Consider the following 48,603-nt stretch of genomic DNA (forward strand, 5'->3'; position numbering starts at 1 on the left):
TCCGGGGCAAGTCTGAACCCTGCCGTTCTAACAGCAACCACTGACGCCTCTGGTGAGGCCAGTTTAGACGTCACAGCAAACAGCACAGTCGGCGCTTACACAGTGGTAGCCAGTGTTGGCGGTGTTGCAACAACAGCTGATTTCCCTCTGACAAATAGCGTCGGGGCCGCAGCCTCAATCACGGCCGACTCTGGGTCTCCTCAAGACGCAGTGATCTCAACCGCCTTTTCAAATCCACTTGTTGTCACCGTCCGAGACAGCGGCAACAATCCGGTTCCAAATGAGACAGTCACCTTCACGGCGCCCTCAACCAATGCAAGTCTGGACCCTGACGTTCAAACAGAAACCACCGACGCTGCCGGTCAGATCAGTTTGAGCGTCACAGCAAACAGCACAGTCGGCGCTTACACAGTGGTAGCCAGTGTTGGCGGTGTTGCAACAACAGCTGATTTCCCTCTGACAAATAGCGTCGGGGCCGCAGCCTCAATCACGGCCGACTCTGGGTCTCCTCAAGATGCAGTGATCTCAACCGCCTTTGCAAATCCACTTGTTGTCACCGTCCGAGACAGCGGCAACAATCCGGTTCCAAATGAGACAGTCACCTTCACGGCGCCCTCATCCGGGGCAAGTCTGAACCCTGCCGTTCTAACAGCAACCACTGACGCCTCTGGTGAGGCCAGTTTAGACGTCACAGCAAACAGCACAGTCGGCGCTTACACAGTGGTAGCCAGTGTTGGCGGTGTTGCAACAACAGCTGATTTCCCTCTGACAAATAGCGTCGGGGCCGCAGCCTCAATCACGGCCGACTCTGGGTCTCCTCAAGACGCAGTGATCTCAACCGCCTTTACAAATCCACTTGTTGTCACCGTCCTGGACAGCGGCACCAATCCGGTTCCAAATGTGGTTGTCACCTTCACGGCGCCCTCAAACGGGGCAAGTCTGAGCTCTGACGTTCAAACAGAAACCACCGACGCTGCCGGTCAGATCAGTTTCATCGTCACAGCAAACAGCACAGTCGGCGCTTACACAGTGGAAGCCAGTGTTGTCGGTGGTGCAACAACAGCTGAGTTCTCTCTGACAAATACCGTCGGGGCCGCAGCCACAATCTCTGCCGACTCTGGGTCTCCTCAAGACGCAGTGATCTCAACCGCCTTTGCAAATCCACTTGTTGTCACCGTCCTGGACAGCGGCACAAATCCGGTTCCAAATGTGGTTGTCACCTTCACGGCGCCCTCAAACGGGGCAAGTCTGAGCTCTGACGTTCAAACAGAAACCACCGACGCTGCCGGTCAGATCAGTTTCATCGTCACAGCAAACAGCACAGTCGGCGCTTACACAGTGGAAGCCAGTGTTGTCGGTGGTGCAACAACAGCTGATTTCTCTCTGACAAATACCGTCGGGGCCGCAGCCACAATCTCTGCCGACTCTGGGTCTCCTCAAGACGCAGTGATCTCAACCGCCTTTGCAAATCCACTTGTTGTCACCGTCCTGGACAGCGGCACAAATCCGGTTCCAAATGTGGTTGTCACCTTCACGGCGCCCTCAAACGGGGCAAGTCTGAGCTCTGACGTTCAAACAGAAACCACCGACGCTGCCGGTCAGATCAGTTTCATCGTCACAGCAAACAGCACAGTCGGCGCTTACACAGTGGAAGCCAGTGTTGTCGGTGGTGCAACAACAGCTGAGTTCTCTCTGACAAATACCGTCGGGGCCGCAGCCACAATCTCTGCCGACTCTGGGTCTCCTCAAGACGCAGTGATCTCAACCGCCTTTGCAAATCCACTTGTTGTCACCGTCCTGGACAGCGGCACAAATCCGGTTCCAAATGTGGTTGTCACCTTCACGGCGCCCTCAAACGGGGCAAGTCTGAGCTCTGACGTTCAAACAGAAACCACCGACGCTGCCGGTCAGATCAGTTTCATCGTCACAGCAAACAGCACAGTCGGCGCTTACACAGTGGAAGCCAGTGTTGTCGGTGGTGCAACAACAGCTGATTTCTCTCTGACAAATACCGTCGGGGCCGCAGCCACAATCTCTGCCGACTCTGGGTCTCCTCAAGACGCAGTGATCTCAACCGCCTTTGCAAATCCACTTGTTGTCACCGTCCTGGACAGCGGCACAAATCCGGTTCCAAATGTGGTTGTCACCTTCACGGCGCCCTCAAACGGGGCAAGTCTGAGCTCTGACGTTCAAACAGAAACCACCGACGCTGCCGGTCAGATCAGTTTCATCGTCACAGCAAACAGCACAGTCGGCGCTTACACAGTGGAAGCCAGTGTTGTCGGTGGTGCAACAACAGCTGATTTCTCTCTGACAAATACCGTCGGGGCCGCAGCCACAATCACGGCCGACTCTGGGTCTCCTCAAGACGCAGTGATCTCAACCGCCTTTGCAAATCCACTTGTTGTCACCGTCCTGGACAGCGGCACCAATCCGGTTCCAAATGTGGTTGTCACCTTCACGGCGCCCTCAAACGGGGCAAGTCTGGACCCTGCCACTGACACAGCAATCACCAACGCCTCTGGTGTGGCCAGTTTAGACGTCACAGCAAACAGCACATCTGGCGGGCCTTACACAGTCAATGCCAGTGTTGGCGTTGTTACTGAAACAGCTGATTTCTCTCTGACCAACGGTCGTGATAGTGCAGCAGACATCGCACGCACAAAAGCAGTTATCGCCGAATTTATTAGTACACGTGCAAATCAGATCGTTGCAGAACAACCCAAGCTGGTTCAGAGATTAAAGGCGGGGAAATTCGGTCAACAGAAAGGCCTTAACAGCTTATACTACGACGTTTCTTCCGCCCGTAAGCAAGCTTCATTCCAGTTCAGCTATGCAGCCTTCAGAACCAAAATGAACTCTCTCAATAACGGGCTTGCAACAAAGGCGACAAATAGGATTGTGAATGGTTTCAATCTTGTGGGGCAAGCCAGTCCTGATGCGAAGTTGGGCTGGGCTGCTGAAACGGGTCCTAACGATGCTACATCTGCAATAAATACTCTTGATTCCGGTAGTGATCCCTCAAGTGGCTCCTCCTCAGGCTTTGATATCTGGGCGCAAGGATCTTACGTCCGTGTCGAAAACAATAATTTTGAAAGCAACAACGGTTTGTTTTTTGCCGGTGTCGATTACCGTTACGAAGACACATTGCTTTTAGGTTTCATGACACAGTTGGATATTTCTGAGGTCGACAATAGTGCCGCGACAACATCCGCAAGAGGTGTGGGCTGGATGTTCGGTCCATATGCTGTCGTTCAACTACAGCCTAATCTCTACCTGGATGGACAGGTAACATATGGTCGATCCAATAATGATGTAAACGCATTGGGCTTGGGTTTTGACAACTTCGACACAGAACGATTACTGTTGCAGGCAGGTTTAACTGGCGACTTCAATCTTGACGCTCTAACTCTAAATCCCTTCGCACGATTGACATATTATTTTGAAAAACAGGAGGAATATGTCGATAGGCTCGGAAATACAATTCCTGATCAAGCCTTCACACTGGGGAGCTTGGAGTTTGGCCCGCGAGTTACCTATGAATACCTAAGTGAAAACGGGTATCAGCTTACTTCCTTTCTCTCCATTTCCGGCATTTATGACTTCAACCGCTTGACCAGCGGCGTGCCAATTGATGCAACGCTTGCCTCTGCTGATGGAAACTTCAGAGCCCGATTTGAGGGAGGTGTAGCAATTACAATCCCTAATCCAAAGATACGCATCCTCGGCGAAGGGTTCTATGATGGGATTGGAGTGTCGGATTACGAAGCCTATGGCGGTAAACTCAGCCTGAGCATCAAATTTTAGCGAGGAGCCAAAAAACAGACCTTGATGGCTGCAATATTACCCACGTCTGCCAGTACCATGAGCTTGCCCAGGCACTTGGCTTCGACCCGCTCACGCGGGTCATCCCTGACTTTCAGCTGAGGAAAATAATACTTGCGCAGCGTCGGCGCAGTGGCGCCCAAAGCTGAATTGATTTCATTCTGCGTTATTTCATACGCAATTAACTATCTGATAAGTCTAAGTTATTCGTTAGTTGCCCTGTGAGGAGGGCGCCCTCGTTATCCAAAACCCTCATGTATTGGATCGCCAAGCAGCTCAAAATTAAGGTTTGCAAAAAAAATCTCTCCGTAAATATGCATCCGGTTAAAGTCTTGAGCCCCCCGGACTTTTGACCCACCCCCCCACTCTGACAGATCAGGGGTCAGCTGCGTGTGTGCCGCGCCTTGGCCGCTTTTCGCTTGTGACACCCGATGCACAGGAGCTGGATGTTCGCCGGATCCAGATCAGACCCGCCGTGAATGGTTTGGAAATTTACCATTAAAAGCCTTCGCGCCAACTCCGCCTTTCAGCGTCTTAGTTGACTGAGCCTTGTCTTCGGCACGCTCTGTTATAGTAGCAACTCTGGTTGCCCAGACTCCGAAGATCCACGATGATCGTCCTGTCGGGATAAATGGTTAACGAAGTTCCACCTCGTCAACTGGCACAATTACCTTTGTGGTTCGACCAAACGCTTCCAGCTCCACTTTTAACGTTTGTCCTCCCGCTCTGAGTTCGCTCACCACACCCTTGAGTGTAGCCCCAACTCCAGCAACCAGCAGGATATCACTGCCCACGCTAAAGACCTGACCGTTCACTGCCTTTTTTCCGAACTGAGCATCACAGGCTGTTTCCAGAATACGAAGCATCTCAGCGAGAGGTACACGGTGGGGAGGCTGCTCAAGGGAACTTGCTAAAATCTTTTCCACACCGTCGCAGGACCGTACCTGATCGCAGCTCACCCGCACATTAAAGTCCAAACCAACGAACAGATAACTGGGAAACATGGGCTGGCTTGCATCTATGGTTTTGTTAATGTGCTTAGGCCTTCGTAGCACAGGTATCTTCGGCAGGTAGGCAATCGCACCCGTGGCAGTGATACTAGCTTGTGCTCGATCCTCACAATTTGGATTGGTTCGCACCACAATCCATTCCAGTGAAGATTTCGTCATCAAAGCTCGTAGCAGCATGTAGTCCTGCTCAAGAGCCTTATTGCCCGCATTGGGTGCTGTCATCTTCATTCAGCCGCCTCCTGAGTTGCCGTTGTCTCACCCGTTAACCGAGCACATACATCCTCAAATCTCGCCAGCGCCGCTCTCACAGCCTCAAGCGTTGATGGGAATTCCTCAGTAAGCAGCTTGGGCATGTACACCCATTCCGGTAGATCCCGATCAGGCCCAAACCATGGCCAGCCACGCTCGCCGTGGAGCTGCTTCCAAGCCTGCCCCCTCCGTGCCAATAAGTGTGAGACATTCCACTGGCCAAAGTTTACACTTGATGGCGTAGGAGAACGAACCCATGGTTATGCCTTCACAGACACCGCTTTCACCCGATACTGGACCTGATGATATTGTGCCCCCGCCACCGCCAACCCGCATGGTGACAGCGCCAGTGCAGCCTACAGCCGAGTTGACCGCTATCCCTAAGCGGAGAAGTTTCACAGCCAAATACAAACTGCGCATTCTGGACGAGACGGACCAAGCAGCAGACACAGGTGGTGTTACAGCCATTCTACGGCGCGAAGGGCTTTATTCTTCTGCGCTAACGGATTGGCGTCGGGCGCGCGCTGCAGGCTCATTGGGATCATTGCAGCCGCGTCAACGTGGCCCACAAAAAGCACCCGCCAACCCATTACAGGCCGAACTGTCCAAGGCTAACCGTGAAGTTTCAGCACTACGGCGGCGTCTGGACCAGGCGGAAGCCATCCTTGCAATCCAAAAAAAAGTGGCGACATTGTTGGACGAGATGGAGCAGACGCCAGAGCGCAGCGGCAAGTCATGATGGCCGTCGCGATTGCTCTGCCCTCAGGCAGCGGCCTGACCTCAGCCGTTTGCTCCGCGCTCTCTTTGTCGCGGGCAAGCGTTTTTCGCCATCGCGCTACATTGGCTGCTCCGCCACGCGCGGTAAAGCCACGTCCCCCCTCAGCGCGTGCCTTGCCGGAAAATGAACGGGCTCGGGTACTGGACCATCTGTGTGGGCCCAGGTTTACCGACCAGACCCCCACCGAGGTATTCGCCACTTTGCTGGATGAAGGCACCTACCTCTGTTCGATCCGCACGATGTATCGGATACTGGCCGCTCAGGGCGAAGTCATTGAGCGTCGCCGTCAGCGCACGCACCCTGTCTATCAAAAGCCGGAACTTCTAGCCGAAGCTCCCAATCAGGTCTGGTCTTGGGATATTACCAAGCTGATGGGCCCGGTGAAATGGTCTTACTTCTATCTCTATGTCATCTTGGACATCTTCAGCCGCCGTGTTGTTGGCTGGCGCATTGAGCAGGCCGAAAGCGCCAGCCAGTTCAAGGAACTGTTCATGGATGCGATGGGAAAGCATGCTGTTCCACGCGATCAGTTGACATTGCATGCCGATCGTGGCGGGCCAATGAAGGCAAAGACAACGGCTCTGATGCTGGTGGATCTTGGTGTGCTCAAATCCCACAGCCGACCCCATACCTCAAACGACAACCCGTTCTCAGAGGCCCACTTCAAGACGCTGAAATATCAGCCCGAATTCCCCAGGAAGTTTGAAACCATCGAGCAAGCTCGCGACTTTTGCCGCAGATTCTTTGCATGGTACAACGAACAACACCATCATGCAGGCATCGGACTCATGACCCCTGATCAGGTCCACTTTGGACAGGCCGAGGCTGTCTATGCCGCACGCCAAGCAACTCTCGAGGCTGCGTTCATCAGTACACCCGAGCGCTTCGTACTAAAACCGCCAAAACCACCTCAAATCCCGACGGCCGTCTGGATCAATCCACCAAAGCCAGAGAAAGAAAATCAAGCTTAAAGTCCAAATGCCACTGTCTCAAAGTCGTTGACACGTTCCGGCCAGATATCGTTACCAACCCTGACTTGCAAAAACTCATCAGCAAGCGGAACCAGCTTTCCTTTCACGGTCAGTCCACCACCTCGGCGGGCGGCATGGTTGTGCATATCCACCACCCGAGGCCACCCATACAATGCCAACCGCCGGAGCTTTTCAGCCTCGGCTTGTTCTCCTCCACCATTGAGGATTCCCTCGATAGTCGCGGGTGGTTTCGGCATCGAATTGGGAGGATTCAGCAGGTCAGCGAACCGGTAAACGCCCCAAATCTTGCCGTATGCCTTCGCAAGCTCAACAGAACCACCGTTGCTCGCGGCGTTTGCTGGAAGCTTCTCCCAGAGCTTTTCCGAAAGGTAATTCGCGAACACCCGGAATTTAGTTCGCCCTTGCCGTTTGCAAACGGCAACGTACGCATTCAGCATTTTGCTCGCCTGCTCTCGATCCTCCGATGAAAGAGCAAACCATGCTTTTTCAGCATCCTTATTGCCATCGCTTTCATAGCTCGGCCACCTTTCATGAGCCTTTTTCAGCCTTCGCATCCACGTTTCACGAGTGACAGTGCCGTTATTGTCATTTTTATCACTCTCGCCTTCGCGCACGCATTTTCTCTCTTGGACTGGTATTGGATTGTTAAGTGGACTGTTCTTATCTTGGTCCACCTCGTGCACCACCTTAGGTCCACCACGTGCACCACCTTCACCCACCACGTGCACCGCCTTTTTCCTCAAACTCCGCATTTTTGACACTATGCTCGGAAGTACTTGGGGCAACTAAATCATGCTCTGGCCACCGTGCCACATACTCTTGGCGCTTCCATCTTTGCCCTCGAAAACCATGCTGTGAGACCTCAATCCAACCAGCTTCCTTTGCTATGTCGACATGCTTCAAAACTGCGTTCTTGCTAAATCCGCTGTACTCCACCAAGTCTTCTATGGAAGGGTAGCAACTCTCTCCAACCGCATTCATGAACATGCTCAGAGCTTGCAATACTGCTCTTGTCGGACCCGGAAGATCAGACTTGCAGAAAGCTTGCCGCCAGCTCCAGGCCTTTCGTACTTCGCTCATGCCCAGCCCTCCACTTCCATCTCGGGAAACTTGGGCATGTATTCGTTCCGCTTCAGCTTCTCTCCTAATGGGCCATACTTGCGAACCCCCAGCCAACCACCGCGCTCGGCATGTCTAAGATGCTTGATCACTATCGGCATGCTCAGATTGGTATGGCGCGCTAGATCGCGAACCGAAGGCGAGCAAACCTCGCCTACTTCCTCTGCAAACAGGCTGACCGCGTGCAACACCAGATTAGTACTTGAGGGCAGATGACAACGCGAAAACTCACGTCGCCATTCTGTGAGATTTTGGAAATCACGCATTACAAACCTCCAGTGTTTCAGGGAGAGAAAACAAGGGGCCAGGTTGCTCCGCAACAACTTGAGGAGCGCTGGCCAACTTAAGGTCACTTAGTTTGGAAAAACGTTTTTTGGAGTTAGGAGGGATCCAGACTAGCTTCGTGGAACTTGTCGCCTGTTCGGTACGCCAGATAATCCAGCAATAAGCCGTCGCCGTTCCACCCTTTGGGTCATAGTGCCCTTTGTGGATGGCTACTCTTTCAGCAAAAACGGCCACAGTATCTGGCGGTTGTTCCATAAACAGCGTTGCAACACGGTCAATGGTTTCCAGCCACCGCAGAGGCATCAACACAGCAACGCCGCGCTTGGGTTTATGGGCTAGAGCACGTTCAACAAACTGCTGAGCCAACAAACCAAAAGGCGGGTTGGTTATAATCCAATCAAAGGCCCTAAGCGGGAATTGCCATTTAGGGAGGATAGTCAGGAAGTCCCAAGCCTCCCCGTGAGCATCCCCAAAACCACGATTGAAGAGATCAGAGGCAATAACATTGTCGAAATAGTCTCTAAGCGGAAGAACCATGTGCCCACCGCCGCAGGCAGGTTCCCACACAGAGAGTTTTTGCCACTCCTCCTCACCAACTTTTTCAAGTCGCAGGATTAGTTCACAAAGCACCCGCGTCGCCCATGGCGGAGTCGGGAAGTAATCACCCTGCCCGTTCAGCTCAACCCGCGAGGCCATGACAGAGCGGTTGTTTTTAGGAGAGGCATTCATAACAACAACCTTCAAGAATGAAAAAAGCAGCACTGCACGCGCCACTGCACAGTGCTGCTAGTAGCCGCCAACTACAGTTGACGGCAGGGAGGCTCCCGTCTTCCAACTACAATGGCACCCATCATCTGCTCCAATACGAACAGCTCGTATGAACGACGAAATAGGCCTGAGGCTTCATCAAATCCCGACGTCTCAATACGAGAGATATGCCCCTGAGAGCACCCTATTGCTCTAGACATCTCAAGTTGAGTGAGACCTGCTTCCTCGCGAATTTTTTTAGGATTAAGCATCGTTATAAAATCCCGTGGGTATATTGTTTACTCTTATCGTGTATTTTCAATGCCTGACGTATAGTAAAAAGTCAACACCCAAAGCATAGAACTGGTTGGCATTGTGTAGCCATGAAACCGAACGAACGCCTAAGACAAGCCCGCTTCAATGCAGGATTCAAAACAGCTACAGCTGCCGCCAAGTCTCTTGGCGTCAACAACAGCACCTATGCGAGCCATGAAAATGGATCTCGTGCCTTCCATCATAAGGAAGCTGCACACTATGCCCGAAGATTCAGGGCAACTCCGCAATTCTTATTGTACGGTGAAGGTACAGATAGCGCAGATCAAGGCAGCCGAGCGGGAGAAGACGCTCATAGCTTACTCGGAAAAATGGCAAACAAGTCCAACCGGCCAGAAGCAGATAAGCTTGACTTGGAACTATTCATAAAGTCTGTTGAAGAGGGGATAAGGCTTGAAGAGCAAATTCTTGACGGTAAGGGTAGTATAAGAGATTTGTCAATTATAGTTGAAAATATCTACAACGCAGCAAAGAATAAAAAGAAGAACAAGTGAAAATTTTTGACTGACAACTACTGCTTTATAGTTCTGCTATGCGCTCATACCATTAGTACCCGAAGAGAGGCTAACATGGATATCAAAAGCGCACTATCACTTGTACCACACTTCCAACGCCTCACTCCTCAGAAAGAGCTTAATGACATTCTCAGCACAGCCGAAGAGCTAGATATTCTAACCAGCCTAAAGATGATTAGTCTTAACCTTTTCGATTGTACGGACATTAGATCCCTTAGCGAAACGCAACAACAGACACTGATCAACGAGTTCCGCCCGGTAATTATCTTGGCTTACAAACAGCAGATACTGGAGCATGAAGTTGCGTGAATACACAGAGAGACGACCAGCAACACCGTTCAATCTTGAGCAGTTTAGCACAACAGGTGCACAAGTTTTGCACATATGGGAAAAATCAAATTGACATTTATCACATTGCTTCATCGAGTTTGCACGCAAACTACTATTAATGGCCCCTCCCGCTGGCCCATCAGACAGCCCTGAAATCCTCAGGATTGGCAACGACAGCTTTGCAAGGCATGCCTTTGGTGAAGATTGGGCACTACAACCTACTAAAGCGCGGAGTGCCATGCCGCACACCTACAGGCAACTAGTAGCAAGTAGCTATTGGAAAGCCTTCCAATCCAACAAACCAGTTTTTGATCTTATTGGCGCGAACCTCAGATACCAGAATGACTACTGGGAATATTGCAGGCTAATCCTACCCGTTCAATCACAGGCTGGAATAAGCCAATTAGTCGTATTTACGAAGGAAATTCTTAACTAGCATCGCTCCGCTATATCAGCTATCAGCTGACTTAACGCATATGAGGGATTTGCACAAAAGGCTAAGCCCTCTGGGAAATCCTTTGTAGGGGATTGGAAACGAATGCCGTCACACTGACCTATTAGCCAGCCCAAGCGTGCAGCATTTCCATTTAAGAAGTCATCCGGCCGCATCCAGCAGTAAAGCCAATCAAGACGCCAAAGATCAAACGCCAAAATCTGAGCCAATACCATCAACTTACGTGCATTACCGACTTTGCGCATATCCTGCCTTATCCATAGATCGCCAAGATACCCTACTCGCCCTGTAATTCGTTTCGTAATCTCAGGCTGCGAAGTCGTCGCCCGTACGGGCAAACCTTCTACATCCACATACCGCAAACACCAATAAGTAGCCAAGAATTCGCTAAGATAAAGGCCTTGCAGCGGCTCCAACCGCACTCCAACAAAGCCACAAAGGTGTTGATCCCCTTTTTTCCTCAACCCAACCCAAGCTACACATCCACTCCCCTGCCCATTTAATTCGTGCGTAAAGTGTGCTGTTAGCCCAGCTTTACTCTCTGGCAAAAGCTTAAGTGCTGCAGAAAACGTCTCTCCTTGAACCACCTCAACTCTCGCATCCTGAAACTCAGCAATTCACCTGGCAGCAGCCTGATAAACCTCCATTTTAGTGACCATCTTTGGAATCTCCTAAAACCTAATAAAAAAGCGATAAACGGATATCCACACAAAACTTAACGAAATTGATCACCTAATCAAAGAAGAAGCACTATATTATTGCCGGTAAAACTAACAATTTATCTACACAACGTCTAAATTCTATGCAGTATGTGTTGACTTTGGGATATACTCTGTGCATATTTTCGATACTTATTAATTGTGAGTTGAATACAATGAATGACTTTGATGCAATTAACGTCCTTCGTGTTTATCGAAATGAGAAAACCATTTTCCCCGCAGGCACAATCATCCGCTTTCGGGGGGAAACCCCTGAGGACCTTGGACACAACATTGGCATCGTTGACCGTGAAACAGCTTTAGCGGCTGCACTTGTTGATTACATAGACAAGGCTGGGTTTCCCCAGCAAGCAGTCGTCGCAATTTCAAATTTAGAAAAGGCAGAGGTTGAGTGAGATGACTTCTCAGAAAGATGACAAGCTGGCGCAGGCGACACGAAAAGACCTTCAACCCGGAATTGATAGCCTTGCGGATCAAATCCAGCACGCCCCAGTATCCGACAAAGACAAAGCCATATTAGCTGTCAGTGCGGGCATCGCCATAGTCAAGAACGTGACTGAAAAGGTCATGGTGAACACTTTCAAGAGTTCCGCCAACGAGGAAGAAGAAGAGACCTTTTCCTAACCTCATCTTTTTCAATCTTTACCCCGCATTTCGGAGACTAATAATGCCTAGCGCACAAGTCATCCAGTTTCCCTCATCTCAAAAACCCCCTTCCCTCCAAGTTGTAAAAAGCGCAGCGGAAATCGGTGAAGAGGCTCTCGTTATCACCTCTCAAACGCAAACAGACGTCTGCTTTGCCCGCGATGACTTACGTGAAATGATCAAGCTCTACCCGGACAACCATGCTGCCATAGCAAACCGCATCTACGCCCTGCGCGAAAATTTCGATGATGCCCAAACAGCACTCACAAAGCTACTTCAACAAATGGGCCGCACCTGAACCACAGTGCGTATGCGTTTGCGTTCTTACCAACACCTAGCCAAGGAACCCTATCATGGCAGATGCAGGCGGCGTTGCAGCCGATCAACTCAAAGCCTTTATCGAGCGCATTGAGCGCTTGGAAGAAGAGAAGAAGATCCTCACAGACGACATCAAAGTTGTTTACGCGGAAGCCAAAGGCAACGGCTTTGACGTGAAAGCCATGCGCAAAATTGTTTCCCTACGCAAACTCAAACCACATGACAGAGAAGAAGCAGAAGCCATCCTAGATCTCTACCTCCACGCCCTCGGCATGGCCGGACCCAGCAGCTAAGCCTCCTCCTCCCTCAGTAACCATGCAAGAGAAACAGACTCATGAATAGCATTGATATTGACGTATTTAGTGATCGCTGCAACGTGCCTCTGTTCCTCCTGAGCGAAGCCGGGAAACTCGCCGTATTGGCATTCTTCGCCGCCGTACTGATGTATCTAGTACCTGCCTTTGATCAAACGATGATCGATACTAAACAAAGCATCCCCTCTGATTTCATCAGCACCCAGCTCTCATCTTTTGACGTCCAAAGCGACCGCTGAAAGGTTCACGCACTCATGAAACGCAAAGCCCAGTTCCTAACCGAGCACGAAATGTGTTCGCGGTTCCTTGAGAACCTACCGGAAGGCTGGACCGCTTACCCTGAGTGGCAGAACTGGGATATCGTTCTGGTTCGTGACAGCGACGGGTTTCAGATCGGCATCGAAGCAAAGTTGCGCTTGAATGCAAAGGTCGTGACACAAGCTGCAGAGCGTTCATATCAGGTTGACAAACCGGGACCAGATTGCCGCGCCGTCTTGATCCCAGAAGGCTATACAAATGACTTTGCCGTTGTATGCAGCCTACTAAACCTTCAAATCATCACCATGCGCGACAAGCTGGAAAACCCGCGTTACGACCGCGATTGGTTTTTGCCCGAACTGCCAGATCCAGACCGATTCAGCTACAACTATTTCCCTGAATTTTATCCGGTTTCCAGACTGCCCTTACCTGAAGTGGTGCCGACTGTAGAGGCTGGAAAGCCCTGCCCTGTTCGCCTCACAGATTGGAAGCTCAAAGCTATGAAGCTCTCCATTCTGCTTGAAAAATACGGCTTCGTAACGCGCAGGACCTTTAAGGCCCTCAGTCTCAGCCCAACCCTGTTTCTCTACGAAAACAACCACTGGATGAAACGAGGCAGCACCAGAGGCCAATGGCAGAAAGCTTGCGACTTTCCCGATCTACGCATGGGCTTTGAAGTGAATTATCAGGAGCTGGAGCAGCTCTTTCCCGATTGGTCCAAACAGGTGAGCCACTGAGATGCAGACAGAACTCTTTTCATTCTCCACCGGACACCCTCCTCAGGAACTCATCATTGACGCCTTTGCAGGTGGTGGAGGGGCTTCTACAGGAATTGAAATGGCCCTCGGCAGATCCCCCGATATTGCAATCAACCATTGTGTAAAGGCCCTCGCAATGCACGCACAAAACCACCCGGATACCATCCATTTACCAGAGAGCGTGTGGGAAGTTGATCTAATGGCCTACACTAACGGACGCCCTGTAGGTCTGCTGTGGGCTTCTCCAGACTGCCGGCACTTTTCTCGCGCTAGAGGGAGCAAACCTACTTCAAAATCAGTGCGTATGCTCGCTTGGTCTGTAGTCAATTTCAGCCAGAAGTTAGGCCCTAAACGCCCACGTATCATCATTCTGGAGAACGTCCCTGAATTTCAAGGATGGGAAGATTTTGATGCATGGCAAGCTGCCCTCAATAAATTGGGCTACAAACTCGAATTTCGTATTTTGAGAGCCTGCGACTATGGCGCCCCAACCATCCGCAAACGGCTGTTTATGATAGCTCGCCGCGATCGCAAGATTATCCGCTGGCCTGCGCCTACCCACGGAGACCCCGGCAGTGAAGAAGTCAAAACAGGCAAACTATTGCCGTGGAAGACCGCTGCAGACTGCATTGATTGGTCTATTCCCTGCCCATCCATTTTTGACCGTAAGAAGCCGTTAGCAGAAAACACCCTGAAACGGATTGCCGCCGGGATCAAAAAGTTCGTGATCAAGGCGCCTAAGCCTTTCATTCTCAACATGAGCCACCGAGGGAGCCTGGAACCCTTAGCTAAGCCGTTCAGAACAATAAAGACTGAGAAAGGTGGATGCAGAGCGCTTGTGATCCCCTACATAGACCGACAGTTCACAAATTCAAAAGGTGCATCAGTTGAGAAGCCTCTCGGAACAGTCATGACCCAAGGAGGCGGCAAGTCTGCACTAGTTGCAACGTTCCTAGCTCAGCATAACTTCCATGCCGCTGGCCAAGCAGCAGACGTGCCCCTGTCAACAAAAGCCTCCAGAGCTACTCAGAAAAATCTAGTCACTTGCCATATAGTAAATCTTTTGGAAAATAGCATTGATGAACCACCCATCAACGTCCCATTACAGGCACTCGGCAGTAGTCGTTTTTGCGAAGTCCGAACTTTCCTTACTTCTTACTATGGATCCAGCATCGGTCAGGCGGCAAACTACCCAATCGGGACAGTTACTACCAAAGATCGACACGGAGTTGTTACTGTTGAGGTTGGTGGTGAGCCTTACATCATAACAGACATTGGCATGCGCATGCTCACTCCGGCAGAACTTTATAGAGCGCAAGGTTTTCCAGAGGATTACCGCATCAGTTTCGGCTACAACGGCAAGCCTTTTCCGAAGACAGAGCAGACCGCAAAATGCGGCAACAGCGTTTGCCCGCCAGTCGCCAAGGCAATTGTTGAAGCCAACCTCCCCGAGTGCATTTCCTATGAGGTCGCTGCATGACCATATTTCCAACTGATCAGACCATTTTAGTACGTACCCGACAGGGTATGAGCTTCAACCGGATCGCCCAGATTTACGGGGTCTCGAAGTGTCATGTCGCTGCAATCTATTCCGCTGCCAAGGGCCTCCCCGCAGCTTTCCCCGCTCCCAAACGGGAGGAAAGGCAGAGAGCAAAGTGCCCCATATTCTTTGAAATGCCGCTGGAAGCACAAGACATTGTGCTTGAGGTCAAGATGAACAACGGAACATCGCTTGATGCGATCTTTCGGGCAAATAACAACAGCCCAACAGCAACGTCATCTCGTAGGCAGCTCTTTTATAATCTGGCAGACAAGCTTGGCTGGTCCGTACCCACGATAGCAACAAACACACAATACTCAGAACAATGTGTGAGAACAGCAATCAAAGAACACTGCAAGGCAAATAATCTCCCTCAGCCAGCATCATATCGAACCAGAACACGAGAGGTAAACCATGCCCTATAATCCGGTGTTCTTGCCGCTGATTTGCTGCGTCAACCTAATGAGGATGTGGCAGATCTGCTTCCTCGGGAGGCAACCAGTTCGCTATGGCAGCTCCTTGCAACAGGAGGACAAACAATGCCTTACATGAAAAACCGCAATACAGAGCTGTTGAAGGAGCATTTTTCCAATCTAGGCATAACACTTACGACTAGATGTGTTTACGCAATTCATATGGCGGGATTCGGTGTTGGTACTCGACTTTCCGACATTGCGAACTGGGTGATGTCGGACGACGGTGCCCGCCGGACCCCAAATCTAGGTCGAGTGTCGCTTTTGCAACTGGAAAGAGAATTTATTAAATCGCTCCCTCAGTCCAGCAGCGTAAAACAACGAAATAGATTATCTGCAAAGTCAGCTCAATGTTGTGACTGTGCCTTTTTTGACGTTTCCTCGACATCAATGGCGGGAGGAATTTGTAGGCAACATGCACCCAGGCCGATATTGGGTGTGCAAGGTATCCAACACCACACAGGAGATTATTGCTGTCCGACTTGGCCGCAGGTAATGCCATTCGAGTTTTGCGGTGATTTCGAGATGTCGCTTGGCGTGAACTTACTTCCTGAGACATAAGAGGGGCCATGATGAGACTGGAAACAGAAGTCAATCCTATTCACATCGGCATTATGTTGACAAGGAACCCAGAAGCCCTAGCAGAAGCCCTAACAGCCATTGCAGTTAACGCCAGCAGCGACCTAGCGAAAAAGGTAAAAGAGCACGTACCGGACGCCCTGCGTGACCGCACAGCAGATATGCTTGAAAAGCTCATGGTCGAAATATCCCCCTAAACCCGGAGAGGGAAAAATCATGCAGGAAACACTATTTGACTTCCCTCCTAAGTCGAGAAAATCGCAAGTTTTTAAGGCTCATGTAATTGACGCTGGGAATGCACCAGATGGGTCGCCGATTGCTCACTTTGAGTGCAGCAGATGCGATTGGGACTTTGGTTGGGTCGATTGTCCGAACGTCACTTTCGGCAAGCGCGGTATCCCTTGCCCGATATGCAATCAGCAGCAATGACCTGCAGTTTTATCGAGGTCAATTTATTTTTGTATACTCACCTTAGGAGCAAGTATAATGGAAGAGGTAGCCCGCAAATCCAATACCGTAGCACCAAGGGGCCTTAGTAAACCTCAGGCGGCCAGTTACATTGGTGTCAGTGTTGGGCTGTTTGACTTGCTGGTTAGCGAGCATAAAATGCCAAAGGCAAAACAAATTGCTTCTCGCAAAGTGTGGGACGTATTTGAAATAGATCAGGCATTTGAGATCCTCCCGCATGATGGAGCGGAAATCTCTCACGATCAAGAACCTCTTTCTGACTTCGTTTAACAGGTGAAGCTATGCCAAAGCCCAAGCAAGAGCATTTAAAATATCTCTACCGGGATGTTACAAGGCACGGACAAGAACGATGGTACTACCGCAAGTCTGGAAAAGCCAAAATAAGGCTTAATGCACCTTATGGAACAGAAGAGTTCTATAAAGAACTTGCCCTTGCCAGATTTGACCTGAGTAACACTGGCACCACTGAACCCAAGCGTACTAAGAAAAAGCTGCCGCTTGATGGTACATTTAAATGGCTCGCAGATCAGTACCTAACAAGAGCAATGAAAAACTTGGCCCCCGCGACCCAAATACAAAAGCGCCGCGTATTACACGCTGTCTGTGAAGAAACCTGTTTGAGCCAGTCAGGCCAGAGACTGGGTGACATGTCTTTCAAGGGTCTACAGAAGCAGCACATCGCAATTCTTAGAGATCAAAAGGGAGAAACGCCCGAGGCAGCAAACCATCGCCTACGTTCGATTTCAACAATGTTTAACTGGGCAGTTGAGGTAGGTCTTGCTGGAAATAACCCAGCAGAGCACGTCAAGAAGATCAAGAATTACTCCGAAGGGCACCACGCGCTAACTCAGCAAGAAATTGCGCAATTCCTTGAACGCCATCCCAAAGGCACAAAAGCTCACCTTGCAATGCAGATCTTCCGATACACTGGCTTAAGGATTTCAGATACTGCCCGACTTGGAAGACAGCACCTTTATACAATAAACACTGAAGATGGCCCCCAGCTTCGTTTTAAGATCGCACCGCAAAAATCAAGTAAGCTTCAGAGAATGCCGGTAGCAATTGACCTTCCAGTACTCCCGCCACTTGCTGAGGCTCTTGAGGGAATTGATCATAGCCACCTCACCTTTTTAATTACTGAGTGGAATAGACCATATTCAGTAAAGGGGCTTGGTAATCGTATGAGAAACTGGTTTGACATGGCTGGTCTCCCGCATTGTTCAGCACATGGGATCAGAAAAGCAGGCGCCGTCTTAGCAGCTGAAAATGGAGCTACTTCAAATCAGTTACTGTCAATGTTTGGCTGGACAAAGCTAGAACAAGCAGAGCTGTACACTCGTATGGCTCAAAGAAAGGTCCTTGGAGATAAGGGGGTACACTTCCTTTCTGGAGAGAAAAAGAAAAGTGGGTCAACTTGACAATGTAACCTCTTGATACCTTATGGGGGCAAAATTGACCCACTCAAAAGGTAACCCTCTGTTTTTAATGAAAATTAACAGTCCGGCAGAGGCCTCCACTTCACTTTTTACCCATTGAAATCGTTGTTCTTTCTATGGTTTTTCCCTCACCTTTGGCGTGTTGTGCAAAAAGTGAGGGAATATGGAACGTTATTATTACTATTTAGGCCCCTCAATTTGAACCTCCCAATCAAGTGAATTCTCTTTTTTTTCTGATCCTGCGTAATTTATGCCGAAGAATTATCTGGCCTTCTTGACGCGACTATACTGATAAACAAAGTTTGCAATGTCAGTGACTGGCGGCTGGCAAACCAAGCGGTCTATCAATGCAAGTATCTGTGTTTTTAAATGTTTGGTTTTGAGGGGAGGCATAGGTTCTCCCGGCACTTCATTTCAATGGGGTGTAAGGCGGTGAAGCTTCCTACGGTTGAAGTGGTTTAATGCGCAGTTGATGCAACCGATATTGTAGATCAGCTGCCGCTCTCTCCGAACAACAATCACAAATATAATTACACGGTATCAACGTAAGCGCTGTTTCAATGACACCTCGACTTTACGAATTGTCAAAATTCCAAGACAGAAGGTCATTAATCTTGTTTTGTTGTGACCTTAGGCAATCTTAGGGAGAGTATCAGCCAGATAGGCATGCGGGTTGATACCGTTGAGTTTGCACCTCTCGATGAGCGATGCGAGTATGGCCCAGTTCTGAGCACCAGCAACGTGGACTGCAAAGAGTGAATTTTCCCGATTTAATGCAGTTTGCCATTAATCTGGATCACTCAAACTGTTTTCTCTTTTTGTTTATACGCGTATTCCTATTCGAAAATCGCGCCAATCTTTCGGGAATACGCCTTAAAGCACTTGTTGTGAACGGCTTCCTTGAGTTGCCGGGTCATCATCTGGACATCATCCTTGTTCAGCACAAGTTCCTGAGCCAATTCGCTCAAAGTCTTCTCGCCACGGATAGCAGCTAGCGCAACTTTCGCCTTAAAAGCAGGGCTATTATTACGCGAGGTCGTCTACTCATAGGAATCTCTTGTTCTTGATATAATGCCTAGTTCAATAGCTAAATTCACCTAGCACAACTGTAAAAATACATAAACTAACTCTCCATAAGTATATCTCTCAATATTAGATTATAATTTCCCAGAAATGTGAATTAATACTACATTAATGTTTCCATTGGTGCATGCTTAGTTACGAATGACAATTCTACTTAATATTTGTGAAAAATTACAAGTCATTATCCAGCAATATAGCATCAGTGGTTTAGTTAAGTACTTGAGTGATACATGTTGGAGCAGTAATGGCACAAATTGTGTATAATGCATGGCATGCTTGGTTTAAAGGGTGCGGTAAGAACGTCGCAACTCTTGATCTACTATCCGATTTTTCAGTAATATTTTTGGGGCTTTGGCTGGTTCCAACCATAGCAGATGTTGTCGCTTTGGTTGGAACAGACTACACAACTCTACATTCTAGTCTATGCGCACCAGATGCGCTGCCCAAAAAGATCTCGCTGGACAGTGAGTTTCGCCAATTTTTGCCATCAACTGCTATTTATAAGGACGTTCCGATTGAGATATCGGACAGTCCTCTGGATATCCAGATAATTGGTGCACCTGCCACCACGGGGTTATCTTCTTTTGCCGCTAACATTACCTTAGCGCGAAGCGTAACCGGGTTTAGTGTGGATGACATTACTGACACCAATGGCACGGTCCCTTCCTTAACCGGGCGCCGTGTTTCTTATCGCGCACCGATTTCTCCGAATGGCTTAGGAGATGTGGCACTCAGCATACCGCCTAATGGGGCGAGCGGCACGGATGCCATACATGCTGCTAAAGACGAAGATATTGCTACCCATGACAATGCAGAGACTGGACCTGACTATTTTTATACCCAAGGTACCAGACAAGGTATAGCAACGACCGCGACCGAATTCGGATATGCGCTGGATCGAGTGCCACTTTATGGCTCTACCACTTCAGGGTTCATAGGGCAGACATCTGTCACGTATTTTACTGCTCCCGCACCACAAAACAGCACAGATCCGTTCATTGAGACCCTCACTTTTGCGGAGGCTGCTAAATGAAGGCTCTTTTCAAACAATATATAATTAAATGCTTTTTGCTAGTTTCCCTTGTTTTGTTGGCGGCTTCCGCTCCCGCTTCCGCTCAGGAGGTAGAGTTTATTAGAAATGGTGATTTTTCCAATGGCTCCACAGACTGGGATTTAGTGAATGTTACAGGTTCTCAACCTCCTACAGTCAGCAACGGGATAGTCTCATTTAATTCTGGCGGTGAATCCGTTTTTGGTGATTACATAGAACAAACGTTCCTGCAGACTATTGTTTCCGGTAGTATTGTAAGTATTTCTCTGCTGCTTACTGAAACTGGAAGTCCCAGTGGCCCGGAACAATATTTTACGGTCGAACTTCGTTCACCAACTGACACGGCAGTTGATACTCGAGATTTTACAGTTACATCTCCCACATCTGTAGCACAAAGTTATGAAGTTACATTAACAGATGACATTAATATAATTCGCATCATTAATACAGGCGCATCGGATCTCGCCCCAAATAATGACGGACAGGTTGATGACGTTTCCGTTACTGTTGATGCGCCCACCGTAACGTTGTCGGGTATCCCGGCCGCAGTAAACACCGATCCATTCACCGTGATCGTCACCTTTTCTGAAGATGTGACCGGCTTTGACGATCTGGCCACGGATCTGACCGTCGCCAATGGCGACCTCACCAGTATTTCCGGTGGTCCGGCCGCCTATACGGCGGAAATCACCCCGGACGGTGGCGGCGATGTGTCTCTTACTGTACCCGCAGATGCGGCCTTGGACGGATCTGGCCTTGGCAATACGGCCTCTGCCACCAGTACTGTACCGTTTGATGATGTTGCGCCCACCGTCACGTTGTCGGGTGTTCCGGCCAATGTGAACAGCACCAATCCATTCACCGTGACCGTCACCTTCTCAAAAAACGTGACCGGCTTTGACGATCTGGTCACGGATCTGACCGTCACCAATGGCGACCTCACAGGAATTTCCGATGGTCCGGCCGCCTATACGGCGGAAATCACCCCCGATGGCAGCGGCGATCTGACTCTTACCGTGCCCGCAGATGCGGGACAGGACGTGGCTGGCAATGGCAATACGGCCTCTGCCACCAAAACTGTGCTGTTTGATGATGGGTCCGCAACCTCAGTCTCTGTCACCTCTGGAGATGGTCAAGACACAGAGTTCTCAACCGACTTTACAAATCCACTTGTTGTCACCGTCCTTTCCAGTAGCGGTAATCCGGTTGCAGGTGTGATTGTCACCTTCACGGCGCCCTCATCCGGGGCAAGTCTGAGCACTACCCCTCTAATGGCAACCACCAACGCCTCTGGTGTGGCCAGTTTAGACGTCACAGCAAACAGCACAGTCGGCGGTTACACAGTCAATGCCAGTGTTGTCGGTGTTGCAACAACAGCTGATTTCACTCTTACAAATAACGCCGGGGCCGCAGCCTCAATCTCGGTCACCTCTGGGAATGCTCAAAACACAGTGATCTCAACCGCCTTTGCAAATCCACTTGTTGTGGAAGTCCGAGACATCTCCAACAATCTGGTTCCAGATGTGGTTGTCACCTTCACGGCGCCCTCAACCGGGGCAAGTCTGAGCACTACCCCTCAAATGGTAAACACAGACGCCTCTGGTGTGGCCAGTTTGAGCGTCACAGCAAACAGCACAGCTGGCCAGCCTTACACAGTCAATGCCAGTGTTGGCGGTGTTACTGCAACAGCTGATTTCTCTCTGACAAATGCCGGGGCCGCAGCCTCAATCTCGGTCACCTCTGGGGATGCTCAAAACACAGCGATCTCAACCGCCTTCTCAGATCCACTTGTTGTGGAAGTCCGAGACATCTTCAACAATCTGGTTCCAGATGTGAATGTCACCTTCACGGCGCCCTCAACCGGGGCAAGTCTGAACCCTGCCACTCAAACGGTAACCACAAACGCCTCTGGTGAGACCAGTTTGAGCGTCACAGCAAACAGCACAGCCGGCGGGCCTTACATAGTCAATGCCAGTGTTGACGGTGGTGGGCCATCAGTAGTTTTTTTACTTACAAATAACGCCGGGGCCGCAGCCTCAATCTCGGTTACCTCTGGGGATGCTCAAAACACAGTGATCTCAACCGACTTCTCAGATCCACTTGTTGTCACCGTCCTGGACAGCGGCAACAATCCGGTTCCTGGTGTGGATGTCATCTTCACCGCGCCCTCAACCGGGGCAAGTCTGAACCCTGCCGTTCAAACAGTATCCACCGACGCTGCCGGTCAGACCAGTTTGATCGTCACAGCAAACAGCGAAGCCGGCGGTTACACAGTGGAAGCCAGTGTTGGCGTTGTTACTGCAACAGCTGATTTCTCTCTGACAAATGCCGGGGCCGCAGCCTCAATCTCGGTCATCTCTGGGGATGCTCAAGCCACAGAGATCTCAACCGACTTCTCAGGTCCACTAGTTGTGAGAGTGGTAGACATCCTCAACAATCCGGTTCCAAGTGTGGATGTCACCTTCACGGCGCCCTCAACCGGGGCAAGTCTGAACCCTGCCACTCAAACGGTAACCACAAACGCCTCTGGTGAGACCAGTTTAAGCGTCACAGCAAACAGCACAGCCGGCGGGCCTTACATAGTCAATGCCAGTGTTGACGGTGGTGGGCCATCAGTAGTTTTTTTACTTACAAATAACGTCGGGGCCGTAGACACAGTCACTTACATCTCTGGGTCTCCTCAAGACGCAGTGATCTCAACCGCCTTCTCAGATCCACTTGTTGTGGAAGTCAAGGACAGCGGCGGCAATGTGTTAGAGGGTGTGGAAGTCACCTTCACGGCGCCCTCATCCGGGGCAAGTCTGGACGTCTCTGCCACTGACACAGCAGAGACTGACGCTAACGGTGTGGCCAGTTTTGACGCCATAGCAAACAGCACAGCTGGCGGGCCTTACACAGTCACTGCCAGTGTTGGCGCTGTTACTGCAACAGGAACTTTCTCTCTGACAAATAACGTCGGGGCCGTAGACACAGTCACTTACATCTCTGGGTCTCCTCAAGACGCAGTGATCTCAACCGCCTTCTCAGATCAACTTGTTGTGGAAGTCAAGGACAGCGGCGGCAATGTGTTAGAGGGTGTGGAAGTCACCTTCACGGCGCCCTCATCCGGGGCAAGTCTGGACGTCTCTGCCACTGACACAGCAGAGACTGACGCTAACGGTGTGGCCAGTTTTGACGCCATAGCAAACAGCACAGCTGGCGGGCCTTACACAGTCACTGCCAGTGTTGGCGCTGTTACTGCAACAGGAACTTTCTCTCTGACAAATAACGTCGGGGCCGTAGACACAGTCACTTACATCTCTGGGTCTCCTCAAGACGCAGTGATCTCAACCGCCTTCTCAGATCAACTTGTTGTGGAAGTCAAGGACAGCGGCGGCAATGTGTTAGAGGGTGTGGAAGTCACCTTCACGGCGCCCTCATCCGGGGCAAGTCTGGACGTCTCTGCCACTGACACAGCAGAGACTGACGCTAACGGTGTGGCCAGTTTTGACGCCATAGCAAACAGCACAGCTGGCGGGCCTTACACAGTCACTGCCAGTGTTGGCGCTGTTACTGCAACAGGAACTTTCTCTCTGACAAATAACGTCGGGGCCGTAGACACAGTCACTTACATCTCTGGGTCTCCTCAAGACGCAGTGATCTCAACCGCCTTCTCAGATCCACTTGTTGTGGAAGTCAAGGACAGCGGCGGCAATGTGTTAGAGGGTGTGGAAGTCACCTTCACGGCGCCCTCATCCGGGGCAAGTCTGGACGTCTCTGCCACTGACACAGCAGAGACTGACGCTAACGGTGTGGCCAGTTTTGACGCCATAGCAAACAGCACAGCTGGCGGGCCTTACACAGTCACTGCCAGTGTTGGCGCTGTTACTGCAACAGGAACTTTCTCTCTGACAAATAACGTCGGGGCCGTAGACACAGTCACTTACATCTCTGGGTCTCCTCAAGACGCAGTGATCTCAACCGCCTTCTCAGATCAACTTGTTGTGGAAGTCAAGGACAGCGGCGGCAATGTGTTAGAGGGTGTGGAAGTCACCTTCACGGCGCCCTCATCCGGGGCAAGTCTGGACGTCTCTGCCACTGACACAGCAGAGACTGACGCTAACGGTGTGGCCAGTTTTGACGCCATAGCAAACAGCACAGCTGGCGGGCCTTACACAGTCACTGCCAGTGTTGGCGCTGTTACTGCAACAGGAACTTTCTCTCTGACAAATAACGTCGGGGCCGTAGACACAGTCACTTACATCTCTGGGTCTCCTCAAGACGCAGTGATCTCAACCGCCTTCTCAGATCCACTTGTTGTGGAAGTCAAGGACAGCGGCGGCAATGTGTTAGAGGGTGTGGAAGTCACCTTCACGGCGCCCTCATCCGGGGCAAGTCTGGACGTCTCTGCCACTGACACAGCAGAGACTGACGCTAACGGTGTGGCCAGTTTTGACGCCATAGCAAACAGCACAGCTGGCGGGCCTTACACAGTCACTGCCAGTGTTGGCGCTGTTACTGCAACAGGAACTTTCTCTCTGACAAATAACGTCGGGGCCGTAGACACAGTCACTTACATCTCTGGGTCTCCTCAAGACGCAGTGATCTCAACCGCCTTCTCAGATCCACTTGTTGTGGAAGTCAAGGACAGCGGCGGCAATGTGTTAGAGGGTGTGGAAGTCACCTTCACGGCGCCCTCATCCGGGGCAAGTCTGGACGTCTCTGCCACTGACACAGCAGAGACTGACGCTAACGGTGTGGCCAGTTTTGACGCCATAGCAAACAGCACAGCTGGCGGGCCTTACACAGTCACTGCCAGTGTTGGCGCTGTTACTGCAACAGGAACTTTCTCTCTGACAAATAACGTCGGGGCCGTAGACACAGTCACTTACATCTCTGGGTCTCCTCAAGACGCAGTGATCTCAACCGCCTTCTCAGATCCACTTGTTGTGGAAGTCAAGGACAGCGGCGGCAATGTGTTAGAGGGTGTGGAAGTCACCTTCACGGCGCCCTCATCCGGGGCAAGTCTGGACGTCTCTGCCACTGACACAGCAGAGACTGACGCTAACGGTGTGGCCAGTTTTGACGCCATAGCAAACAGCACAGCTGGCGGGCCTTACACAGTCACTGCCAGTGTTGGCGCTGTTACTGCAACAGGAACTTTCTCTCTGACAAATAACGTCGGGGCCGTAGACACAGTCACTTACATCTCTGGGTCTCCTCAAGACGCAGTGATCTCAACCGCCTTCTCAGATCCACTTGTTGTGGAAGTCAAGGACAGCGGCGGCAATGTGTTAGAGGGTGTGGAAGTCACCTTCACGGCGCCCTCATCCGGGGCAAGTCTGGACGTCTCTGCCACTGACACAGCAGAGACTGACGCTAACGGTGTGGCCAGTTTTGACGCCATAGCAAACAGCACAGCTGGCGGGCCTTACACAGTCACTGCCAGTGTTGGCGCTGTTACTGCAACAGGAACTTTCTCTCTGACAAATAACGTCGGGGCCGTAGACACAGTCACTTACATCTCTGGGTCTCCTCAAGACGCAGTGATCTCAACCGCCTTCTCAGATCAACTTGTTGTGGAAGTCAAGGACAGCGGCGGCAATGTGTTAGAGGGTGTGGAAGTCACCTTCACGGCGCCCTCATCCGGGGCAAGTCTGGACGTCTCTGCCACTGACACAGCAGAGACTGACGCTAACGGTGTGGCCAGTTTTGACGCCATAGCAAACAGCACAGCTGGCGGGCCTTACACAGTCACTGCCAGTGTTGGCGCTGTTACTGCAACAGGAACTTTCTCTCTGACAAATAACGTCGGGGCCGTAGACACAGTCACTTACATCTCTGGGTCTCCTCAAGACGCAGTGATCTCAACCGCCTTCTCAGATCCACTTGTTGTGGAAGTCAAGGACAGCGGCGGCAATGTGTTAGAGGGTGTGGAAGTCACCTTCACGGCGCCCTCATCCGGGGCAAGTCTGGACGTCTCTGCCACTGACACAGCAGAGACTGACGCTAACGGTGTGGCCAGTTTTGACGCCATAGCAAACAGCACAGCTGGCGGGCCTTACACAGTCACTGCCAGTGTTGGCGCTGTTACTGCAACAGGAACTTTCTCTCTGACAAATAACGTCGGGGCCGTAGACACAGTCACTTACATCTCTGGGTCTCCTCAAGACGCAGTGATCTCAACCGCCTTCTCAGATCAACTTGTTGTGGAAGTCAAGGACAGCGGCGGCAATGTGTTAGAGGGTGTGGAAGTCACCTTCACGGCGCCCTCATCCGGGGCAAGTCTGGACGTCTCTGCCACTGACACAGCAGAGACTGACGCTAACGGTGTGGCCAGTTTTGACGCCATAGCAAACAGCACAGCTGGCGGGCCTTACACAGTCACTGCCAGTGTTGGCGCTGTTACTGCAACAGGAACTTTCTCTCTGACAAATAACGTCGGGGCCGTAGACACAGTCACTTACATCTCTGGGTCTCCTCAAGACGCAGTGATCTCAACCGCCTTCTCAGATCAACTTGTTGTGGAAGTCAAGGACAGCGGCGGCAATGTGTTAGAGGGTGTGGAAGTCACCTTCACGGCGCCCTCATCCGGGGCAAGTCTGGACGTCTCTGCCACTGACACAGCAGAGACTGACGCTAACGGTGTGGCCAGTTTTGACGCCATAGCAAACAGCACAGCTGGCGGGCCTTACACAGTCACTGCCAGTGTTGGCGCTGTTACTGCAACAGGAACTTTCTCTCTGACAAATAACGTCGGGGCCGTAGACACAGTCACTTACATCTCTGGGTCTCCTCAAGACGCAGTGATCTCAACCGCCTTCTCAGATCAACTTGTTGTGGAAGTCAAGGACAGCGGCGGCAATGTGTTAGAGGGTGTGGAAGTCACCTTCACGGCGCCCTCATCCGGGGCAAGTCTGGACGTCTCTGCCACTGACACAGCAGAGACTGACGCTAACGGTGTGGCCAGTTTTGACGCCATAGCAAACAGCACAGCTGGCGGGCCTTACACAGTCACTGCCAGTGTTGGCGCTGTTACTGCAACAGGAACTTTCTCTCTGACAAATAACGTCGGGGCCGTAGACACAGTCACTTACATCTCTGGGTCTCCTCAAGACGCAGTGATCTCAACCGCCTTCTCAGATCAACTTGTTGTGGAAGTCAAGGACAGCGGCGGCAATGTGTTAGAGGGTGTGGAAGTCACCTTCACGGCGCCCTCATCCGGGGCAAGTCTGGACGTCTCTGCCACTGACACAGCAGAGACTGACGCTAACGGTGTGGCCAGTTTTGACGCCATAGCAAACAGCACAGCTGGCGGGCCTTACACAGTCACTGCCAGTGTTGGCGCTGTTACTGCAACAGGAACTTTCTCTCTGACAAATAACGTCGGGGCCGTAGACACAGTCACTTACATCTCTGGGTCTCCTCAAGACGCAGTGATCTCAACCGCCTTCTCAGATCCACTTGTTGTGGAAGTCAAGGACAGCGGCGGCAATGTGTTAGAGGGTGTGGAAGTCACCTTCACGGCGCCCTCATCCGGGGCAAGTCTGGACGTCTCTGCCACTGACACAGCAGAGACTGACGCTAACGGTGTGGCCAGTTTTGACGCCATAGCAAACAGCACAGCTGGCGGGCCTTACACAGTCACTGCCAGTGTTGGCGCTGTTACTGCAACAGGAACTTTCTCTCTGACAAATAACGTCGGGGCCGTAGACACAGTCACTTACATCTCTGGGTCTCCTCAAGACGCAGTGATCTCAACCGCCTTCTCAGATCCACTTGTTGTGGAAGTCAAGGACAGCGGCGGCAATGTGTTAGAGGGTGTGGAAGTCACCTTCACGGCGCCCTCATCCGGGGCAAGTCTGGACGTCTCTGCCACTGACACAGCAGAGACTGACGCTAACGGTGTGGCCAGTTTTGACGCCATAGCAAACAGCACAGCTGGCGGGCCTTACACAGTCACTGCCAGTGTTGGCGCTGTTACTGCAACAGGAACTTTCTCTCTGACAAATAACGTCGGGGCCGTAGACACAGTCACTTACATCTCTGGGTCTCCTCAAGACGCAGTGATCTCAACCGCCTTCTCAGATCCACTTGTTGTGGAAGTCAAGGACAGCGGCGGCAATGTGTTAGAGGGTGTGGAAGTCACCTTCACGGCGCCCTCATCCGGGGCAAGTCTGGACGTCTCTGCCACTGACACAGCAGAGACTGACGCTAACGGTGTGGCCAGTTTTGACGCCATAGCAAACAGCACAGCTGGCGGGCCTTACACAGTCACTGCCAGTGTTGGCGCTGTTACTGCAACAGGAACTTTCTCTCTGACAAATAACGTCGGGGCCGTAGACACAGTCACTTACATCTCTGGGTCTCCTCAAGACGCAGTGATCTCAACCGCCTTCTCAGATCCACTTGTTGTGGAAGTCAAGGACAGCGGCGGCAATGTGTTAGAGGGTGTGGAAGTCACCTTCACGGCGCCCTCATCCGGGGCAAGTCTGGACGTCTCTGCCACTGACACAGCAGAGACTGACGCTAACGGTGTGGCCAGTTTTGACGCCATAGCAAACAGCACAGCTGGCGGGCCTTACACAGTCACTGCCAGTGTTGGCGCTGTTACTGCAACAGGAACTTTCTCTCTGACAAATAACGTCGGGGCCGTAGACACAGTCACTTACATCTCTGGGTCTCCTCAAGACGCAGTGATCTCAACCGCCTTCTCAGATCACTTGTTGTGGAAGTCAAGGACAGCGGCGGCAATGTGTTAGAGGGTGTGGAAGTCACCTTCACGGCGCCCTCATCCGGGGCAAGTCTGGACGTCTCTGCCACTGACACAGCAGAGACTGACGCTAACGGTGTGGCCAGTTTTGACGCCATAGCAAACAGCACAGCTGGCGGGCCTTACACAGTCACTGCCAGTGTTGGCGCTGTTACTGCAACAGGAACTTTCTCTCTGACAAATAACGTCGGGGCCGTAGACACAGTCACTTACATCTCTGGGTCTCCTCAAGACGCAGTGATCTCAACCGCCTTCTCAGATCCACTTGTTGTGGAAGTCAAGGACAGCGGCGGCAATGTGTTAGAGGGTGTGGAAGTCACCTTCACGGCGCCCTCATCCGGGGCAAGTCTGGACGTCTCTGCCACTGACACAGCAGAGACTGACGCTAACGGTGTGGCCAGTTTTGACGCCATAGCAAACAGCACAGCTGGCGGGCCTTACACAGTCACTGCCAGTGTTGGCGCTGTTACTGCAACAGGAACTTTCTCTCTGACAAATAACGTCGGGGCCGTAGACACAGTCACTTACATCTCTGGGTCTCCTCAAGACGCAGTGATCTCAACCGCCTTCTCAGATCAACTTGTTGTGGAAGTCAAGGACAGCGGCGGCAATGTGTTAGAGGGTGTGGAAGTCACCTTCACGGCGCCCTCATCCGGGGCAAGTCTGGACGTCTCTGCCACTGACACAGCAGAGACTGACGCTAACGGTGTGGCCAGTTTTGACGCCATAGCAAACAGCACAGCTGGCGGGCCTTACACAGTCACTGCCAGTGTTGGCGCTGTTACTGCAACAGGAACTTTCTCTCTGACAAATAACGTCGGGGCCGTAGACACAGTCACTTACATCTCTGGGTCTCCTCAAGACGCAGTGATCTCAACCGCCTTCTCAGATCAACTTGTTGTGGAAGTCAAGGACAGCGGCGGCAATGTGTTAGAGGGTGTGGAAGTCACCTTCACGGCGCCCTCATCCGGGGCAAGTCTGGACGTCTCTGCCACTGACACAGCAGAGACTGACGCTAACGGTGTGGCCAGTTTTGACGCCATAGCAAACAGCACAGCTGGCGGGCCTTACACAGTCACTGCCAGTGTTGGCGCTGTTACTGCAACAGGAACTTTCTCTCTGACAAATAACGTCGGGGCCGTAGACACAGTCACTTACATCTCTGGGTCTCCTCAAGACGCAGTGATCTCAACCGCCTTCTCAGATCCACTTGTTGTGGAAGTCAAGGACAGCGGCGGCAATGTGTTAGAGGGTGTGGAAGTCACCTTCACGGCGCCCTCATCCGGGGCAAGTCTGGACGTCTCTGCCACTGACACAGCAGAGACTGACGCTAACGGTGTGGCCAGTTTTGACGCCATAGCAAACAGCACAGCTGGCGGGCCTTACACAGTCACTGCCAGTGTTGGCGCTGTTACTGCAACAGGAACTTTCTCTCTGACAAATAACGTCGGGGCCGTAGACACAGTCACTTACATCTCTGGGTCTCCTCAAGACGCAGTGATCTCAACCGCCTTCTCAGATCAACTTGTTGTGGAAGTCAAGGACAGCGGCGGCAATGTGTTAGAGGGTGTGGAAGTCACCTTCACGGCGCCCTCATCCGGGGCAAGTCTGGACGTCTCTGCCACTGACACAGCAGAGACTGACGCTAACGGTGTGGCCAGTTTTGACGCCATAGCAAACAGCACAGCTGGCGGGCCTTACACAGTCACTGCCAGTGTTGGCGCTGTTACTGCAACAGGAACTTTCTCTCTGACAAATAACGTCGGGGCCGTAGACACAGTCACTTACATCTCTGGGTCTCCTCAAGACGCAGTGATCTCAACCGCCTTCTCAGATCAACTTGTTGTGGAAGTCAAGGACAGCGGCGGCAATGTGTTAGAGGTGTGGAAGTCACCTTCACGGCGCCCTCATCCGGGGCAAGTCTGGACGTCTCTGCCACTGACACAGCAGAGACTGACGCTAACGGTGTGGCCAGTTTGACGCCATAGCAAACAGCACAGCTGGCGGGCCTTACACAGTCACTGCCAGTGTTGGCGCTGTTACTGCAACAGGAACTTTCTCTCTGACAAATAACGTCGGGGCCGTAGACACAGTCACTTACATCTCTGGGTCTCCTCAAGACGCAGTGATCTCAACCGCCTTCTCAGATCACTTGTTGTGGAAGTCAAGGACAGCGGCGGCAATGTGTTAGAGGGTGTGGAAGTCACCTTCACGGCGCCCTCATCCGGGGCAAGTCTGGACGTCTCTGCCACTGACACAGCAGAGACTGACGCTAACGGTGTGGCCAGTTTTGACGCCATAGCAAACAGCACAGCTGGCGGGCCTTACACAGTCACTGCCAGTGTTGGCGCTGTTACTGCAACAGGAACTTTCTCTCTGACAAATAACGTCGGGGCCGTAGACACAGTCACTTACATCTCTGGGTCTCCTCAAGACGCAGTGATCTCAACCGCCTTCTCAGATCAACTTGTTGTGGAAGTCAAGGACAGCGGCGGCAATGTGTTAGAGGGTGTGGAAGTCACCTTCACGGCGCCCTCATCCGGGGCAAGTCTGGACGTCTCTGCCACTGACACAGCAGAGACTGACGCTAACGGTGTGGCCAGTTTTGACGCCATAGCAAACAGCACAGCTGGCGGGCCTTACACAGTCACTGCCAGTGTTGGCGCTGTTACTGCAACAGGAACTTTCTCTCTGACAAATAACGTCGGGGCCGTAGACACAGTCACTTACATCTCTGGGTCTCCTCAAGACGCAGTGATCTCAACCGCCTTCTCAGATCCACTTGTTGTGGAAGTCAAGGACAGCGGCGGCAATGTGTTAGAGGGTGTGGAAGTCACCTTCACGGCGCCCTCATCCGGGGCAAGTCTGGACGTCTCTGCCACTGACACAGCAGAGACTGACGCTAACGGTGTGGCCAGTTTTGACGCCATAGCAAACAGCACAGCTGGCGGGCCTTACACAGTCACTGCCAGTGTTGGCGCTGTTACTGCAACAGGAACTTTCTCTCTGACAAATAACGTCGGGGCCGTAGACACAGTCACTTACATCTCTGGGTCTCCTCAAGACGCAGTGATCTCAACCGCCTTCTCAGATCCACTTGTTGTGGAAGTCAAGGACAGCGGCGGCAATGTGTTAGAGGGTGTGGAAGTCACCTTCACGGCGCCCTCATCCGGGGCAAGTCTGGACGTCTCTGCCACTGACACAGCAGAGACTGACGCTAACGGTGTGGCCAGTTTTGACGCCATAGCAAACAGCACAGCTGGCGGGCCTTACACAGTCACTGCCAGTGTTGGCGCTGTTACTGCAACAGGAACTTTCTCTCTGACAAATAACGTCGGGGCCGTAGACACAGTCACTTACATCTCTGGGTCTCCTCAAGACGCAGTGATCTCAACCGCCTTCTCAGATCCACTTGTTGTGGAAGTCAAGGACAGCGGCGGCAATGTGTTAGAGGGTGTGGAAGTCACCTTCACGGCGCCCTCATCCGGGGCAAGTCTGGACGTCTCTGCCACTGACACAGCAGAGACTGACGCTAACGGTGTGGCCAGTTTTGACGCCATAGCAAACAGCACAGCTGGCGGGCCTTACACAGTCACTGCCAGTGTTGGCGCTGTTACTGCAACAGGAACTTTCTCTCTGACAAATAACGTCGGGGCCGTAGACACAGTCACTTACATCTCTGGGTCTCCTCAAGACGCAGTGATCTCAACCGCCTTCTCAGATCCACTTGTTGTGGAAGTCAAGGACAGCGGCGGCAATGTGTTAGAGGGTGTGGAAGTCACCTTCACGGCGCCCTCATCCGGGGCAAGTCTGGACGTCTCTGCCACTGACACAGCAGAGACTGACGCTAACGGTGTGGCCAGTTTTGACGCCATAGCAAACAGCACAGCTGGCGGGCCTTACACAGTCACTGCCAGTGTTGGCGCTGTTACTGCAACAGGAACTTTCTCTCTGACAAATAACGTCGGGGCCGTAGACACAGTCACTTACATCTCTGGGTCTCCTCAAGACGCAGTGATCTCAACCGCCTTCTCAGATCAACTTGTTGTGGAAGTCAAGGACAGCGGCGGCAATGTGTTAGAGGGTGTGGAAGTCACCTTCACGGCGCCCTCATCCGGGGCAAGTCTGGACGTCTCTGCCACTGACACAGCAGAGACTGACGCTAACGGTGTGGCCAGTTTTGACGCCATAGCAAACAGCACAGCTGGCGGGCCTTACACAGTCACTGCCAGTGTTGGCGCTGTTACTGCAACAGGAACTTTCTCTCTGACAAATAACGTCGGGGCCGTAGACACAGTCACTTACATCTCTGGGTCTCCTCAAGACGCAGTGATCTCAACCGCCTTCTCAGATCAACTTGTTGTGGAAGTCAAGGACAGCGGCGGCAATGTGTTAGAGGGTGTGGAAGTCACCTTCACGGCGCCCTCATCCGGGGCAAGTCTGGACGTCTCTGCCACTGACACAGCAGAGACTGACGCTAACGGTGTGGCCAGTTTTGACGCCATAGCAAACAGCACAGCTGGCGGGCCTTACACAGTCACTGCCAGTGTTGGCGCTGTTACTGCAACAGGAACTTTCTCTCTGACAAATAACGTCGGGGCCGTAGACACAGTCACTTACATCTCTGGGTCTCCTCAAGACGCAGTGATCTCAACCGCCTTCTCAGATCAACTTGTTGTGGAAGTCAAGGACAGCGGCGGCAATGTGTTAGAGGGTGTGGAAGTCACCTTCACGGCGCCCTCATCCGGGGCAAGTCTGGACGTCTCTGCCACTGACACAGCAGAGACTGACGCTAACGGTGTGGCCAGTTTTGACGCCATAGCAAACAGCACAGCTGGCGGGCCTTACACAGTCACTGCCAGTGTTGGCGCTGTTACTGCAACAGGAACTTTCTCTCTGACAAATAACGTCGGGGCCGTAGACACAGTCACTTACATCTCTGGGTCTCCTCAAGACGCAGTGATCTCAACCGCCTTCTCAGATCAACTTGTTGTGGAAGTCAAGGACAGCGGCGGCAATGTGTTAGAGGGTGTGGAAGTCACCTTCACGGCGCCCTCATCCGGGGCAAGTCTGGACGTCTCTGCCACTGACACAGCAGAGACTGACGCTAACGGTGTGGCCAGTTTTGACGCCATAGCAAACAGCACAGCTGGCGGGCCTTACACAGTCACTGCCAGTGTTGGCGCTGTTACTGCAACAGGAACTTTCTCTCTGACAAATAACGTCGGGGCCGTAGACACAGTCACTTACATCTCTGGGTCTCCTCAAGACGCAGTGATCTCAACCGCCTTCTCAGATCCACTTGTTGTGGAAGTCAAGGACAGCGGCGGCAATGTGTTAGAGGGTGTGGAAGTCACCTTCACGGCGCCCTCATCCGGGGCAAGTCTGGACGTCTCTGCCACTGACACAGCAGAGACTGACGCTAACGGTGTGGCCAGTTTTGACGCCATAGCAAACAGCACAGCTGGCGGGCCTTACACAGTCACTGCCAGTGTTGGCGCTGTTACTGCAACAGGAACTTTCTCTCTGACAAATAACGTCGGGGCCGTAGACACAGTCACTTACATCTCTGGGTCTCCTCAAGACGCAGTGATCTCAACCGCCTTCTCAGATCAACTTGTTGTGGAAGTCAAGGACAGCGGCGGCAATGTGTTAGAGGGTGTGGAAGTCACCTTCACGGCGCCCTCATCCGGGGCAAGTCTGGACGTCTCTGCCACTGACACAGCAGAGACTGACGCTAACGGTGTGGCCAGTTTTGACGCCATAGCAAACAGCACAGCTGGCGGGCCTTACACAGTCACTGCCAGTGTTGGCGCTGTTACTGCAACAGGAACTTTCTCTCTGACAAATAACGTCGGGGCCGTAGACACAGTCACTTACATCTCTGGGTCTCCTCAAGACGCAGTGATCTCAACCGCCTTCTCAGATCAACTTGTTGTGGAAGTCAAGGACAGCGGCGGCAATGTGTTAGAGGGTGTGGAAGTCACCTTCACGGCGCCCTCATCCGGGGCAAGTCTGGACGTCTCTGCCACTGACACAGCAGAGACTGACGCTAACGGTGTGGCCAGTTTTGACGCCATAGCAAACAGCACAGCTGGCGGGCCTTACACAGTCACTGCCAGTGTTGGCGCTGTTACTGCAACAGGAACTTTCTCTCTGACAAATAACGTCGGGGCCGTAGACACAGTCACTTACATCTCTGGGTCTCCTCAAGACGCAGTGATCTCAACCGCCTTCTCAGATCCACTTGTTGTGGAAGTCAAGGACAGCGGCGGCAATGTGTTAGAGGGTGTGGAAGTCACCTTCACGGCGCCCTCATCCGGGGCAAGTCTGGACGTCTCTGCCACTGACACAGCAGAGACTGACGCTAACGGTGTGGCCAGTTTTGACGCCATAGCAAACAGCACAGCTGGCGGGCCTTACACAGTCACTGCCAGTGTTGGCGCTGTTACTGCAACAGGAACTTTCTCTCTGACAAATAACGTCGGGGCCGTAGACACAGTCACTTACATCTCTGGGTCTCCTCAAGACGCAGTGATCTCAACCGCCTTCTCAGATCAACTTGTTGTGGAAGTCAAGGACAGCGGCGGCAATGTGTTAGAGGGTGTGGAAGTCACCTTCACGGCGCCCTCATCCGGGGCAAGTCTGGACGTCTCTGCCACTGACACAGCAGAGACTGACGCTAACGGTGTGGCCAGTTTTGACGCCATAGCAAACAGCACAGCTGGCGGGCCTTACACAGTCACTGCCAGTGTTGGCGCTGTTACTGCAACAGGAACTTTCTCTCTGACAAATAACGTCGGGGCCGTAGACACAGTCACTTACATCTCTGGGTCTCCTCAAGACGCAGTGATCTCAACCGCCTTCTCAGATCAACTTGTTGTGGAAGTCAAGGACAGCGGCGGCAATGTGTTAGAGGGTGTGGAAGTCACCTTCACGGCGCCCTCATCCGGGGCAAGTCTGGACGTCTCTGCCACTGACACAGCAGAGACTGACGCTAACGGTGTGGCCAGTTTTGACGCCATAGCAAACAGCACAGCTGGCGGGCCTTACACAGTCACTGCCAGTGTTGGCGCTGTTACTGCAACAGGAACTTTCTCTCTGACAAATAACGTCGGGGCCGTAGACACAGTCACTTACATCTCTGGGTCTCCTCAAGACGCAGTGATCTCAACCGCCTTCTCAGATCAACTTGTTGTGGAAGTCAAGGACAGCGGCGGCAATGTGTTAGAGGGTGTGGAAGTCACCTTCACGGCGCCCTCATCCGGGGCAAGTCTGGACGTCTCTGCCACTGACACAGCAGAGACTGACGCTAACGGTGTGGCCAGTTTTGACGCCATAGCAAACAGCACAGCTGGCGGGCCTTACACAGTCACTGCCAGTGTTGGCGCTGTTACTGCAACAGGAACTTTCTCTCTGACAAATAACGTCGGGGCCGTAGACACAGTCACTTACATCTCTGGGTCTCCTCAAGACGCAGTGATCTCAACCGCCTTCTCAGATCCACTTGTTGTGGAAGTCAAGGACAGCGGCGGCAATGTGTTAGAGGGTGTGGAAGTCACCTTCACGGCGCCCTCATCCGGGGCAAGTCTGGACGTCTCTGCCACTGACACAGCAGAGACTGACGCTAACGGTGTGGCCAGTTTTGACGCCATAGCAAACAGCACAGCTGGCGGGCCTTACACAGTCACTGCCAGTGTTGGCGCTGTTACTGCAACAGGAACTTTCTCTCTGACAAATAGCGTCGGGGCCGCAGCCTCAATCACGGCCGACTCTGGGTCTCCTCAAGACGCAGTGATCTCAACCGCCTTTACAAATCCACTTGTTGTCACCGTCCGAGACAGCGGCAACAATCCGGTTCCAAATGAGACAGTCACCTTCACGGCGCCCTCAACCAATGCAAGTCTGGACCCTGACGTTCAAACAGAAACCACCGACGCTGCCGGTCAGATCAGTTTGAGCGTCACAGCAAACAGCACAGTCGGCGCTTACACAGTGGTAGCCAGCGTTGGCGGTGTTGCAACAACAGCTGATTTCCCTCTGACAAATAGCGTCGGGGCCGCAGCCTCAATCACGGCCGACTCTGGGTCTCCTCAAGACGCAGTGATCTCAACCGCCTTTTCAAATCCACTTGTTGTCACCGTCCGAGACAGCGGCAACAATCCGGTTCCAAATGAGACAGTCACCTTCACGGCGCCCTCAACCAATGCAAGTCTGGACCCTGACGTTCAAACAGCAAACACAGACGCTGCCGGTCAGATCAGTTTGAGCGTCACAGCAAACAGCACAGTCGGCGCTTACACAGTGGTAGCCAGTGTTGGCGGTGTTGCAACAACAGCTGATTTCCCTCTGACAAATAGCGTCGGGGCCGCAGCCTCAATCACGGCCGACTCTGGGTCTCCTCAAGACGCAGTGATCTCAACCGCCTTTTCAAATCCACTTGTTGTCACCGTCCGAGACAGCGGCAACAATCCGGTTCCAAATGAGACAGTCACCTTCACGGCGCCCTCAACCAATGCAAGTCTGGACCCTGACGTTCAAACAGAAACCACCGACGCTGCCGGTCAGATCAGTTTGAGCGTCACAGCAAACAGCACAGTCGGCGCTTACACAGTGGTAGCCAGTGTTGGCGGTGTTGCAACAACAGCTGATTTCCCTCTGACAAATAGCGTCGGGGCCGCAGCCTCAATCACGGCCGACTCTGGGTCTCCTCAAGACGCAGTGATCTCAACCGCCTTTTCAAATCCACTTGTTGTCACCGTCCGAGACAGCGGCAACAATCCGGTTCCAAATGAGACAGTCACCTTCACGGCGCCCTCAACCAATGCAAGTCTGGACCCTGACGTTCAAACAGCAAACACAGACGCTGCCGGTCAGATCAGTTTGAGCGTCACAGCAAACAGCACAGTCGGCGCTTACACAGTGGTAGCCAGTGTTGGCGGTGTTGCAACAACAGCTGATTTCCCTCTGACAAATAGCGTCGGGGCCGCAGCCTCAATCACGGCCGACTCTGGGTCTCCTCAAGACGCAGTGATCTCAACCGCCTTTTCAAATCCACTTGTTGTCACCGTCCGAGACAGCGGCAACAATCCGGTTCCAAATGAGACAGTCACCTTCACGGCGCCCTCAACCAATGCAAGTCTGGACCCTGACGTTCAAACAGCAAACACAGACGCGGCCGGTCAGATCAGTTTGAGCGTCACAGCAAACAGCACAGTCGGCGCTTACACAGTGGTAGCCAGTGTTGGCGGTGTTGCAACAACAGCTGATTTCCCTCTGACAAATAGCGTCGGGGCCGCAGCCTCAATCACGGCCGACTCTGGGTCTCCTCAAGACGCAGTGATCTCAACCGCCTTTACAAATCCACTTGTTGTCACCGTCCGAGACAGCGGCAACAATCCGGTTCCAAATGAGACAGTCACCTTCACGGCGCCCTCAACCAATGCAAGTCTGGACCCTGACGTTCAAACAGAAACCACCGACGCTGCCGGTCAGATCAGTTTGAGCGTCACAGCAAACAGCACAGTCGGCGCTTACACAGTGGTAGCCAGTGTTGGCGGTGTTGCAACAACAGCTGATTTCCCTCTGACAAATAGCGTCGGGGCCGCAGCCTCAATCACGGCCGACTCTGGGTCTCCTCAAGACGCAGTGATCTCAACCGCCTTTACAAATCCACTTGTTGTCACCGTCCGAGACAGCGGCAACAATCCGGTTCCAAATGAGACAGTCACCTTCACGGCGCCCTCAACCAATGCAAGTCTGGACCCTGACGTTCAAACAGAAACCACCGACGCTGCCGGTCAGATCAGTTTGAGCGTCACAGCAAACAGCACAGTCGGCGCTTACACAGTGGTAGCCAGTGTTGGCGGTGTTGCAACAACAGCTGATTTCCCTCTGACAAATAGCGTCGGGGCCGCAGCCTCAATCACGGCCGACTCTGGGTCGCCTCAAGACGCAGTGATCTCAACCGCCTTTACAAATCCACTTGTTGTCACCGTCCGAGACAGCGGCAACAATCCGGTTCCAAATGAGACAGTCACCTTCACGGCGCCCTCAACCAATGCAAGTCTGGACCCTGACGTTCAAACAGAAACCACCGACGCTGCCGGTCAGATCAGTTTGAGCGTCACAGCAAACAGCACAGTCGGCGCTTACACAGTGGTAGCCAGTGTTGGCGGTGTTGCAACAACAGCTGATTTCCCTCTGACAAATAGCGTCGGGGCCGCAGCCTCAATCACGGCCGACTCTGGGTCTCCTCAAGACGCAGTGATCTCAACCGCCTTTGCAAATCCACTTGTTGTCACCGTCCGAGACAGCGGCAACAATCCGGTTCCAAATGAGACAGTCACCTTCACGGCGCCCTCAACCAATGCAAGTCTGGACCCTGACGTTCAAACAGAAACCACCGACGCTGCCGGTCAGATCAGTTTGAGCGTCACAGCAAACAGCACAGTCGGCGCTTACACAGTGGTAGCCAGTGTTGGCGGTGTTGCAACAACAGCTGATTTCCCTCTGACAAATAGCGTCGGGGCCGCAGCCTCAATCACGGCCGACTCTGGGTCTCCTCAAGATGCAGTGATCTCAACCGCCTTTACAAATCCACTTGTTGTCACCGTCCGAGACAGCGGCAACAATCCGGTTCCAAATGAGACAGTCACCTTCACGGCGCCCTCAACCAATGCAAGTCTGGACCCTGACGTTCAAACAGAAACCACCGACGCTGCCGGTCAGATCAGTTTGAGCGTCACAGCAAACAGCACAGTCGGCGCTTACACAGTGGTAGCCAGTGTTGGCGGTGTTGCAACAACAGCTGATTTCCCTCTGACAAATAGCGTCGGGGCCGCAGCCTCAATCACGGCCGACTCTGGGTCGCCTCAAGACGCAGTGATCTCAACCGCCTTTACAAATCCACTTGTTGTCACCGTCCGAGACAGCGGCAATAATCCGGTTCCAAATGAGACAGTCACCTTCACGGCGCCCTCAACCAATGCAAGTCTGGACCCTGACGTTCAAACAGAAACCACCGACGCTGCCGGTCAGATCAGTTTGAGCGTCACAGCAAACAGCACAGTCGGCGCTTACACAGTGGTAGCCAGTGTTGGCGGTGTTGCAACAACAGCTGATTTCCCTCTGACAAATAGCGTCGGGGCCGCAGCCTCAATCACGGCCGACTCTGGGTCTCCTCAAGACGCAGTGATCTCAACCGCCTTTACAAATCCACTTGTTGTCACCGTCCTGGACAGCGGCAACAATCCGGTTCCAAATGAGACAGTCACCTTCACGGCGCCCTCAACCAATGCAAGTCTGGACCCTGACGTTCAAACAGAAACCACCGACGCGGCCGGTCAGATCAGTTTGAGCGTCACAGCAAACAGCACAGTCGGCGCTTACACAGTGGTAGCCAGTGTTGGCGGTGTTGCAACAACAGCTGATTTCCCTCTGACAAATAGCGTCGGGGCCGCAGCCTCAATCACGGCCGACTCTGGGTCTCCTCAAGACGCAGTGATCTCAACCGCCTTTACAAATCCACTTGTTGTCACCGTCCTAGACAGCGGCAACAATCCGGTTCCAAATGAGACAGTCACCTTCACGGCGCCCTCAACCAATGCAAGTCTGGACCCTGACGTTCAAACAGCAAACACAGACGCGGCCGGTCAGATCAGTTTGAGCGTCACAGCAAACAGCACAGTCGGCGCTTACACAGTGGTAGCCAGTGTTGGCGGTGTTGCAACAACAGCTGATTTCCCTCTGACAAATAGCGTCGGGGCCGCAGCCTCAATCACGGCCGACTCTGGGTCTCCTCAAGACGCAGTGATCTCAACCGCCTTTGCAAATCCACTTGTTGTCACCGTCCGAGACAGCGGCAACAATCCGGTTCCAAATGAGACAGTCACCTTCACGGCGCCCTCAACCAATGCAAGTCTGGACCCTGACGTTCAATCAGCAACCACAGACGCTGCCGGTCAGATCAGTTTGAGCGTCACAGCAAACAGCACAGTCGGCGCTTACACAGTGGTAGCCAGTATTGGCGGTGTTGCAACAACAGCTGATTTCCCTCTGACAAATAGCGTCGGGGCCGCAGCCTCAATCACGGCCGACTCTGGGTCTCCTCAAGACGCAGTGATCTCAACCGCCTTTACAAATCCACTTGTTGTCACCGTCCTGGACAGCGGCAACAATCCGGTTCCAAATGAGACAGTCACCTTCACGGCGCCCTCAACCAATGCAAGTCTGGACCCTGACGTTCAAACAGCAAACACAGACGCGGCCGGTCAGATCAGTTTGAGCGTCACAGCAAACAGCACAGTCGGCGCTTACACAGTGGTAGCCAGTGTTGGCGGTGTTGCAACAACAGCTGATTTCCCTCTGACAAATAGCGTCGGGGCCGCAGCCTCAATCACGGCCGACTCTGGGTCTCCTCAAGACGCAGTGATCTCAACCGCCTTTACAAATCCACTTGTTGTCACCGTCCGAGACAGCGGCAACAATCCGGTTCCAAATGAGACAGTCACCTTCACGGCGCCCTCAACCAATGCAAGTCTGGACCCTGACGTTCAAACAGCAACCACAGACGCTGCCGGTCAGATCAGTTTGAGCGTCACAGCAAACAGCACAGTCGGCGCTTACACAGTGGTAGCCAGTGTTGGCGGTGTTGCAACAACAGCTGATTTCCCTCTGACAAATAGCGTCGGGGCCGCAGCCTCAATCACGGCCGACTCTGGGTCTCCTCAAGACGCAGTGATCTCAACCGCCTTTGCAAATCCACTTGTTGTCACCGTCCGAGACAGCGGCAACAATCCGGTTCCAAATGAGACAGTCACCTTCACGGCGCCCTCAACCAATGCAAGTCTGGACCCTGACGTTCAAACAGCAAACACAGACGCGGCCGGTCAGATCAGTTTGAGCGTCACAGCAAACAGCACAGTCGGCGCTTACACAGTGGTAGCCAGTGTTGGCGGTGTTGCAACAACAGCTGATTTCCCTCTGACAAATAGCGTCGGGGCCGCAGCCTCAATCACGGCCGACTCTGGGTCTCCTCAAGACGCAGTGATCTCAACCGCCTTTACAAATCCACTTGTTGTCACCGTCCGAGACAGCGGCAACAATCCGGTTCCAAATGAGACAGTCACCTTCACGGCGCCCTCAACCAATGCAAGTCTGGACCCTGACGTTCAAACAGAAACCACCGACGCGGCCGGTCAGATCAGTTTGAGCGTCACAGCAAACAGCACAGTCGGCGCTTACACAGTGGTAGCCAGTGTTGGCGGTGTTGCAACAACAGCTGATTTCCCTCTGACAAATAGCGTCGGGGCCGCAGCCTCAATCACGGCCGACTCTGGGTCTCCTCAAGACGCAGTGATCTCAACCGCCTTTACAAATCCACTTGTTGTCACCGTCCGAGACAGCGGCAACAATCCGGTTCCAAATGAGACAGTCACCTTCACGGCGCCCTCAACCAATGCAAGTCTGGACCCTGACGTTCAAACAGAAACCACCGACGCTGCCGGTCAGATCAGTTTGAGCGTCACAGCAAACAGCACAGTCGGCGCTTACACAGTGGTAGCCAGTGTTGGCGGTGTTGCAACAACAGCTGATTTCCCTCTGACAAATACCGTCGGGGCCGCAGCCTCAATCACGGCCGACTCTGGGTCTCCTCAAGACGCAGTGATCTCAACCGCCTTTACAAATCCACTTGTTGTCACCGTCCGAGACAGCGGCAACAATCCGGTTCCAAATGAGACAGTCACCTTCACGGCGCCCTCAACCAATGCAAGTCTGGACCCTGACGTTCAAACAGAAACCACCGACGCTGCCGGTCAGATCAGTTTGAGCGTCACAGCAAACAGCACAGTCGGCGCTTACACAGTGGTAGCCAGTGTTGGCGGTGTTGCAACAACAGCTGATTTCCCTCTGACAAATAGCGTCGGGGCCGCAGCCTCAATCACGGCCGACTCTGGGTCTCCTCAAGACGCAGTGATCTCAACCGCCTTTACAAATCCACTTGTTGTCACCGTCCGAGACAGCGGCAACAATCCGGTTCCAAATGAGACAGTCACCTTCACGGCGCCCTCAACCAATGCAAGTCTGGACCCTGACGTTCAAACAGCAAACACAGACGCGGCCGGTCAGATCAGTTTGAGCGTCACAGCAAACAGCACAGTCGGCGCTTACACAGTGGTAGCCAGTGTTGGCGGTGTTGCAACAACAGCTGATTTCCCTCTGACAAATAGCGTCGGGGCCGCAGCCTCAATCACGGCCGACTCTGGGTCTCCTCAAGATGCAGTGATCTCAACCGCCTTTACAAATCCACTTGTTGTCACCGTCCGAGACAGCGGCAACAATCCGGTTCCAAATGAGACAGTCACCTTCACGGCGCCCTCAACCAATGCAAGTCTGGACCCTGACGTTCAAACAGAAACCACCGACGCTGCCGGTCAGATCAGTTTGAGCGTCACAGCAAACAGCACAGTCGGCGCTTACACAGTGGTAGCCAGTGTTGGCGGTGTTGCAACAACAGCTGATTTCCCTCTGACAAATAGCGTCGGGGCCGCAGCCTCAATCACGGCCGACTCTGGGTCTCCTCAAGACGCAGTGATCTCAACCGCCTTTCAAATCCACTTGTTGTCACCGTCCGAGACAGCGGCAACAATCCGGTTCCAAATGAGACAGTCACCTTCACGGCGCCCTCAACCAATGCAAGTCTGGACCCTGACGTTCAAACAGAAACCACGACGCTGCCGGTCAGATCAGTTTGAGCGTCACAGCAAACAGCACAGTCGGCGCTTACACAGTGGTAGCCAGTGTTGGCGGTGTTGCAACAACAGCTGATTTCCCTCTGACAAATAGCGTCGGGGCCGCAGCCTCAATCACGGCCGACTCTGGGTCTCCTCAAGACGCAGTGATCTCAACCGCCTTTACAAATCCACTTGTTGTCACCGTCCGAGACAGCGGCAACAATCCGGTTCCAAATGAGACAGTCACCTTCACGGCGCCCTCAACCAAGTCTGCCTGACGTTCAAACAGAAACCACCGACGCTGCCGGTCAGATCAGTTTCACGTCACAGCAAACAGCACAGTCGGCGCTTACACAGTGGAAGCCAGTGTTGTCGGTGTGCAACAACAGCTGATTTCCTCTGACAAATACCGTCGGGGCCGCAGCCACAATCTCGCCGACTCTGGGTCTCCTCAAGACGCAGTGATCTCAACCGCCTTTGCAAATCCACTTGTTGTCACCGTCCGGACAGCGGCACAATCCGGTTCCAAATGTGGTTGTCACCTTCACGGCGCCCTCAAACAAGTCTGACCTGACGTTCAAACAGAAACCACCGACGCTGCCGGTCAGATCAGTTTGAGCGTCACAGCAAACAGCACAGTCGGCGCTTACACAGTGGAAGCCAGTGTTGTCGGTGTGCAACAACAGCTGATTTCCTCTGACAAATACCGTCGGGGCCGCAGCCACAATCACGGACTCTGGGTCTCCTCAAGACGCAGTGATCTCAACCGCCTTTGCAAATCCACTTGTTGTCACCGTCCGGACAGCGGCACCAATCCGGTTCCAAATGCACCTTCACGGCGCCTCAACGGGGCAAGTCTGCCTGACGTTCAAACAGAAACCACCGACGCTGCCGGTCAGATCAGTTTCGTCACAGCAAACAGCACAGTCGGCGCTTACACAGTGGTAGCCAGTGTTGTCGGTGTGCAACAACAGCTGATTTCCTCTGACAAATACCGTCGGGGCCGCAGCCACAATCACGGCCGACTCTGGGTCTCCTCAAGACGCAGTGATCTCAACCGCCTTTGCAAATCCACTTGTTGTCACCGTCCGGACAGCGGCACCAATCCGGTTCCAAATGTGGTTGTCACCTTCACGGCGCCCTCAACGGGGCAAGTCTGTCTGACGTTCAAACAGAACACCGACGCTGCCGGTCAGATCAGTTTCGTCACAGCAACAGCACAGTCGCGCTTACACAGTGGAAGCCAGTGTTGTCGGTGGCAACAACAGCTGATTTCCCTCTGACAAATAGCGTCGGGGCCGCAGCCTCAATCACGGCCGACTCTGGGTCTCCTCAAGACGCAGTGATCTCAACCGCCTTTACAAATCCACTTGTTGTCACCGTCCGAGACAGCGGCAACAATCCGGTTCCAAATGAGACAGTCACCTTCACGGCGCCCTCAACCAATGCAAGTCTGGACCCTGACGTTCAAACAGAAACCACCGACGCTGCCGGTCAGATCAGTTTGAGCGTCACAGCAAACAGCACAGTCGGCGCTTACACAGTGGTAGCCAGTGTTGGCGGTGTTGCAACAACAGCTGATTTCCCTCTGACAAATAGCGTCGGGGCCGCAGCCTCAATCACGGCCGACTCTGGGTCTCCTCAAGACGCAGTGATCTCAACCGCCTTTACAAATCCACTTGTTGTCACCGTCCGAGACAGCGGCAACAATCCGGTTCCAAATGAGACAGTCACCTTCACGGCGCCCTCAACCAATGCAAGTCTGGACCCTGACGTTCAAACAGAAACCACCGACGCTGCCGGTCAGATCAGTTTGAGCGTCACAGCAAACAGCACAGTCGGCGCTTACACAGTGGTAGCCAGTGTTGGCGGTGTTGCAACAACAGCTGATTTCCCTCTGACAAATAGCGTCGGGGCCGCAGCCTCAATCACGGCCGACTCTGGGTCTCCTCAAGACGCAGTGATCTCAACCGCCTTTACAAATCCACTTGTTGTCACCGTCCGAGACAGCGGCAACAATCCGGTTCCAAATGAGACAGTCACCTTCACGGCGCCCTCAACCAATGCAAGTCTGGACCCTGACGTTCAAACAGAAACCACCGACGCTGCCGGTCAGATCAGTTTGAGCGTCACAGCAAACAGCACAGTCGGCGCTTACACAGTGGTAGCCAGTGTTGGCGGTGTTGCAACAACAGCTGATTTCCCTCTGACAAATAGCGTCGGGGCCGCAGCCTCAATCACGGCCGACTCTGGGTCTCCTCAAGACGCAGTGATCTCAACCGCCTTTGCAAATCCACTTGTTGTCACCGTCCGAGACAGCGGCAACAATCCGGTTCCAAATGAGACAGTCACCTTCACGGCGCCCTCAACCAATGCAAGTCTGGACCCTGACGTTCAAACAGAAACCACGACGCTGCCGGTCAGATCAGTTTGAGCGTCACAGCAAACAGCACAGTCGGCGCTTACACAGTGGTAGCCAGTGTTGGCGGTGTTGCAACAACAGCTGATTTCCCTCTGACAAATAGCGTCGGGGCCGCAGCCTCAATCACGGCCGACTCTGGGTCTCCTCAAGACGCAGTGATCTCAACCGCCTTTACAAATCCACTTGTTGTCACCGTCCGAGACAGCGGCAACAATCCGGTTCCAAATGAGACAGTCACCTTCACGGCGCCCTCAACCAATGCAAGTCTGGACCCTGACGTTCAAACAGAAACCACCGACGCTGCCGGTCAGATCAGTTTGAGCGTCACAGCAAACAGCACAGTCGGCGCTTACACAGTGGTAGCCAGTGTTGGCGGTGTTGCAACAACAGCTGATTTCCCTCTGACAAATAGCGTCGGGGCGCAGCCTCAATCACGGCCGACTCTGGGTCTCCTCAAGACGCAGTGATCTCAACCGCCTTTACAAATCCACTTGTTGTCACCGTCCGAGACAGCGGCAACAATCCGGTTCCAAATGAGACAGTCACCTTCACGGCGCCCTCAACCAATGCAAGTCTGGACCCTGACGTTCAAACAGAAACCACCGACGCTGCCGGTCAGATCAGTTTGAGCGTCACAGCAAACAGCACAGTCGGCGCTTACACAGTGGTAGCCAGTGTTGGCGGTGTTGCAACAACAGCTGATTTCCCTCTGACAAATAGCGTCGGGGCCGCAGCCTCAATCACGGCCGACTCTGGGTCTCCTCAAGACGCAGTGATCTCAACCGCCTTTACAAATCCACTTGTTGTCACCGTCCGAGACAGCGGCAACAATCCGGTTCCAAATGAGACAGTCACCTTCACGGCGCCCTCAACCAATGCAAGTCTGGACCCTGACGTTCAAACAGAAACCACCGACGCTGCCGGTCAGATCAGTTTGAGCGTCACAGCAAACAGCACAGTCGGCGCTTACACAGTGGTAGCCAGTGTTGGCGGTGTTGCAACAACAGCTGATTTCCCTCTGACAAATAGCGTCGGGGCCGCAGCCTCAATCACGGCCGACTCTGGGTCTCCTCAAGACGCAGTGATCTCAACCGCCTTTACAAATCCACTTGTTGTCACCGTCCGAGACAGCGGCAACAATCCGGTTCCAAATGAGACAGTCACCTTCACGGCGCCCTCAACCAATGCAAGTCTGGACCCTGACGTTCAAACAGAAACCACCGACGCTGCCGGTCAGATCAGTTTGAGCGTCACAGCAAACAGCACAGTCGGCGCTTACACAGTGGTAGCCAGTGTTGGCGGTGTTGCAACAACAGCTGATTTCCCTCTGACAAATAGCGTCGGGGCCGCAGCCTCAATCACGGCCGACTCTGGGTCTCCTCAAGACGCAGTGATCTCAACCGCCTTTACAAATCCACTTGTTGTCACCGTCCGAGACAGCGGCAACAATCCGGTTCCAAATGAGACAGTCACCTTCACGGCGCCCTCAACCAATGCAAGTCTGGACCCTGACGTTCAAACAGAAACCACGACGCTGCCGGTCAGATCAGTTTGAGCGTCACAGCAAACAGCACAGTCGGCGCTTACACAGTGGTAGCCAGTGTTGGCGGTGTTGCAACAACAGCTGATTTCCCTCTGACAAATAGCGTCGGGGCCGCAGCCTCAATCACGGCCGACTCTGGGTCTCCTCAAGACGCAGTGATCTCAACCGCCTTTCAAATCCACTTGTTGTCACCGTCCGAGACAGCGGCAACAATCCGGTTCCAAATGAGACAGTCACCTTCACGGCGCCCTCAACCAATGCAAGTCTGGACCCTGACGTTCAAACAGAAACCACCGACGCTGCCGGTCAGATCAGTTTGAGCGTCACAGCAAACAGCACAGTCGGCGCTTACACAGTGGTAGCCAGTGTTGGCGGTGTTGCAACAACAGCTGATTTCCCTCTGACAAATAGCGTCGGGCCGCAGCCTCAATCACGGCCGACTCTGGGTCTCCTCAAGACGCAGTGATCTCAACCGCCTTTGCAAATCCACTTGTTGTCACCGTCCGAGACAGCGGCAACAATCCGGTTCCAAATGAGACAGTCACCTTCACGGCGCCCTCAACCAATGCAAGTCTGGACCCTGACGTTCAAACAGAAACCACCGACGCTGCCGGTCAGATCAGTTTGAGCGTCACAGCAAACAGCACAGTCGGCGCTTACACAGTGGTAGCCAGTGTTGCGGTGTTGCAACAACAGCTGATTTCCCTCTGACAAATAGCGTCGGGGCCGCAGCCTCAATCACGGCCGACTCTGGGTCTCCTCAAGACGCAGTGATCTCAACCGCCTTTTCAAATCCACTTGTTGTCACCGTCCGAGACAGCGGCAACAATCCGGTTCCAAATGAGACAGTCACCTTCACGGCGCCCTCAACC

The 48,603-nt window shown here is 52.8% G+C and carries 37 protein-coding genes and 2 pseudogenes; 30 read left to right on the forward strand and 9 right to left on the reverse strand.

Annotation, left to right across the window (positions count from 1 at the left end; genetic code table 11):
* A partial coding sequence (locus tag BLS62_RS03265) for an Ig-like domain-containing protein (protein ID WP_143521490.1) occupies positions 1 to 3,807 on the forward strand: 3,807 nt, incomplete at its 5' end.
* A gap of 367 nt (positions 3,808 to 4,174) precedes the next feature.
* Positions 4,175 to 4,327, forward strand: a complete 153-nt coding sequence (locus tag BLS62_RS30960) for a hypothetical protein (RefSeq protein ID WP_159436467.1) — start codon at positions 4,175 to 4,177, stop codon at positions 4,325 to 4,327.
* 133 nt (positions 4,328 to 4,460) lie between these two features.
* Here BLS62_RS30960 and BLS62_RS03270 read toward each other — a convergent pair whose 3' ends face one another.
* A complete protein-coding gene (locus tag BLS62_RS03270) occupies positions 4,461 to 5,063 on the reverse strand; it encodes a transcription termination/antitermination NusG family protein (protein ID WP_093177006.1) in 603 nt (200 codons plus the stop codon).
* Positions 5,060 to 5,188, reverse strand: a complete 129-nt coding sequence (locus BLS62_RS32525; protein WP_280141819.1) for a hypothetical protein — start codon at positions 5,186 to 5,188, stop codon at positions 5,060 to 5,062. The genes BLS62_RS03270 and BLS62_RS32525 overlap by 4 nt, the downstream gene beginning before the upstream one ends.
* 260 nt (positions 5,189 to 5,448) lie before the next feature.
* Here BLS62_RS32525 and BLS62_RS03285 point away from each other — a divergent pair.
* Positions 5,449 to 6,833 (forward strand): annotated as a pseudogene (locus tag BLS62_RS03285) (IS3 family transposase); the annotation flags it as partial.
* On the opposite strand, the gene BLS62_RS03290 reads toward BLS62_RS03285, so the two are convergent.
* From BLS62_RS03290 to BLS62_RS03305, 4 genes are read right to left on the reverse strand one after another with little or no spacing between them, the layout of a single operon-like run.
* Positions 6,830 to 7,582, reverse strand: coding sequence for a hypothetical protein (locus tag BLS62_RS03290; protein WP_093177016.1), 753 nt, complete (start codon positions 7,580 to 7,582; stop codon positions 6,830 to 6,832). The pseudogene BLS62_RS03285 and the gene BLS62_RS03290 overlap by 4 nt on opposite strands.
* Positions 7,566 to 7,934 carry a helix-turn-helix domain-containing protein gene (locus BLS62_RS03295; RefSeq protein WP_093177018.1) on the reverse strand — a complete coding sequence of 123 codons (369 nt, stop codon included), beginning with the start codon at positions 7,932 to 7,934 and terminating at the stop codon, positions 7,566 to 7,568. The genes BLS62_RS03290 and BLS62_RS03295 overlap by 17 nt, the downstream gene beginning before the upstream one ends.
* Complete coding sequence (locus BLS62_RS03300) at positions 7,931 to 8,239, reverse strand: helix-turn-helix domain-containing protein (protein ID WP_093177021.1); 309 nt, start codon at positions 8,237 to 8,239, stop codon at positions 7,931 to 7,933. Before BLS62_RS03300 ends, BLS62_RS03295 begins: the two co-directional genes overlap by 4 nt.
* Positions 8,232 to 9,020 (reverse strand): DNA methyltransferase family protein, encoded by a 789-nt coding sequence (locus BLS62_RS03305; protein ID WP_143521491.1) that lies wholly within the window; start codon positions 9,018 to 9,020, stop codon positions 8,232 to 8,234. The genes BLS62_RS03300 and BLS62_RS03305 overlap by 8 nt, the downstream gene beginning before the upstream one ends.
* Positions 9,021 to 9,388: 368 nt before the next feature.
* Between BLS62_RS03305 and BLS62_RS03315 the strand changes: the two genes are divergently transcribed.
* Positions 9,389 to 9,832: a hypothetical protein gene (locus tag BLS62_RS03315; RefSeq protein WP_093177030.1), complete on the forward strand. Its 444-nt coding sequence runs from the start codon at positions 9,389 to 9,391 to the stop codon at positions 9,830 to 9,832.
* 75 nt (positions 9,833 to 9,907) lie between these two features.
* Positions 9,908 to 10,162, forward strand: coding sequence for a hypothetical protein (locus BLS62_RS03320; protein ID WP_093177032.1), 255 nt, complete (start codon positions 9,908 to 9,910; stop codon positions 10,160 to 10,162).
* 453 nt (positions 10,163 to 10,615) lie between these two features.
* Here the strand turns inward: BLS62_RS03320 and BLS62_RS31580 are convergent, their stop codons facing one another.
* The gene (locus BLS62_RS31580; protein WP_208990672.1) at positions 10,616 to 11,053 is read right to left on the reverse strand and encodes a hypothetical protein; all 438 of its coding nucleotides are present in this window, start codon (positions 11,051 to 11,053) and stop codon (positions 10,616 to 10,618) included.
* 458 nt (positions 11,054 to 11,511) lie between these two features.
* Between BLS62_RS31580 and BLS62_RS31585 the strand changes: the two genes are divergently transcribed.
* The 12 genes from BLS62_RS31585 (at position 11,512) to BLS62_RS03380 (ending at position 18,127) form a co-directional block, all read left to right on the forward strand.
* Positions 11,512 to 11,751, forward strand: a complete 240-nt coding sequence (locus BLS62_RS31585) for a hypothetical protein (protein ID WP_208990673.1) — start codon at positions 11,512 to 11,514, stop codon at positions 11,749 to 11,751.
* Position 11,752: 1 nt separating this feature from the next.
* Positions 11,753 to 11,980 carry a hypothetical protein gene (locus BLS62_RS31590; RefSeq protein WP_093181663.1) on the forward strand — a complete coding sequence of 76 codons (228 nt, stop codon included), beginning with the start codon at positions 11,753 to 11,755 and terminating at the stop codon, positions 11,978 to 11,980.
* A gap of 43 nt (positions 11,981 to 12,023) precedes the next feature.
* Entirely contained in the window at positions 12,024 to 12,299 is a 276-nt protein-coding gene (locus BLS62_RS03340) for a hypothetical protein (RefSeq protein WP_093177038.1), read from the forward strand.
* 55 nt (positions 12,300 to 12,354) lie between these two features.
* The gene (locus BLS62_RS03345; protein WP_093177040.1) at positions 12,355 to 12,612 is read left to right on the forward strand and encodes a DUF2312 domain-containing protein; all 258 of its coding nucleotides are present in this window, start codon (positions 12,355 to 12,357) and stop codon (positions 12,610 to 12,612) included.
* Positions 12,613 to 12,653: 41 nt separating this feature from the next.
* Positions 12,654 to 12,872, forward strand: a complete 219-nt coding sequence (locus tag BLS62_RS03350) for a hypothetical protein (protein WP_093177042.1) — start codon at positions 12,654 to 12,656, stop codon at positions 12,870 to 12,872.
* Between the two features lie 15 nt (positions 12,873 to 12,887).
* Positions 12,888 to 13,628: a hypothetical protein gene (locus BLS62_RS03355; protein WP_093177045.1), complete on the forward strand. Its 741-nt coding sequence runs from the start codon at positions 12,888 to 12,890 to the stop codon at positions 13,626 to 13,628.
* A gap of 1 nt (position 13,629) precedes the next feature.
* On the forward strand, positions 13,630 to 15,129 hold the full coding sequence (locus BLS62_RS03360) for a DNA cytosine methyltransferase (RefSeq protein WP_093177048.1): 1,500 nt from the start codon (positions 13,630 to 13,632) through the stop codon (positions 15,127 to 15,129).
* On the forward strand, positions 15,126 to 15,614 hold the full coding sequence (locus BLS62_RS03365) for a hypothetical protein (RefSeq protein WP_093177051.1): 489 nt from the start codon (positions 15,126 to 15,128) through the stop codon (positions 15,612 to 15,614). Before BLS62_RS03360 ends, BLS62_RS03365 begins: the two co-directional genes overlap by 4 nt.
* A 114-nt stretch (positions 15,615 to 15,728) precedes the next feature.
* Positions 15,729 to 16,223 (forward strand): hypothetical protein, encoded by a 495-nt coding sequence (locus BLS62_RS30680; RefSeq protein ID WP_143521492.1) that lies wholly within the window; start codon positions 15,729 to 15,731, stop codon positions 16,221 to 16,223.
* An 8-nt stretch (positions 16,224 to 16,231) separates the two neighbouring features.
* Positions 16,232 to 16,438: a hypothetical protein gene (locus BLS62_RS03370; RefSeq protein ID WP_143521493.1), complete on the forward strand. Its 207-nt coding sequence runs from the start codon at positions 16,232 to 16,234 to the stop codon at positions 16,436 to 16,438.
* A 289-nt stretch (positions 16,439 to 16,727) separates the two neighbouring features.
* A complete protein-coding gene (locus tag BLS62_RS03375; RefSeq protein WP_093177056.1) occupies positions 16,728 to 16,979 on the forward strand; it encodes a helix-turn-helix transcriptional regulator in 252 nt (83 codons plus the stop codon).
* A gap of 11 nt (positions 16,980 to 16,990) precedes the next feature.
* A complete protein-coding gene (locus BLS62_RS03380; protein WP_093177059.1) occupies positions 16,991 to 18,127 on the forward strand; it encodes a tyrosine-type recombinase/integrase in 1,137 nt (378 codons plus the stop codon).
* A 648-nt stretch (positions 18,128 to 18,775) separates the two neighbouring features.
* On the opposite strand, the pseudogene BLS62_RS32025 reads toward BLS62_RS03380, so the two are convergent.
* Positions 18,776 to 18,922, reverse strand: a pseudogene (locus BLS62_RS32025) (transposase domain-containing protein); the annotation flags it as partial.
* Between the two features lie 59 nt (positions 18,923 to 18,981).
* Positions 18,982 to 19,113 carry a hypothetical protein gene (locus tag BLS62_RS32530; RefSeq protein ID WP_280141820.1) on the reverse strand — a complete coding sequence of 44 codons (132 nt, stop codon included), beginning with the start codon at positions 19,111 to 19,113 and terminating at the stop codon, positions 18,982 to 18,984.
* A 359-nt stretch (positions 19,114 to 19,472) separates the two neighbouring features.
* Here BLS62_RS32530 and BLS62_RS03395 point away from each other — a divergent pair, with 359 nt between their 5' ends.
* The 13 genes from BLS62_RS03395 to BLS62_RS03450 all read left to right on the forward strand — a co-directional run bounded on the left by BLS62_RS03395 (position 19,473) and on the right by BLS62_RS03450 (position 48,442).
* Positions 19,473 to 20,261, forward strand: a complete 789-nt coding sequence (locus tag BLS62_RS03395; RefSeq protein ID WP_093177065.1) for a hypothetical protein — start codon at positions 19,473 to 19,475, stop codon at positions 20,259 to 20,261.
* Between the two features lie 143 nt (positions 20,262 to 20,404).
* The gene (locus tag BLS62_RS03400) at positions 20,405 to 29,020 is read left to right on the forward strand and encodes a beta strand repeat-containing protein (protein WP_159436468.1); all 8,616 of its coding nucleotides are present in this window, start codon (positions 20,405 to 20,407) and stop codon (positions 29,018 to 29,020) included.
* On the forward strand, positions 28,987 to 31,011 hold the full coding sequence (locus BLS62_RS03405) for a beta strand repeat-containing protein (protein WP_093177071.1): 2,025 nt from the start codon (positions 28,987 to 28,989) through the stop codon (positions 31,009 to 31,011). The genes BLS62_RS03400 and BLS62_RS03405 overlap by 34 nt, the downstream gene beginning before the upstream one ends.
* A gap of 177 nt (positions 31,012 to 31,188) precedes the next feature.
* Entirely contained in the window at positions 31,189 to 43,860 is a 12,672-nt protein-coding gene (locus tag BLS62_RS03410) for an Ig-like domain-containing protein (protein WP_093177074.1), read from the forward strand.
* The gene (locus BLS62_RS03415) at positions 43,784 to 44,044 is read left to right on the forward strand and encodes a hypothetical protein (protein WP_143521494.1); all 261 of its coding nucleotides are present in this window, start codon (positions 43,784 to 43,786) and stop codon (positions 44,042 to 44,044) included. The genes BLS62_RS03410 and BLS62_RS03415 overlap by 77 nt, the downstream gene beginning before the upstream one ends.
* 78 nt (positions 44,045 to 44,122) lie before the next feature.
* A complete protein-coding gene (locus tag BLS62_RS30685) occupies positions 44,123 to 44,335 on the forward strand; it encodes a hypothetical protein (protein ID WP_143521495.1) in 213 nt (70 codons plus the stop codon).
* A gap of 45 nt (positions 44,336 to 44,380) precedes the next feature.
* Entirely contained in the window at positions 44,381 to 45,049 is a 669-nt protein-coding gene (locus tag BLS62_RS30965) for an Ig-like domain-containing protein (protein WP_159436469.1), read from the forward strand.
* On the forward strand, positions 45,022 to 46,200 hold the full coding sequence (locus BLS62_RS03425; RefSeq protein WP_244283490.1) for an Ig-like domain-containing protein: 1,179 nt from the start codon (positions 45,022 to 45,024) through the stop codon (positions 46,198 to 46,200). Before BLS62_RS30965 ends, BLS62_RS03425 begins: the two co-directional genes overlap by 28 nt.
* The gene (locus tag BLS62_RS03430; RefSeq protein WP_159436471.1) at positions 46,197 to 46,655 is read left to right on the forward strand and encodes an Ig-like domain-containing protein; all 459 of its coding nucleotides are present in this window, start codon (positions 46,197 to 46,199) and stop codon (positions 46,653 to 46,655) included. Before BLS62_RS03425 ends, BLS62_RS03430 begins: the two co-directional genes overlap by 4 nt.
* Entirely contained in the window at positions 46,652 to 47,743 is a 1,092-nt protein-coding gene (locus tag BLS62_RS03435; RefSeq protein ID WP_093177089.1) for an Ig-like domain-containing protein, read from the forward strand. Before BLS62_RS03430 ends, BLS62_RS03435 begins: the two co-directional genes overlap by 4 nt.
* Positions 47,740 to 48,051, forward strand: coding sequence for a hypothetical protein (locus tag BLS62_RS32030; RefSeq protein ID WP_093177093.1), 312 nt, complete (start codon positions 47,740 to 47,742; stop codon positions 48,049 to 48,051). The genes BLS62_RS03435 and BLS62_RS32030 overlap by 4 nt, the downstream gene beginning before the upstream one ends.
* A complete protein-coding gene (locus BLS62_RS32755) occupies positions 48,048 to 48,197 on the forward strand; it encodes a hypothetical protein (protein ID WP_093177096.1) in 150 nt (49 codons plus the stop codon). The genes BLS62_RS32030 and BLS62_RS32755 overlap by 4 nt, the downstream gene beginning before the upstream one ends.
* Positions 48,194 to 48,442: an Ig-like domain-containing protein gene (locus BLS62_RS03450; RefSeq protein WP_159436472.1), complete on the forward strand. Its 249-nt coding sequence runs from the start codon at positions 48,194 to 48,196 to the stop codon at positions 48,440 to 48,442. The genes BLS62_RS32755 and BLS62_RS03450 overlap by 4 nt, the downstream gene beginning before the upstream one ends.
* Positions 48,443 to 48,603 lie beyond the last annotated feature (161 nt).

This window comes from Pseudovibrio sp. Tun.PSC04-5.I4, from assembly GCF_900104145.1.
Taxonomy (GTDB): Bacteria; Pseudomonadota; Alphaproteobacteria; order Rhizobiales; family Stappiaceae; genus Pseudovibrio.

What these genes read in the sequence shown, in the direction of transcription:
- BLS62_RS03270 (WP_093177006.1), bottom strand. Translation starts at nt 5,063, where the DNA reads ATGAAGATGACAGCACCCAATGCGGGCAATAAGGCTCTTGAGCAGGAC.
- BLS62_RS32525 (WP_280141819.1), bottom strand. Translation starts at nt 5,188, where the DNA reads ATGCCCAAGCTGCTTACTGAGGAATTCCCATCAACGCTTGAGGCTGTG.
- BLS62_RS03295 (WP_093177018.1), bottom strand. Translation starts at nt 7,934, where the DNA reads ATGAGCGAAGTACGAAAGGCCTGGAGCTGGCGGCAAGCTTTCTGCAAG.
- BLS62_RS03300 (WP_093177021.1), bottom strand. Translation starts at nt 8,239, where the DNA reads ATGCGTGATTTCCAAAATCTCACAGAATGGCGACGTGAGTTTTCGCGT.
- BLS62_RS03315 (WP_093177030.1), top strand. Translation starts at nt 9,389, where the DNA reads ATGAAACCGAACGAACGCCTAAGACAAGCCCGCTTCAATGCAGGATTC.
- BLS62_RS03320 (WP_093177032.1), top strand. Translation starts at nt 9,908, where the DNA reads ATGGATATCAAAAGCGCACTATCACTTGTACCACACTTCCAACGCCTC.
- BLS62_RS31585 (WP_208990673.1), top strand. Translation starts at nt 11,512, where the DNA reads ATGAATGACTTTGATGCAATTAACGTCCTTCGTGTTTATCGAAATGAG.
- BLS62_RS31590 (WP_093181663.1), top strand. Translation starts at nt 11,753, where the DNA reads ATGACTTCTCAGAAAGATGACAAGCTGGCGCAGGCGACACGAAAAGAC.
- BLS62_RS03340 (WP_093177038.1), top strand. Translation starts at nt 12,024, where the DNA reads ATGCCTAGCGCACAAGTCATCCAGTTTCCCTCATCTCAAAAACCCCCT.
- BLS62_RS03345 (WP_093177040.1), top strand. Translation starts at nt 12,355, where the DNA reads ATGGCAGATGCAGGCGGCGTTGCAGCCGATCAACTCAAAGCCTTTATC.
- BLS62_RS03350 (WP_093177042.1), top strand. Translation starts at nt 12,654, where the DNA reads ATGAATAGCATTGATATTGACGTATTTAGTGATCGCTGCAACGTGCCT.
- BLS62_RS03355 (WP_093177045.1), top strand. Translation starts at nt 12,888, where the DNA reads ATGAAACGCAAAGCCCAGTTCCTAACCGAGCACGAAATGTGTTCGCGG.
- BLS62_RS03360 (WP_093177048.1), top strand. Translation starts at nt 13,630, where the DNA reads ATGCAGACAGAACTCTTTTCATTCTCCACCGGACACCCTCCTCAGGAA.
- BLS62_RS03365 (WP_093177051.1), top strand. Translation starts at nt 15,126, where the DNA reads ATGACCATATTTCCAACTGATCAGACCATTTTAGTACGTACCCGACAG.
- BLS62_RS30680 (WP_143521492.1), top strand. Translation starts at nt 15,729, where the DNA reads ATGCCTTACATGAAAAACCGCAATACAGAGCTGTTGAAGGAGCATTTT.
- BLS62_RS03370 (WP_143521493.1), top strand. Translation starts at nt 16,232, where the DNA reads ATGATGAGACTGGAAACAGAAGTCAATCCTATTCACATCGGCATTATG.
- BLS62_RS03375 (WP_093177056.1), top strand. Translation starts at nt 16,728, where the DNA reads ATGGAAGAGGTAGCCCGCAAATCCAATACCGTAGCACCAAGGGGCCTT.
- BLS62_RS03380 (WP_093177059.1), top strand. Translation starts at nt 16,991, where the DNA reads ATGCCAAAGCCCAAGCAAGAGCATTTAAAATATCTCTACCGGGATGTT.
- BLS62_RS03395 (WP_093177065.1), top strand. Translation starts at nt 19,473, where the DNA reads ATGGCACAAATTGTGTATAATGCATGGCATGCTTGGTTTAAAGGGTGC.